This is a genomic window from Paracoccus rhizosphaerae (genome assembly GCF_026162645.1).
In the GTDB taxonomy this organism is placed as follows: domain Bacteria; phylum Pseudomonadota; class Alphaproteobacteria; order Rhodobacterales; family Rhodobacteraceae; genus Paracoccus; species Paracoccus rhizosphaerae.
Genome location: NZ_JAOTBE010000008.1, coordinates 1 through 53,835, shown reverse-complemented (window position 1 = coordinate 53,835; position 53,835 = coordinate 1). Strand labels below are relative to the sequence as shown.

At 62.0% G+C, this 53,835-nt stretch carries 67 protein-coding genes and 1 pseudogene (1 of these 68 only partly in view); 32 read left to right on the top strand and 36 right to left on the bottom strand.

Going from position 1 to position 53,835, the window contains the following annotated elements; all coding sequences use genetic code 11:
• Together OC184_RS05215 and OC184_RS05210 are read left to right on the top strand one after the other, a co-directional pair.
• Positions 1-202, top strand: partial view of a sensor histidine kinase gene (locus OC184_RS05215; RefSeq protein WP_265506130.1) — the 3' portion only. 1,133 nt of this gene lie to the left of the window's left edge; only the last 202 of its 1,335 coding nucleotides appear in the window; its start codon lies off the left edge, out of view; the stop codon is at positions 200-202.
• Positions 203-374: 172 nt separating this feature from the next.
• Positions 375-914: a DsbA family protein gene (locus OC184_RS05210; RefSeq protein ID WP_265506129.1), complete on the top strand. Its 540-nt coding sequence runs from the start codon at positions 375-377 to the stop codon at positions 912-914.
• A 190-nt stretch (positions 915-1,104) separates the two neighbouring features.
• On the opposite strand, the gene OC184_RS05205 is transcribed toward OC184_RS05210, so the two are convergent.
• From OC184_RS05205 to OC184_RS05185, 5 genes are all read right to left on the bottom strand, one after another.
• The gene (locus OC184_RS05205; RefSeq protein WP_265506128.1) at positions 1,105-1,380 is read right to left on the bottom strand and encodes a type II toxin-antitoxin system RelE/ParE family toxin; all 276 of its coding nucleotides are present in this window, start codon (positions 1,378-1,380) and stop codon (positions 1,105-1,107) included.
• Positions 1,373-1,666 (bottom strand): type II toxin-antitoxin system RelB family antitoxin, encoded by a 294-nt coding sequence (gene relB / locus OC184_RS05200; protein ID WP_265506127.1) that lies wholly within the window; start codon positions 1,664-1,666, stop codon positions 1,373-1,375. Before relB ends, OC184_RS05205 begins: the two co-directional genes overlap by 8 nt.
• Before the next feature lie 447 nt (positions 1,667-2,113).
• Entirely contained in the window at positions 2,114-4,147 is a 2,034-nt protein-coding gene (locus OC184_RS05195; RefSeq protein WP_265506126.1) for a type IV secretory system conjugative DNA transfer family protein, read from the bottom strand.
• Positions 4,140-6,278: a relaxase/mobilization nuclease domain-containing protein gene (locus OC184_RS05190; protein WP_265506125.1), complete on the bottom strand. Its 2,139-nt coding sequence runs from the start codon at positions 6,276-6,278 to the stop codon at positions 4,140-4,142. The genes OC184_RS05195 and OC184_RS05190 overlap by 8 nt, the downstream gene beginning before the upstream one ends.
• Positions 6,259-6,933 carry a helix-turn-helix domain-containing protein gene (locus OC184_RS05185; RefSeq protein ID WP_265506124.1) on the bottom strand — a complete coding sequence of 225 codons (675 nt, stop codon included), beginning with the start codon at positions 6,931-6,933 and terminating at the stop codon, positions 6,259-6,261. The genes OC184_RS05190 and OC184_RS05185 overlap by 20 nt, the downstream gene beginning before the upstream one ends.
• A 457-nt stretch (positions 6,934-7,390) precedes the next feature.
• Here OC184_RS05185 and OC184_RS05180 point away from each other — a divergent pair, with 457 nt between their 5' ends.
• The 3 genes from OC184_RS05180 to OC184_RS05170 are packed head-to-tail and all read left to right on the top strand — an operon-like array spanning position 7,391 to position 9,253.
• The gene (locus tag OC184_RS05180) at positions 7,391-8,158 is read left to right on the top strand and encodes a ParA family protein (protein WP_265506123.1); all 768 of its coding nucleotides are present in this window, start codon (positions 7,391-7,393) and stop codon (positions 8,156-8,158) included.
• Entirely contained in the window at positions 8,148-8,849 is a 702-nt protein-coding gene (locus tag OC184_RS05175) for a hypothetical protein (protein WP_265506122.1), read from the top strand. Before OC184_RS05180 ends, OC184_RS05175 begins: the two co-directional genes overlap by 11 nt.
• The gene (locus OC184_RS05170) at positions 8,846-9,253 is read left to right on the top strand and encodes a hypothetical protein (protein WP_265506121.1); all 408 of its coding nucleotides are present in this window, start codon (positions 8,846-8,848) and stop codon (positions 9,251-9,253) included. The genes OC184_RS05175 and OC184_RS05170 overlap by 4 nt, the downstream gene beginning before the upstream one ends.
• A 346-nt stretch (positions 9,254-9,599) precedes the next feature.
• Here OC184_RS05170 and OC184_RS05165 read toward each other — a convergent pair whose 3' ends face one another.
• The 14 genes from OC184_RS05165 to OC184_RS05105 all read right to left on the bottom strand — a co-directional run bounded on the left by OC184_RS05165 (position 9,600) and on the right by OC184_RS05105 (position 18,829).
• A complete protein-coding gene (locus OC184_RS05165) occupies positions 9,600-9,767 on the bottom strand; it encodes a hypothetical protein (RefSeq protein ID WP_265506120.1) in 168 nt (55 codons plus the stop codon).
• Positions 9,764-9,943, bottom strand: a complete 180-nt coding sequence (locus OC184_RS05160) for a hypothetical protein (RefSeq protein ID WP_265506119.1) — start codon at positions 9,941-9,943, stop codon at positions 9,764-9,766. The genes OC184_RS05165 and OC184_RS05160 overlap by 4 nt, the downstream gene beginning before the upstream one ends.
• Positions 9,940-10,827, bottom strand: a complete 888-nt coding sequence (locus tag OC184_RS05155; protein WP_265506118.1) for an ArdC family protein — start codon at positions 10,825-10,827, stop codon at positions 9,940-9,942. The genes OC184_RS05160 and OC184_RS05155 overlap by 4 nt, the downstream gene beginning before the upstream one ends.
• Positions 10,828-11,592: 765 nt before the next feature.
• Entirely contained in the window at positions 11,593-11,760 is a 168-nt protein-coding gene (locus OC184_RS05150; RefSeq protein WP_265506117.1) for a hypothetical protein, read from the bottom strand.
• A 377-nt stretch (positions 11,761-12,137) separates the two neighbouring features.
• Complete coding sequence (locus tag OC184_RS05145; RefSeq protein ID WP_265506116.1) at positions 12,138-12,329, bottom strand: hypothetical protein; 192 nt, start codon at positions 12,327-12,329, stop codon at positions 12,138-12,140.
• Positions 12,330-12,392: 63 nt separating this feature from the next.
• Complete coding sequence (locus OC184_RS05140) at positions 12,393-13,742, bottom strand: class I SAM-dependent methyltransferase (RefSeq protein WP_265506115.1); 1,350 nt, start codon at positions 13,740-13,742, stop codon at positions 12,393-12,395.
• A gap of 7 nt (positions 13,743-13,749) precedes the next feature.
• A complete protein-coding gene (locus OC184_RS05135; protein WP_265506114.1) occupies positions 13,750-13,914 on the bottom strand; it encodes a hypothetical protein in 165 nt (54 codons plus the stop codon).
• A complete protein-coding gene (locus tag OC184_RS05130; RefSeq protein ID WP_265506113.1) occupies positions 13,911-14,384 on the bottom strand; it encodes a hypothetical protein in 474 nt (157 codons plus the stop codon). The genes OC184_RS05135 and OC184_RS05130 overlap by 4 nt, the downstream gene beginning before the upstream one ends.
• Positions 14,385-14,394: 10 nt before the next feature.
• Positions 14,395-14,652, bottom strand: coding sequence for a hypothetical protein (locus OC184_RS05125; RefSeq protein WP_265506112.1), 258 nt, complete (start codon positions 14,650-14,652; stop codon positions 14,395-14,397).
• A 680-nt stretch (positions 14,653-15,332) separates the two neighbouring features.
• Positions 15,333-16,745, bottom strand: coding sequence for a multicopper oxidase family protein (locus OC184_RS05120; RefSeq protein ID WP_265506111.1), 1,413 nt, complete (start codon positions 16,743-16,745; stop codon positions 15,333-15,335).
• A 192-nt stretch (positions 16,746-16,937) separates the two neighbouring features.
• Entirely contained in the window at positions 16,938-17,324 is a 387-nt protein-coding gene (locus OC184_RS05115) for a rhodanese-like domain-containing protein (protein ID WP_201722141.1), read from the bottom strand.
• A 14-nt stretch (positions 17,325-17,338) separates the two neighbouring features.
• Positions 17,339-18,250, bottom strand: a complete 912-nt coding sequence (locus tag OC184_RS05110) for an MBL fold metallo-hydrolase (protein WP_067921155.1) — start codon at positions 18,248-18,250, stop codon at positions 17,339-17,341.
• Between the two features lie 2 nt (positions 18,251-18,252).
• Positions 18,253-18,552, bottom strand: coding sequence for a DUF6691 family protein (locus OC184_RS20405; protein ID WP_322630180.1), 300 nt, complete (start codon positions 18,550-18,552; stop codon positions 18,253-18,255).
• Entirely contained in the window at positions 18,485-18,829 is a 345-nt protein-coding gene (locus OC184_RS05105) for an ArsR/SmtB family transcription factor (protein ID WP_265506110.1), read from the bottom strand. Before OC184_RS05105 ends, OC184_RS20405 begins: the two co-directional genes overlap by 68 nt.
• A gap of 272 nt (positions 18,830-19,101) precedes the next feature.
• Between OC184_RS05105 and OC184_RS05100 the strand changes: the two genes are divergently transcribed.
• The 3 genes from OC184_RS05100 to OC184_RS05090 are packed head-to-tail and all read left to right on the top strand — an operon-like array spanning position 19,102 to position 21,488.
• Positions 19,102-19,740 carry a cation transporter gene (locus tag OC184_RS05100; protein WP_265506109.1) on the top strand — a complete coding sequence of 213 codons (639 nt, stop codon included), beginning with the start codon at positions 19,102-19,104 and terminating at the stop codon, positions 19,738-19,740.
• Positions 19,737-20,237, top strand: a complete 501-nt coding sequence (gene lspA, locus OC184_RS05095; RefSeq protein WP_265506108.1) for a signal peptidase II — start codon at positions 19,737-19,739, stop codon at positions 20,235-20,237. The genes OC184_RS05100 and lspA overlap by 4 nt, the downstream gene beginning before the upstream one ends.
• A 3-nt stretch (positions 20,238-20,240) precedes the next feature.
• Positions 20,241-21,488: a cytochrome P450 gene (locus OC184_RS05090; RefSeq protein WP_067921147.1), complete on the top strand. Its 1,248-nt coding sequence runs from the start codon at positions 20,241-20,243 to the stop codon at positions 21,486-21,488.
• Here OC184_RS05090 and OC184_RS05085 read toward each other — a convergent pair.
• The 5 genes from OC184_RS05085 to OC184_RS05065 form a co-directional block, all read right to left on the bottom strand.
• Positions 21,472-22,131: a cation diffusion facilitator family transporter gene (locus tag OC184_RS05085; RefSeq protein WP_265506107.1), complete on the bottom strand. Its 660-nt coding sequence runs from the start codon at positions 22,129-22,131 to the stop codon at positions 21,472-21,474. The two genes, OC184_RS05090 and OC184_RS05085, sit on opposite strands and share 17 nt — an antisense overlap.
• Before the next feature lie 111 nt (positions 22,132-22,242).
• A complete protein-coding gene (locus tag OC184_RS05080) occupies positions 22,243-22,857 on the bottom strand; it encodes a class I SAM-dependent methyltransferase (RefSeq protein WP_265506106.1) in 615 nt (204 codons plus the stop codon).
• A gap of 4 nt (positions 22,858-22,861) precedes the next feature.
• Positions 22,862-23,563, bottom strand: coding sequence for a cytochrome c biogenesis CcdA family protein (locus OC184_RS05075; RefSeq protein WP_369796074.1), 702 nt, complete (start codon positions 23,561-23,563; stop codon positions 22,862-22,864).
• 115 nt (positions 23,564-23,678) lie between these two features.
• Complete coding sequence (locus tag OC184_RS05070) at positions 23,679-24,086, bottom strand: TlpA disulfide reductase family protein (protein WP_312528960.1); 408 nt, start codon at positions 24,084-24,086, stop codon at positions 23,679-23,681.
• Between the two features lie 110 nt (positions 24,087-24,196).
• The gene (locus tag OC184_RS05065) at positions 24,197-24,775 is read right to left on the bottom strand and encodes a DsbE family thiol:disulfide interchange protein (RefSeq protein ID WP_236737094.1); all 579 of its coding nucleotides are present in this window, start codon (positions 24,773-24,775) and stop codon (positions 24,197-24,199) included.
• 489 nt (positions 24,776-25,264) lie between these two features.
• On the opposite strand from OC184_RS05065, the gene OC184_RS05060 reads away from it, so the two are divergent.
• The 3 genes from OC184_RS05060 to OC184_RS05050 all read left to right on the top strand — a co-directional run bounded on the left by OC184_RS05060 (position 25,265) and on the right by OC184_RS05050 (position 26,912).
• Positions 25,265-25,519: a type II toxin-antitoxin system VapB family antitoxin gene (locus OC184_RS05060; protein ID WP_265506105.1), complete on the top strand. Its 255-nt coding sequence runs from the start codon at positions 25,265-25,267 to the stop codon at positions 25,517-25,519.
• Positions 25,519-25,944 (top strand): type II toxin-antitoxin system VapC family toxin, encoded by a 426-nt coding sequence (locus OC184_RS05055; protein ID WP_265506104.1) that lies wholly within the window; start codon positions 25,519-25,521, stop codon positions 25,942-25,944. The genes OC184_RS05060 and OC184_RS05055 overlap by 1 nt, the downstream gene beginning before the upstream one ends.
• 89 nt (positions 25,945-26,033) lie before the next feature.
• The gene (locus OC184_RS05050) at positions 26,034-26,912 is read left to right on the top strand and encodes an abortive infection family protein (RefSeq protein WP_265506103.1); all 879 of its coding nucleotides are present in this window, start codon (positions 26,034-26,036) and stop codon (positions 26,910-26,912) included.
• 161 nt (positions 26,913-27,073) lie between these two features.
• Here the strand turns inward: OC184_RS05050 and OC184_RS05045 are convergent, their stop codons facing one another.
• From OC184_RS05045 to OC184_RS05005, 9 genes are all read right to left on the bottom strand, one after another.
• On the bottom strand, positions 27,074-27,280 hold the full coding sequence (locus OC184_RS05045) for a hypothetical protein (RefSeq protein ID WP_265506102.1): 207 nt from the start codon (positions 27,278-27,280) through the stop codon (positions 27,074-27,076).
• 76 nt (positions 27,281-27,356) lie between these two features.
• Positions 27,357-29,228: a ParB/RepB/Spo0J family partition protein gene (locus OC184_RS05040; RefSeq protein ID WP_265506101.1), complete on the bottom strand. Its 1,872-nt coding sequence runs from the start codon at positions 29,226-29,228 to the stop codon at positions 27,357-27,359.
• Between the two features lie 264 nt (positions 29,229-29,492).
• Positions 29,493-29,909: a DUF3768 domain-containing protein gene (locus OC184_RS05035; protein ID WP_265506100.1), complete on the bottom strand. Its 417-nt coding sequence runs from the start codon at positions 29,907-29,909 to the stop codon at positions 29,493-29,495.
• A gap of 771 nt (positions 29,910-30,680) precedes the next feature.
• On the bottom strand, positions 30,681-30,803 hold the full coding sequence (locus OC184_RS05030) for a hypothetical protein (RefSeq protein ID WP_265506099.1): 123 nt from the start codon (positions 30,801-30,803) through the stop codon (positions 30,681-30,683).
• Positions 30,804-30,867: 64 nt separating this feature from the next.
• Positions 30,868-31,161, bottom strand: a complete 294-nt coding sequence (locus OC184_RS20400) for a helix-turn-helix domain-containing protein (RefSeq protein WP_322630178.1) — start codon at positions 31,159-31,161, stop codon at positions 30,868-30,870.
• Positions 31,162-31,249: 88 nt separating this feature from the next.
• On the bottom strand, positions 31,250-32,491 hold the full coding sequence (locus tag OC184_RS05020) for a hypothetical protein (protein WP_265506098.1): 1,242 nt from the start codon (positions 32,489-32,491) through the stop codon (positions 31,250-31,252).
• Entirely contained in the window at positions 32,448-33,335 is an 888-nt protein-coding gene (locus OC184_RS05015; RefSeq protein ID WP_265506097.1) for a hypothetical protein, read from the bottom strand. Before OC184_RS05015 ends, OC184_RS05020 begins: the two co-directional genes overlap by 44 nt.
• A 136-nt stretch (positions 33,336-33,471) precedes the next feature.
• Positions 33,472-33,768, bottom strand: coding sequence for a hypothetical protein (locus OC184_RS05010; RefSeq protein WP_265506096.1), 297 nt, complete (start codon positions 33,766-33,768; stop codon positions 33,472-33,474).
• The gene (locus OC184_RS05005) at positions 33,768-34,349 is read right to left on the bottom strand and encodes a recombinase family protein (protein ID WP_265506095.1); all 582 of its coding nucleotides are present in this window, start codon (positions 34,347-34,349) and stop codon (positions 33,768-33,770) included. The genes OC184_RS05010 and OC184_RS05005 overlap by 1 nt, the downstream gene beginning before the upstream one ends.
• A gap of 229 nt (positions 34,350-34,578) precedes the next feature.
• On the opposite strand from OC184_RS05005, the gene OC184_RS05000 reads away from it, so the two are divergent.
• Positions 34,579-34,821 carry an AbrB/MazE/SpoVT family DNA-binding domain-containing protein gene (locus tag OC184_RS05000; protein ID WP_265506094.1) on the top strand — a complete coding sequence of 81 codons (243 nt, stop codon included), beginning with the start codon at positions 34,579-34,581 and terminating at the stop codon, positions 34,819-34,821.
• Positions 34,821-35,150, top strand: coding sequence for an endoribonuclease MazF (gene mazF, locus OC184_RS04995; RefSeq protein WP_265506093.1), 330 nt, complete (start codon positions 34,821-34,823; stop codon positions 35,148-35,150). The genes OC184_RS05000 and mazF overlap by 1 nt, the downstream gene beginning before the upstream one ends.
• A gap of 70 nt (positions 35,151-35,220) precedes the next feature.
• On the opposite strand, the gene OC184_RS04990 is transcribed toward mazF, so the two are convergent.
• Entirely contained in the window at positions 35,221-35,622 is a 402-nt protein-coding gene (locus tag OC184_RS04990; RefSeq protein WP_265506092.1) for a four-helix bundle copper-binding protein, read from the bottom strand.
• A gap of 106 nt (positions 35,623-35,728) precedes the next feature.
• Positions 35,729-36,001, bottom strand: a complete 273-nt coding sequence (locus OC184_RS04985; RefSeq protein ID WP_265506091.1) for a metal-sensitive transcriptional regulator — start codon at positions 35,999-36,001, stop codon at positions 35,729-35,731.
• A 163-nt stretch (positions 36,002-36,164) separates the two neighbouring features.
• On the opposite strand from OC184_RS04985, the gene OC184_RS04980 reads away from it, so the two are divergent.
• The 12 genes from OC184_RS04980 (at position 36,165) to OC184_RS04925 (ending at position 44,946) form a co-directional block, all read left to right on the top strand.
• Positions 36,165-36,725 (top strand): c-type cytochrome, encoded by a 561-nt coding sequence (locus OC184_RS04980; protein ID WP_265506090.1) that lies wholly within the window; start codon positions 36,165-36,167, stop codon positions 36,723-36,725.
• A 14-nt stretch (positions 36,726-36,739) separates the two neighbouring features.
• Positions 36,740-37,603, top strand: a complete 864-nt coding sequence (locus tag OC184_RS04975) for a DUF305 domain-containing protein (RefSeq protein WP_265506089.1) — start codon at positions 36,740-36,742, stop codon at positions 37,601-37,603.
• 37 nt (positions 37,604-37,640) lie between these two features.
• Positions 37,641-38,402: a glutaredoxin family protein gene (locus tag OC184_RS04970; protein ID WP_265506088.1), complete on the top strand. Its 762-nt coding sequence runs from the start codon at positions 37,641-37,643 to the stop codon at positions 38,400-38,402.
• Positions 38,403-38,443: 41 nt separating this feature from the next.
• Complete coding sequence (locus OC184_RS04965) at positions 38,444-38,866, top strand: ion channel (protein WP_265506087.1); 423 nt, start codon at positions 38,444-38,446, stop codon at positions 38,864-38,866.
• A gap of 21 nt (positions 38,867-38,887) precedes the next feature.
• Positions 38,888-39,430: a hypothetical protein gene (locus OC184_RS04960; RefSeq protein WP_265506086.1), complete on the top strand. Its 543-nt coding sequence runs from the start codon at positions 38,888-38,890 to the stop codon at positions 39,428-39,430.
• A gap of 298 nt (positions 39,431-39,728) precedes the next feature.
• The gene (locus tag OC184_RS04955; protein ID WP_265506085.1) at positions 39,729-41,132 is read left to right on the top strand and encodes a TolC family protein; all 1,404 of its coding nucleotides are present in this window, start codon (positions 39,729-39,731) and stop codon (positions 41,130-41,132) included.
• Positions 41,129-42,496 (top strand): multicopper oxidase family protein, encoded by a 1,368-nt coding sequence (locus OC184_RS04950; RefSeq protein WP_265506084.1) that lies wholly within the window; start codon positions 41,129-41,131, stop codon positions 42,494-42,496. Before OC184_RS04955 ends, OC184_RS04950 begins: the two co-directional genes overlap by 4 nt.
• A gap of 35 nt (positions 42,497-42,531) precedes the next feature.
• Positions 42,532-43,002, top strand: coding sequence for a cupredoxin domain-containing protein (locus OC184_RS04945; RefSeq protein WP_265506083.1), 471 nt, complete (start codon positions 42,532-42,534; stop codon positions 43,000-43,002).
• 16 nt (positions 43,003-43,018) lie between these two features.
• The gene (locus tag OC184_RS04940) at positions 43,019-43,300 is read left to right on the top strand and encodes a copper-binding protein (protein WP_265506082.1); all 282 of its coding nucleotides are present in this window, start codon (positions 43,019-43,021) and stop codon (positions 43,298-43,300) included.
• Positions 43,301-43,347: 47 nt separating this feature from the next.
• Positions 43,348-43,842 (top strand): DUF305 domain-containing protein, encoded by a 495-nt coding sequence (locus OC184_RS04935; RefSeq protein ID WP_265506081.1) that lies wholly within the window; start codon positions 43,348-43,350, stop codon positions 43,840-43,842.
• 177 nt (positions 43,843-44,019) lie between these two features.
• Positions 44,020-44,499, top strand: a complete 480-nt coding sequence (locus tag OC184_RS04930) for a DUF411 domain-containing protein (protein ID WP_265506080.1) — start codon at positions 44,020-44,022, stop codon at positions 44,497-44,499.
• Between the two features lie 39 nt (positions 44,500-44,538).
• Entirely contained in the window at positions 44,539-44,946 is a 408-nt protein-coding gene (locus OC184_RS04925) for a MerR family transcriptional regulator (protein ID WP_265506079.1), read from the top strand.
• Here the strand turns inward: OC184_RS04925 and OC184_RS04920 are convergent.
• A complete protein-coding gene (locus OC184_RS04920; RefSeq protein WP_265506078.1) occupies positions 44,943-45,500 on the bottom strand; it encodes a c-type cytochrome in 558 nt (185 codons plus the stop codon). The two genes, OC184_RS04925 and OC184_RS04920, sit on opposite strands and share 4 nt — an antisense overlap.
• Positions 45,501-45,522: 22 nt before the next feature.
• Here OC184_RS04920 and OC184_RS04915 point away from each other — a divergent pair, with 22 nt between their 5' ends.
• The 7 genes and pseudogenes from OC184_RS04915 (at position 45,523) to OC184_RS04885 (ending at position 53,509) form a co-directional block, all read left to right on the top strand.
• The gene (locus OC184_RS04915; protein ID WP_265506077.1) at positions 45,523-45,723 is read left to right on the top strand and encodes a heavy-metal-associated domain-containing protein; all 201 of its coding nucleotides are present in this window, start codon (positions 45,523-45,525) and stop codon (positions 45,721-45,723) included.
• Positions 45,724-45,859: 136 nt separating this feature from the next.
• Positions 45,860-48,184 carry a copper-transporting P-type ATPase gene (locus OC184_RS04910; protein WP_378926265.1) on the top strand — a complete coding sequence of 775 codons (2,325 nt, stop codon included), beginning with the start codon at positions 45,860-45,862 and terminating at the stop codon, positions 48,182-48,184.
• Positions 48,185-48,760: 576 nt separating this feature from the next.
• Positions 48,761-49,909 (top strand): annotated as a pseudogene (locus OC184_RS04905) (IS3 family transposase).
• A gap of 180 nt (positions 49,910-50,089) precedes the next feature.
• The gene (locus OC184_RS04900; protein ID WP_158248115.1) at positions 50,090-50,266 is read left to right on the top strand and encodes a hypothetical protein; all 177 of its coding nucleotides are present in this window, start codon (positions 50,090-50,092) and stop codon (positions 50,264-50,266) included.
• A 57-nt stretch (positions 50,267-50,323) separates the two neighbouring features.
• A complete protein-coding gene (locus OC184_RS04895) occupies positions 50,324-50,716 on the top strand; it encodes a glucose dehydrogenase (protein WP_265506075.1) in 393 nt (130 codons plus the stop codon).
• Positions 50,717-50,917: 201 nt separating this feature from the next.
• On the top strand, positions 50,918-52,933 hold the full coding sequence (locus OC184_RS04890; RefSeq protein ID WP_239986205.1) for a pyrroloquinoline quinone-dependent dehydrogenase: 2,016 nt from the start codon (positions 50,918-50,920) through the stop codon (positions 52,931-52,933).
• 87 nt (positions 52,934-53,020) lie between these two features.
• Positions 53,021-53,509, top strand: a complete 489-nt coding sequence (locus tag OC184_RS04885) for a DUF421 domain-containing protein (RefSeq protein ID WP_239986204.1) — start codon at positions 53,021-53,023, stop codon at positions 53,507-53,509.
• The last annotated feature ends 326 nt before the right edge of the window (positions 53,510-53,835 follow it).

Here is a 53,835-nt window from a genome sequence, read left to right as displayed (position 1 = left end):
CGAAGGTCCAGGTATCCGGCCTCAGGACCGGGACCGGGTCACGGACCGCTTCTGGCGTGGTCCCGGCCGGGAAGTCCATGGCAGCGGGCTCGGCCTGGCAATCGTTGCGGCAGCCGTCCAGCGCATAGACGGACGGATGGAGCTGGGCAGCGGCAATGGCGGGCAAGACGTGACAATCGCTCTGCCACTGTCATCCGTCTGACCCCCCACACCCCTTAAGCCGCCCTTAAGCTTGGGCAGCCAGCCTCCGACGATCCTGCGCGAGAGCGCGTCGAACTGTCTGAGGTTGAAGAATGCACCGTCGAAACTTCCTGATCGCCAGCACCGGCTTGCTGGTCCTGCCCACCGTTGCCCTCGCGGCACGGGACAATCCCATGCCTGAGGAACTGAGACAGGTGCTGGAGCACGATCCGACCGCCCCTGTCCTCGGAAACCCCAATGGCGATGTGACGTTGACCGAGTTCTTCGACTACAACTGCCCCTTCTGCCGCAAGATGGTTGATCCGATCCATCGCCTGATACTGTCTGATCCAAACCTGCGTGTCGTCTTCCATGAATGGCCGGTGTTCGGGGCCGACTCGGAAGCGGCGGCGCGTGCGTCGCTCGCCTCTCTTCAGCAGGGCCGGTATTGGCAGATGCATCGGGCCATGTTCGCCATTCGTGGCAGAGCCGGTGCCGACACCGCCCTGCAGGCCGCCAAAGAGGCAGGCCTCGATCTGGCACGTCTTCAGCAGGACATGCAGGCCGAACAGGTGGAGCGACACATCACCAACAGCTTCCTTTTGGGGGATCACATGGGACTGATGGGCACGCCCAGCTTCATCGCCGGCGACGAGGGAGCTTTTGGCGAGTACAGCTTGGACGACATGCGGGCCTTGATCGGTCGGGCCCGGGAGACCTTGGCACGACCATGATTCAGGATGCCGAATTGCCTCATGGCGAAGCGGAAGTTCCGTCTGCTTTGTTATGATCCCGCATCAAGGCACATCACGATTGAGAGGGGCTTGCTGCGATCGCGAACGGCAGCTTCGTCCGCGTAGCGGACCTTGGGGGCGCATATACTGCTGGCGGAGCGAAGGTCCGGGGGGCAAGCCTGCCAAAGGCTCATGGCCACATCTGCGCAGCATGGAGCACACGCAGCACAGTTATCGCCGCTGCGGTCTCGGCATAGACCACGATGTAATTCGGCCGGACCACCAACTCCCGCGTACCATCCACCCGGCCAGGTCGGCAGCGTTTCGGATGGGCGGGGAGCTGCGCCACCTTCCTATGTATCTCGTCCATCAGAGCCAGAGCGGCATCCGGGTTGTCGTCCGCTATATAGTCGACAATCGCCAGCAAGTCCGCGATTGCCGGAGCCTTCCATTCGAGTTCAAGCACGGCGCTTGTCGTCGATCATGGCACGAGCATCTCGCATCACCTCGTCGTGCGGCGTGGCCGGGCGTGGATCGGTCAAGGCTTCCTGAACCTTGGCGCGGAACCAAACGTCATAGGCATCCGGATCTGCTGTCAACCCGGCGGGCAAACCGCCTTCGGCGGCAACGCGGGTCAACAGGATGCGCACGGCATCCGAAAGAGTAAGCCCGACAGCGGCCAAGGCGTCGGCTGCTTGCGCTTTTAGATGATCGTCAACGCGAACATGAAGCATCGAGGTCTGGGCGGGCATGGCGTATCCTCCGGTTCTGCAACCAACATGCGTCTCAATTGAGATACGATCAAGCCTCGCCAAAGCACTGTCAAAAAACTTTGTTCTTCTGACAGAGCCTGAGCTGTCGCGGCCGGCCATCGCGAGCTGCCTGATCTTCTAGGCTGACGTTCAGAGAGCGTGGAAGGATCGACGTAATAAGCGCCCATCCTTCCTCATGCCTGCCCCAATTTTCCATTAGCACCCTCGCCGCCCTCTGCGGGAAGATCGCGCGGATGAAGGGGGAGAGAGGATCGGCACCCGAGGTGCCGCCCTTTCAACTGCCGGAGCTTGACCGTCGCCTCCCGGAGGCTTGCCCGTCGCTCGGCTGCCTGCACAAAATGGCCGGCGGTGGCAGAGGCTGGCGATGATGCCCCCGGTGCTGGCCTGCATGGAGGAGGGGCTGCGCCATGGTGGACACCTGTCCACTTATCCTGCTTCCAAGGCATATCCATCATCGCCGGATGAAATCCTCCGCACCTTCTCGGTAGCCTCGACCATGACCCTGACCGCAGCATCGGTTGTGGAAATTGCCAGGCCTGACCCAACAAGCGGGCTCAGGTCCCGCTGCCGCCGCAGGACGAGCGGTGCCGCGCTGTCGGCCTTCGGCGAAGCTGCGTCAGAAGCAGGTGACTTCGCTGGAGACTGAGCATCGGACGACGTCTTGCCAATCTGCTCAAGGACGACACGGGGCAGGGCAGCCTTGACCCGGCTCCGGTTGGCAGCAACGGCGTCCACCTTCTGAGCCAGTTCAGTGATCTTGTTGGTGGCGAGCATCAACTCGCCACGCATCGAGCGCAGTTCCTTGTCTTTGGGATCAGGCCCTGGCAGCGGACCTTTCTGTGCCTCGAAGATGGGCTTCAGCACCTTGTCATCGAAGTAACTGATCCGCCACGCCTTGATCGGGTGATGCCCATTGGCAAGGATGATCAAATCATCCTTTTTCAGCCGCCCCGCCTCGTCCTCGGTCAACAGGTCACGTTCTTCATGCCGCTCGGAGATGTTGATCCCGTTGAAGGGTCCCTTTCCGATGGTCCGGGACTTCGAGGTGACCCGGACGGTGGTCTTGCCGACAGCTGCCGATAGCTCTGCCTTGGTGCGCTGCTCGGCGGGTGCGAGGTAGATCTTGACGCCTGCACCCCCTTGCAGCGAAAGCCGGGTGTCTTCGCCATAGATCTTGTCGAGGGCGGGTATAGTCTGCGTCACCACGGCCAGGTGGCCGCCATAGGCCCGCAGCGTCTTGATGCTGTCCGTGACACTCGGCATGCGGCCCAGCATGTCAAATTCGTCCAGCATGATCATGACGCGCCAGGGCTCGTCTTCGCCAGGAAGACGGTCGTGCAAGCTCGACAGCAGGTCCGAGAAGAACAGCCGGACGAGGGGAGCGATGGCTGTCATCTTGTTGTGGGGCGGCGCGATGAAATAGGCAGACTGCGGAAAGCGCCGGAAATCGCGGAAGGAGAAGTCGCTGGTCTCCGTCGCCCGGTCGATGGCGGGGTTCGACCAGAGCGACAGGCCCGAGGTCATCAGAAGCGACAGATAGGACGTCAGGGTGCGGTCGTTGGTCGAGGCCAGGCGCTCGAAGATCAGGCGGGCCGCCGAACTTTGCACATCATCCGCATACTTCATGTACTGCTTCTGCTTGTCGCCGCCCGCCGAGGCCAGCCGATAGATCTCGCCCAAGGTCGGGGTGCCGCGTTCGATCGCATAGATGCCGCAGGCCACGAACAGGTCGATGCCGCCTTCAAGCAGGCCCTTGGTCCCATCGTCCTCAGCCTCCAGGAAGAGTTCGGCCAGAAGCCGGATTTCCATCTGGCGCTGGTCGGGGTTCGGCAGTGCGTTGATCCGATCCAAGGGATTATAACGATGACCGGGATTTTCCCAATCGAGCGGCGCGAACCGCCAGATCTTGTCGCCCATGGACTGCCGGTGGCGGCTGGTCAGCTCGAAGTTTTCACCCTTCACGTCGAGAACCACGGCGCTGCCCTGGAACAAGAGAAGGTTCGGGATCACGAAGCTGATCCCCTTACCCGCCCCGGTGGGAGCGACAAGCAGGCAATGGGGAAAAGCTGCTGAACACAAAAACCGTCCTCGGCCTTCTGGTGATCCTGTCTTGCCCACCACGAAGCCGCGTCCCGGCTTTCCCAAAAAGCCGTTCTTCTTCAGTTCACGCCTGCTTTGCCAATGCGCCGTGCCGAAGGTCGGCAGCTTCTCGGTGAGGACATTGGCTGCCAGCACCAGCGACAGAAGAACAAAGCCGGCCCAGATCAGGTTGAGGATCTGAAACGCGCGGGGATCGGTGGAGCGCAGAGACGGATATTCCCGCACAATTGCCAGCCAGTCGAGATACTGGCCGTTGTAGCCACGCCAGAAGGACAGAAAGCCGGTTCCGACAATATAGGCAAAGCCGGTGCCCAGGACGGCAAAGAGCAACGCCCCGCCCAGGATGTGCAGCTTATTCATGACCGCCTCCCTCATGACCGCGCCCTTGGCGCTGCCGTTCGCGTTCCTCGCTCAACTCTTCGCTGACACGCTCAAGGCCGTGCCGGGCTTCCGGGTCGTTGGACGTGCGCAGATAATCCCGGGCCATGGTCAGCTGATCGTCGCGATCGCCAATACCGCGGAGGACATCCACGTCACCATGCTTCAGCCGGTCCAGTTCATCGCGGCTGAGCGTCCGCTCGATCGCCTCGCGCAACCGCCGCTCTTCCTCTGCCCCAACCGGACGGGCATATCGGGCGAGTTCGTTATAGTCAGCGCCCGTGCCGTCACGCGACCCGATCGAGGTGGTTGGCGCATGATCAAGCGCCTCCGCTTGGCGCGACCGCTCCATCTGAGCCGATGGATCGAGGCTGTCCCGGAAGCGGTAAGCCTCAGCGCTTCTGTCCGCCGCTTCCCGCAGGGTGCCGTAGGACATCTTGTCATCATAGGTATAGGTCGGTTCGCCTCCCCGATCGGAGGTCTCAACGGCGGGATAGAACCGGCCTTCATGCTCGATCACAACGCTGCGGGTCTCGTCCCCGCCATCGTGAGAAACCCGTTCGCCTTGCACGTAGACCTTGGTCTCCATGTCTTCAGCGTCGACCTCGCGCTGCGTTCGCGCCATGGAATTGGTTGCGGCGTCAAGCTCGTGATCGGCCTCGACCGGTTCAGCGTGCCGGCTGGCCGCACGCCCATGAATGGCATCATCCACGCCATAGGCGTCCGCGACACGATCATACGCCGCATCCACCACGACGATCGCCTGCTGCAGTTGTGCCTGATCTCTCAGATCCAGGCCGCGCAAATCGGCCACGCTTTGCAGATCCTGCTGAACCCACCGGGCTTCCAAGGCTGCGGAAGTGGCGCCGACGCGCATCCGGGCCTCGACCTCGACCGGATCGATGCCGGTCCCGTCCAAGGCGGCTGTCAGCTTGTCGCGCCCTTCGAGCGCAAAGCGTGTGTTCACCATGCCGAGGTTCTGCGCTGAATAGATGCCTTCTTCACTGGCGGCCTCGTGCAGATCGCGCGACCGGGTGCCCAAGGGCTGCAGATGCTCCACAGAGGTCAACGCCTCGGCCAATTTGCGCTCCATGGCGGGACGCTGGTTCGGGGCCGCATCCGTGATGCGCTCTTCGGCGTCATCGACCGCCCTTCTCAAATTCGCGGCGGCTGTGTCGAAGTCTTCGACCAGGGACATGTAAGGCTCTCCTTTCGCCAGAATAGCGCCACCCCCGGCCAGGACCGAGGATGCTTTCTCAAATGCGGTTGCCAGATCCTGCAGGTTCTGCTGCGAGGCAAAGCTCCCCAACTCGCGATAGCGCAGGGACCAATCGCGAACTTCTTGCGTGGCGCGGCTTAGATCTTCGCCAATGCGCGGCTTTCCTTCCGGGGCTTCAAAAGCGCGTCCTGTCTGCACCGCGTTTTCCCGTGCCCGCCGCCACTCCTCATCTGTGGGCGGATAACGGAGATGTCCGCGCTGCAAACGCGACGTGGCCTCAAGTCGAATGCCGTAGCGATCGGCATGATCGACCATGGCTTCCTTGAAAGCCTCATAGCTGTATTCCGTGCCCCGCCGCAGGATGAAGTAATCACCCTCCTGCCCCCGCCGGTTGACGATGACATGGGCATGGGGGTTCTTGTTCGGACTGTCGGTATGAACCGCAATCATGTAGTCAAACCGGCCGCCGAGCTTTTCACGGCAGATTTCTCCGGCAATCAAGCTGACATGGCTGGGCTTTGTCCCGCGCGGAAAGGACATCAGCAAATGGCTCGTCCGCGCCGCATTCATCTGGCCTTTCCAATGATCAGACCAACGCGATACGGCAGCCTCGATTTGGTCCGGGCACAATGTCTTTGCGCCGTCGAGCAATCCCCGGGAGTCGTGAATATCCACGCTCTTGGAGAAGAGGTAATTGAACTGGGCGGAAAGCTGACCTGGTGAAGAGCATCCGCCGGTGCGGATCATCTTGAAGACAGCGGGAGAGGCGCCTTGGGCCGCGCGCGCCATATGACGGGCATGACCAATACTCCTGCCCCGGCCGACCTTTCCCCAGTCCTCCTCAAAGAGCCTGCCGGTGACGGCAGTCACCGCATTAACCCGGCCCATCACCATCCCCCATCATCTCGGCAACGAAACGGCGGACTGTCTTTGAAGCCCGTTTGCTCTCCATTTCCCGGACGGTCACCGACACGGATTCAAGCTGTTCGAGAAGATCAGCCAGCAGCTGCTCCTGCGGCGGGGTCAGCTTCAGCTTCTGGCCACGTCGCACCTCGTAGTTCTTGGTCGCGACAAGCTGGTTCACGTTCCGACCGATGGCGGACAACTCGCTGGCGAGCCCTCGCAGGGCATCGGCCAGGTGGGGATCGGGCTCCAGAAAGCCGGCCGGCACGCGACACATCCGACGCAGTGCATCGGCTCTGCTCGAAAGACCCAGCTGTCCCGTAAAGGCGTCAAAGGCGGCAAGGCTGTCACGATCGACCGTGAACGATACAGGCGCCGTGCCGGCATCCGCGACCGCTTCCTTCCCATGAAAAGCGTGAAGGGCGCGGTAGATCGTTGGCCGCGTGACACCATAGGTCTTGGCCAACACGGTGACAGGCACACCCGATCGAACCGAGGCGGCAATTTTCTTCACGTCAGAGGGGGTGAGTTTGGAAGTCCGTCCGGGCATCAATCGGGTGTAAAAAATTAGATCTGTATTTCTTGCCAATCTACAACCCACCGTTGAGCATGGCTGATGGAATGTCAATGACGTCAGGCTGGTCAACGGTGGGTTTCCGCTTCGGGCGGAGGTTGCAGCGACGCCCCCTGCGAGTCTGCTTGCAGTGTTTCAGAGTTGCTGGAGTAGACCCCTCAACTGTCCCCATAGAAATGCGGCAGGCCAGGCAGCCGGTTTCCCAGAGCACCTTGAGTTGAGGCTTCGATACAGCGGGCTTCGAACCAGCGCTGCGGGTGGAGAAGATTAGGAAATTATGCCGGAGCTGGATGACGATCGATCGCGATGTTTGATTATGCCGCAGGAGGTGACGGGAGCTCATGACGCCATTTCATGACGCCGGGTTATGAGCTAACATCATGCCGCTGATCCATGAGGTTAAACCATGATGTGTTGACATGACGCTCTTCCATGACAGCATCGGTGTCATAAAGGCCGGGCATTTCACCTGCCGATGTAGTTTAAGACATTCCCGAGACGGGCTGGAACAGAGGACGGAGAAGACGACATGGCAATTGTGCTTGGGATCATGAGCAGCAAAGGTGGGGCGGGAAAATCGACCATCACGAAGCTTCTCGCGTCCGCTTTCGCCTTTACCGAGAACAGGTGCCTCATCATCGACCTCGATCCCAACAAGGACATTGTCAATTGGTGGTCAACAGCGACGCAAACAGGCTATGTCGACGACAATATCCTTGTCAGGCCGGCAACCAATGGCAACGACCTGTTCGATCTGGTTGACCGACACGAGAGTGACGTCAGTTTCATCCTGATAGACACCAAAGGCGAGGCCAGTTCCTGGGCTGTCGATCTCGCAAGTGTGTCAGACGTTCTTATCGTCCCCTGCATGAATGCCAAGGGTGACCGTGAACGCACCCAGGAGACGATAGATTGGCATGAGGACCTGAAGTCCCGCGCTGAAAACCCGGAAAGGATCCCGCCGCTTCATGTCGTGCTGTCTAGGGTGAAGCCCAATCTTCTGACCCATGTCCGCGGCACATCCAAGCCAAAGGATCTGGCAAGCCGCGAGTTCGAGCGCCATTACGAGATCATCGACCAGTTCAATCCTCTGGCCACAATGGTCGCGGAGAAGTCCCAATATCGGGAAATGGATGAGATGGGTCCCTTGGGCGTCATTCTCCAGAGGTATCGGGCAAGTGGTGACCCCAACGAGAAGCTCAAGGCCCATCACTTCGAGGTCGCCCTGGCGCACGCCATCACTCTCGTGAACAACATCTTCGACCAGAGAAAGATGGAAGCATCTGATGCCGCGTGATCGGATCAAGACAACCCGGGAGGATGCCACCGGCTTCGAGGGCGAGGCGAAAAGAGCTCGGGAAAAGTCGACCCTCAAGCCGCTCGACGAGACTGCCCTAGCCAATTTTGTTCAACGCAAGCATTTGACCGAGGCTGCTCATGAGCAGCCGGTCACTCCACCCGATCCGCCGAGGTCCACGGGTGATCATGCGGACAGTGACGCTGCCGGGGGCGCCGAGGATACACACCGCCTGGATGGACAGCCTGCTGCTGATGTAGCAGCGGCGCCTTCAGGACAACGGAATACCGAACTCGGCGGCGATCTTGCTGAACTGGTGGTGCCGCCTCGCGCCAGGTCCGGTGAAACACTGCATCTCACTCTTCGCCTGCGCGTCCTGAACCGGCATGTTGAAGCAATGAACACGCTGGCCGCGCAAGGCATCAAACCGGACGTGGTGCTGCGCCAGGCTTACGGTTGCCTTCCTCCGATCCGGTTTGAGCCTCATTATGTCCCCCGCGTGGCTGAACCAAGCGGCCCGGTCGCCTGGAACCATCGGGTGACCGTCACCGTCGTGAAAGCGACCCTTCAGGCCATCGAGGCCCAGGTTCGCGATGGCGCAAGCGCGCCGCGGTCTCACCTCCTGCTCGGCCAGATCGAACGGGCTTGGTTCGCCTGTGTGGATGACACAATCATGGAGCTTTCGACATGAAGCACATGGCTCTTGCCGCTGCCTTCTGTGTGGCTGCGGTCCCTGCATCCGCTTGGGAGGAAGAAACCGATTTCCGGGGTCTTCAAATCTACACCGCCTCCGGTAACGGGATTTCCGCCACCGCCGTCTGTGATCCCGATGGCGCGTTCATTCCTCCAACGAACCACCTGAGCGTCACGCTCGACGGTGAACCGCTGGATGGGGACTATCTCATCAAGTCCTCGACAGAGACGCATCAAGGCAAGATGGTTTCCGGCTCCGCGGTCAGTCGCGATGGCGAAGACTGGAAGGGCCTCGTCGGCGTTCTAAGCAGCGGGTCGCAGATCGAGCTGACGGCCAACGGCAAGACCTTCCGGTTGGACACAGGCTCCGCGTTTCCGGTGGCTTGTGGTGCAGACGCCTGAACTCCTTTGAGGCAGGCAACCCTGCGGCCATGGATGGCAGGAGGCCGGAATTGTCCACCCGGGGCAGACTATTGCCACGGGCTTGCAGCCTACGAACGGAACGTGCCCCCGAAGAGCGAAGGGACGAGAGGAGGCTGTGGTCAATTCCGGCGTGGTCGGGGCTACGCTTGCCGCCACGCTCCAATGGCATCGTGTGACGGCGCTGCCGTCTCCGCCTTGCCGCATTCGCGGCTCCCGCGCGGATAGCGCAGGGCCAGGCGGGGCGGGGCCGGCTCGACGGCTCCGCCCCGCCTGGCCAACCAGATCGACAAGGAAAAGCCCCCGCTGCTGCTGCGGGGGCTGGGTGTCAGATCGCGCGGATAAGCCGCTCCCCGCGCGTGAGGTGCATTTCATAGATCAGAACCTCGATGCCGAGGCGGGCGGCGCGGCGTTGGCCGCGCCGCTCCGCTTCTGCCAAGGTCGCGCAGATGATGGGCAGGTCGTCGGGGTCGTCGCGGATTTCGTAGGTGGTCATAGCATGACCCCCGGCTTGAGGTTTCCGGCCTTGTCCAGCCAGCCGCGCGCCTCCGCGCAATCCATGCAGATGCAGGTGCCGGTTCCCTCGACCACAACCGGCGCGACATAAACCCAAGGGTTGCTCCTGCCGCATTTGCGGCAGGACATGTCGGGCAGGGGGTGGGGGCCGCTCACGCGGCCGCCCTTTCTTCCTCGACCTGCTGGCCCTTCATCAGCCATTCGGCGGCCTTCTGCGCCTCGCTGGCGGCTTTGAAGATCAGCCGCTTGTCGTCCTTCAACGCGCGCAGCCAGCTTTGGACATAGGCGCCGGACTGGTCAAAATCGGGGGTCAGGCCAAGCCGGGCGCAGGTCATGCAGTTGCCGATTTCCGCAATCAGTTCCTCGAACGCATAAGCCTTGCGGGCATTGAAGCGGGAAAAGCGGTCAAGGCGGCTCTTGTGTCCGGTCCAGTGCGTCGCCTCGTGGGCAAGCGTGGCATAGTAGCCTGCGGCGCTGTGGAACGTCGCAATCGGCGGCATGTGGATGAAGTCCTCGCCGGGGTTGTAGTAGGCTTGCGGCTCGTCGCTGGTGCGAATGTCCGCGCCGGTCGCCGCGAAAAAGGCGTCAAGGGCGGGGTCGGCCTCGGTGCCAAGGTCGCGGGCAGGCTCGGCGGGGGTGCCGTAGTATTCGGCGGGCAGGCCGTCGATCTGCTCGGCGTTAAAGACACGGTAGGCTTTCAGGTAGGGCAGGCGGCGTTCCTCGCCCGTCTCCGCGTCCTCGCGCTCGAAGGTGCCGTATTTGACAACGGTTGACGATTTCTCGCCCTTGCGGACCTGTCCGCCTGCCTCCTGCGCCTGCTTGTAGGTGAACCAGCGGGCGGCGCGGTAACCTTTGGCGTCGGCGGCAAGCCACAACATCAGGACGTTGATGCCGGAATAGGGCTCGCCGTTGCTCCGCAGCGGGAAGGGTGCGCCGCCCTTGTCGCCGGTCCACGGCTTGCGCCATGCCGGGGTGCCCGCTTTGAGGCTGGCAATGATGCTGTCGGTGACATGGGCGTAGAGGTCAAACTTGTCAGCCATTTGTGGCTCTCCTTGAGCGACGGGGCGGCCGGGTCTTCTGCCCGTTCCGCCGATGGGCGAGCCTTCCTGTTCTGCTATCTCGAAAGGCCCATGCCTTTCGGAAAGCAGAGCGGGGAGGGCGCAGCCCTGCCCGTGGCCCCGGCCGAGACTGTCACGGGGTCGGGAAGGCGGGGTGGTGCGGCCCGCAGCCCGGCAACGGGCGAGGACACGGCCCGCCTGGACGACGACGCCCAAAGGGCGGCGCTTGCCCCTTGACCGGCTCGGGCGGGGATGCGTGGCGGACAGGAAAACAAAAAGGCTGCGGACGGGGGTGAGCGGGCAAAAGCCCGTCGATCCCCCGGAACGGCAAAAAGATCATCCTGGCCCGCGCCGCGCGCGGGTCTCTCCCGTGTCTTCTTCCTGCCGCAGCAGTCAGACGGGAAGGCAGCTATCTCCGGGCTTCACCGGCAGCCTGCAACTGCCCGCCCGGTTGACCACAGGCTGACACTCGATCCCTGTGGTCTCGCTTACAGCCTGCTTCGGCCTCCCGCCTCCACTCCCAAGGTCGTTCCGGCACAAGGCTGGACAACCGGGCTCATGGCCCGCGTCAGCGGTCCCGCCCGCAGAGACGAGATGGGCCGGGCAGGGCGACCAGGACCGGCGGGCGAGGGACTGGCTCGGGACGAGACAGGCATCCGCCCGCCGCAGCCGAGAGCATCGCCCTGACCAGCTCGGGTGGAGGCCGCCTGCGGCCGGAACCGGGGACGCGACCCGAAGGGGGACGCCCTACTTGATGACTTTTCGCATGGAAGGCGAGAGGCGGGCCAATCCGACGACTTCGTAGGCTTTGGTTTGAGGATTGAGGACCATGAGGCAGTTGCCCCGCAGTTCCAACTGAATGGTGCCTTCCGGATCACTCAAGCTGTCAAATTGCGACAGCATCAACTCGATCATGTCTCGGGTGACTTCAGCCCTGCAATCGGTTGCTGACTCTCGTGCCGCAAACATCGAACCCCGTCCCTCTGTAAGTTAAACGTATGTTAACCATCCAGTATGACAAAGCTATGCGGGTAGCTAAAAAGACAGTCGAAAAGGACAGTTTTCAGATTTCGATTGACAACCTTACCAGAGCGTCAAGTGCTAACTGGCCGGGATGATTCAGGTTTTCATGAGTTGCGGCTCAGCTTCGACCGTCGCCACCAGCAGCAGGCGGGGTAGAAAAATGGCCCCGCGCAAGCGGGGCCTTAAGTTACTCCGTCGCTAGATGGAGCATTGCGGTCCTTAGCACTTTTCGAGTGTCGGCACTACGGTCTTCTGGTGAAGGATCTGGCTCAGCAGTCCGGCAGGGCAGGGCCGGGATAGGGGTTCGCGGGTCCGTAGCGCACGCCGTCCTGCTCGAAGCAGCCATTGAAGCCGCACAGCCAGGCGCGGTGCAATTCACTACGCGCGACAAGGCGGCGCAGCCAACGCGGCATGACGCGGCCGGAATGTCCCGCCAGATAGACGCGCAGATAAAGGTTCATGGGATGATCCGTGCAAAGGGACAGGCCAGGGGCAGGCGCATCGCCTGCCCCTGGCGTTATCAGTCACGCCTTGGGCTTGTGATAGACGCAATAGCCGGTCGGAACATTGGTGCCGGAGCTGGCGAAGCTGCCAACGGGCAGATCGGTCCAGCGGCCTATGGTCGTGCCGTGGTCATAGTGGGCCGTCGCGGGCAGGATGCAGACCAGGACGCCGCCCGGCCGAAGAAACTTCACCGCATGATCGAGGTGCAGCTTGTAGTGCCGGCCATAGAAGGGCGGGTTCATCACGACTGCATCAAAGCGCGGATCGGGCGCGACCTGCAGGAAATTGGCGGTCATGACGGAATGGCCCTTGGCGCGGGCCTGCTCGGCGCGGGCTGCGTCATACTCGATGCCGGTCACGATGACAGGGGCGCGGCCACGCCGGTCCTCGGGGTTGTCGTTCCACGCTGCAAGCTCGTCCATGATCCGGCCGTCACCGCAGGATGGTTCAAGGATCTGTTCCCCGCCTGACAGGTGCAGGGCGCTGACAATCTCCTGCGCCACGCGGCGGGGCGTGGGGTAGAATTGCAGGTCGCGGGCAACCTCCGTGCTTGGCCGCTTGGCCTCAGCCTCGGTCGGCGCGTCGGGCAGAACCTCGCCATAGAACTCGGCCAGGGCGCGGTTTATGTCGCGCCGTCCATCCTCGTTGAAAATCAGATGAACGTTGCCGTTCTTGAAGGCGCGGATGAAGCCCGCGCAGCAATCGGCCTCGCCGTGCCGCTCGGCCTCCTTCATCATGTCGGCAAACTCGCGGTATTCATAGCGCGGCTGGCCGCGATAGACGCGCAGGGCGTTCAAGGTGTCCTTCAGCCGCTCCTGGCCCCATCCGTTCCAGCCGGTCGCGCTGCCGATGATGATGCGCTTGGGCAGGCCCTCGACGCCGATCTTCACCTTGGAATGGCTCTTATAGGCGGGGTCCAGGTCGCAAAAGCACTCGGCTAGACCCTTGAGGACGTGAAACCGGGGGTCCAGCAGGTAATCCCCGAACACTTCCGCAAGATTGGGCAGGGTGAAGGGCAGGGGGTTGGTCAGCTTCAGGTCAAGCTGCTTGCGGTCCTTGGCACTGGCAATGCGCTCGATCTGCAATCCCTCATAGACATGCTTCCAGGCCGAACGCAGCAGGGCAAGGCGCACATCGCGTTCATAAAGGCTCGGGCTGCGAGAAAAAACCTGCCCGCCATAGGCCCCGCCGATGCTGGCCGCGACGTTGACCGCTGCCTCGGCCCTTTCAAACGCGGCCATGACTTCGGGAATGGCCGCGGCCTTCTCGTCATACTCCGCCACAATCTCGGACAGGCTGCGGCGCATGGCGGGCGCGGCGTGTTCCTGCGTCTCTCCGATCTTCGGAAACTCGGTGTTGTGATAGGTCATGTCGTCGTCATCCTTGACCAAGGAAACGCTCGAAGGCGGTCCGGCCGTTGTCGGTTACTTCCCAAACCTCATGGCCGTGGCGGTGCGCGAAGCGCCAAGCCAGGGCTTCGGTGTCATGGGCGCGGGGAAGGGCGCAGGGATGCGCCCTTGTCTCGATGATCCGCCATGTCATGCGGTCGCCTCCTGCCGGGCGGCGAAGGCATCGAGCATGAGATAAAGCGTCTCAAGGGTGGGCGCGTCGCCATAGATCACGTCGCGGCCAACGAGGGTCGGGTCGGTCTCGCATTTGACGCGGACGCGCCTGTCATGATCGAGATAGGCGTTGACGGTGAAGCGGCTTTCGCCCGCACCAGTGTCATAGAAATAGACGTGCCACTTGAGAAGCTGGTCGGGGTTGTCGTCGGCTTCGGCCATCAACTCCTGCGCGGCCAGGGTCTGAACCTCGAAGGATCGGGCGCAATCGCGGATGAAGCCGTTGCTCCTCAGACCCTTGAAGTCGGCGCTGTCGCGGATGCCGAACACGTTGCCAGGGCAACGCTCGGCCACAAGGCGGGCCAGGATCTGTGCGCTGCGGGCGCTGCCGGTCGCGGCGACATAGGGCGCCGGGTGCATGTCGATCTGGACCACGGAAAAATAGGTCATCGCCGCCTCCTTACTGGCTCAAGGCGGCATAGGTGCCGCGATCTTCGTAGCGGATGATGGGTTCGCCGGTCTGCGACAGGCCGCCCCAGCAGGGACCGACAAAGCCCGCGATCTTGGGCTGGCCCTGCAATTCGGGCCGCAGGCGGGTGCGGGTCTCGGTCCCGGTGATCTCGGTCCCCATGTTCTCGACCCATGCGGCAAGGTCATCGGTCACGACGCGGCTCATGCCGCTGTCGTCGGTCATGGTGACAATCTCGAAAAGCGCCATGTGTGGCTCTCCTTTGGCGACGGGGCGGCCGGGTCTTCTGCCCGTTCCGCCGATGGGCGAGCCTTCCTGATCTGCTGTCTCGAAAGGCCCATGCCTTTCGGAAAGCAGAGCGGGGAGGGCGCAGCCCTGCCCGTGGCCCCGGCCGAGACTGTCACGGGGTCGGGAAGGCGGGGTGGTGCGGCCCGCAGCCCGGCAACGGGCGAGGACACGGCCCGCCTGGACGACGACGCCCAACGGGCGGCGCTTGCCCCTTGACCGGCTCGGGCGGGGATGCGTGGCGGACAGGAAAACAAAAAGGCTGCGGACGGGGGTGAGCGGGCGATAGCCCGTCGATCCCCCGGAACGGCAAATGGATCATCTCGGCTCGCGCCGCGCGCGGGCCTCTCCCGTGTCTTCTTCTTGAGGGTGAAGCTTTCCAGCCTGCCGCCGCTCTACAGGCGGGCCTCGCATGGCGGCGAGCTGGACGCGCCTGTCACGCGACGCAAAGAGCCCTTTTTGACGAATGCTGCCGAGCGACTGAACGGCCGCTTCGGCGGACCCGCAGCTTAGCGAGGTGTTCTCCGTTCGGGTCTAGACATACTCCGTAATGCGTTTCAACAAGGCGACACCGGCACCTGATAGAACGCCGCAAGAAGACGTAAGCTCTTGACGACGCCCGGTGTCGAGCGGGTGGGGTCCTGTTATGTGACCGTAAACTGCCCCATCATGCCCGCATCCTCGTGTTCGAGGATGTGGCAGTGATACATGAATGGTGTCTCTTCCGAAGCCAGCTTGTCGAACCTCAGCAAGATTTCGGTCGGACCCTGCACACGGACAACATCTTTCCAACCGATCTGCGCCGAGTCGACCGGCCGCCCGTTCTGACTCACGACCCGAAAGGAAGTCCCGTGAACGTGGAAGGTGTGCCGCATCATCATGTCGGCATTAATGCGCCAAAGCTCGGTTTCGCCTGCGCGGACGGTCTCATCAATGCGATCCATGACGTAAGGTGCACCGTTGATCCCCATCGTCTGGCCGCCGCCACCCATCATGCCGCCGCGCATCATGCCCCCGGTGTGCATGTTGAGGGTGAAATTGCGCCTGCGGACCGGATCGCCGAGTGCGGGCGCATCCGAAGGCAGCGAGGTGGGCAGGCGGGTGGGGCCGGCGGGCGCAGCTTCGCCTACATCAAACGACATGATCTCGAGCGGCGCACCACTGTTTCCATCCATCCCCATCATGCCGCGGTCGCCCATCATGCCTCTATCGCCCATCATCATGGAGCCGCCCCTGTCACCCATCATGCCCCCGTTCATCACGCCATTCATCCCGATGTCGCGCGAGACAAGAGAAACAGGTGACCGGTCCGAGAATTCGACCACGATCTCGGCCCGTTCGGCACCGTCGAGTTGCAGGCTGGCCATGGCAAGAGGGCGGGCCAGAAGGCCGCCGTCACTCGCGACCTGGTGGAATTGCCTGCCGTCGGTGAAACGGAAATCATACGCGCGCGCATTCGACGCGTTCAGGATACGCAGGCGTACCAGACCCGCCGGAACTGTAAGCTTGGGACGGATCACACCGTTGACGAGGATCTGGTCCCCCTGGAACCCATGCATCCGATCCATCATGCCAAGACTATAGGTCATGCGGCCTGACCGATCGAAGCGTCGATCCTGCACGATGAGTGGAAAATCGTTCACGCCATAGTCGTGCGGCAGTGGATCGTCGATCTCGGGGTCGTCGATGACAATCATGCCCGCCAACCCGCGATATACCTGCGGGCCTGTTCGCCCGTGAACATGGCTGTGATAAAACAGCGTTGCCGCCGGGTGATCGACCGGTAATTCCGGCGCCCAGGTCTCGCCCGGGCCGAAAGCAAGTTGCGGCCCACCGTCGAGATAGCCCGGCACGTGCATGCCGTGCCAGTGAGCAGTGATCGGTTCATCGAGACGGTTCATGACACTTATGTTTGCGGTGCGCCCGCGCCGGAACCGCAGCAGCGGTCCGAGGTAATCCTGGGAGTAGCCCCAGGTCTCCGACGTCGCGCCTCCGGTGAACTCGCGTGTTCCGCGTATCGCATCGAGTGTGTTGCCTGCGCCGGGGCCGATCTCCATAACCTCCGGTATCGGCAAAGGCGCGCCGGGTTCGGCGGCCCATGCCCGGCTGATATTAAGTGCTGGGGTTGCGAGGGAGGCTGCGGCTAGGCTAAGGAACTTTCGGCGTCTCACAGTGATACTCCGTCATTGGAAGGGTTGCATCGTCCCAACCGAGGCCGAGCAAATATCGCGATAGCGCTCGCACCGGTGTTAGGCCCGAAGCGGGAGACCCGCGTCTTTCCAGCCCGCCAGACCCCCTTCGATTACAGCGGTGTCATAGCCCATCTGGCGCAGGCTGTCGGCGGCAAGGGCCGCGCGTGCGCCGGACGCACAGAGAACGTGAACACGGCCCGTGCCATCGCGTTTCGCGGCCAAAGCCTCGTTCGCCTTGCCGGTCTCGGGATCGGCCTGTGCTTCGACCAACCCGCGCGGGATGTGGATCGCGCCTTCGATTGCGCCGTCGCTCTTCAGCTCTGCCGTTTCACGCACGTCGAGGATGACATCTCCCTGCGCCATCGCTCTGTGCGCGTCAGCGGGAGCGATTCCATCGACGCGCGATCTTGCGTCCGCGACGAGGTCTTTCATGGACTTGTTCACGATCCTTTCTCCTTTCAGAACTTGTTGACGGGCATTTTCAGGTAGTGCGCACCGTTGCTTTCGGCTTCGGGCAATTGCCCCGCACGCAGGTTGACCTGAAGTGCTGCGAGCATCCGGTCCGGCAGGTCCAGTGTGGCATCCCGATCCTCGCGGGTCTGGATGTAGTCGGCCTTGTCGGTGCCGTCCTTGACATGGACATTCTTGGCTTTGTGGGTGGCAACTGAGGCTTCCCATTCCGGCCTGTCGCGATCCTCGGACCCATAGTCATGACCGACGAAAAGCCGCGTATCCTTGGGCAGAGACAGGATCACCTGGATCGAGTTCCACAAATCCTCGGTGGTGCCACCGGGAAAATCGGCACGGGACGTGCCGCTGTCGGGCTGCATCAGCGTGTCGTGCACGAAGGCCGCATCGCCGCAGACATAGGTGATCGACCCAAGCGTATGCCCCGGGGACAGCATCACCCGAACGTCCAGATCGCCGATGCGGAAGGTATCCCCGTCCGCGAACAGGCGGTCGAAGTCGCGGTGGGGGTCGAAGGCGTCCGGCGTGTTGTAGTAGTCGCGCCAGAGTTCGGCGATGTCGCGGACCTTTTCACCGATGGCGTTTGCAGCACCGGTCCGTTTCTTGAGGTGCGACGACGCCATCATATGATCGGCGTGGGGATGCGTATCGAGTACCCATTCCACCGTCAGGCCGTGCTTCTCCACAAGGCCCAGCACCTGCTCCATGCTGCGCGTATCGGTCGCGAAACGCGCCGGATCGAAGTTCAGCACCACGTCGATCAGTGCGGCCTTCTTCGTCGCGGGATCGGCGCAGATATATTGGATCGACCCGGTGTCGGGCTCGTAGATGCCCCAGACATCGGGGCTGTTCGGCCCAGTCGATGCGGATTGGCGGACGATGGGCTCGTTCAGTTCGGCCACATTTACGCTCCTTTGCTTGCGAATGAGGAAGATGATTTGGCGAAACCGGCGAGGACGATCCCGACCAGCATGGCGGGCAGGAAAATGAGGATGCCTGACGATCCAATCAACAGCGATGTCCAAGCGGGTCCCGGACAGAAGCCGCCTAGGCCCCAGCCCATGCCGAAGATGGCCGCGCCGGTCAGAAGCGGCGCGTCTATGGCGGTGCTGTCCGGCAGATCAAACTGCGACCTTTTACGCCTCACGATAATTGTCACACGCCTCAACACCCACTGCGACCACGTCGAGAAGTGCGTCCACATCGCTCAGAAGAACCGTGATGCGCGGGCTGCTGATACGGTAGCGGATGAAACGCCCATCGCGATCGCTGGCGACAAGCCCGCACTCCAGCAGGCACCTCAGATGGTTGGAGACGTTGGGTTGCGATAGTTCCGTCCGCTCGACGAGCTCGTGAACGGCCAATGGCTCGTTGCAAAGTGCACCGAGGATGGCCAGGCGGCTCGGGTCCGCGAAGCCGCGGAACAGCTTCGCCCGTCGCTCGATGGTTGCGCTCTTGCGGTCATCGACCAATTGCGCCATATCACTCCTCGCTGATATGTTGTTCTTCGATTCATCCTAGCAGGAATAGCGCGACCATGGCCAACACCGAAAATGCCGGATCGACGGCAGATGTCCCGCCCGTCCGTTACCGGGTTTCCGGTATGGATTGCGCCAAGGATGCCGCGCAGATCGAGCGGGCGGCACAGGCAGCCGGGGTCGCGCCCGGCGATGTGAAAGTGTCGGCCGCGACGCACATCATGACACTGACTGCACCCGAAGTGCGCCTGCCGGACATCGAAAAGGCAGTCGCGGTGACCGGCTATGGCTTCGACCGGATCGAGGGCGATGAAGACATTCCGCCGAATCCTGCCCATCAGGACCCGGCCTACCGCCGTGCCCTCTGGATCGTCGTGATCCTGAACGTGGGATACGGGGTCCTCGAAATGATCGGCGGTTTCATTTCCGGATCGCAGGCCGTGAAGGCCGATGCGCTCGATTTCATCGGCGATGGCGCGATCACCTTCCTCGGCCTGCTGGCCATCGGCTGGAGCCTCGCTTGGCGGGCACGGTCGGCTCTGATCCAGGGCATCTTCCTCGGGCTCCTCGGTCTTGGCGTCCTCGGCACGACCATCGTCCGGGTCTTCGAACAGACGACGCCGGATGCAGGTCTCATGGGCCTGCTCGGTATGATCGCCCTTGTCGTGAACGTCGTCTCCGTTCTGCCGCTGCTGCCGTTCCGCAAGGGCGACGCGAACATGCGGGCTGTCTGGCTGTTCTCGCGCAACGACGCTATCGGCAATGCGGCGGTCGTCATCGCCGCCGGTCTCGTGGCGTGGCTGGGCAGCGCGTGGCCCGACCTTATCGTTGCCTTCGGTATCGCCGGGCTATTCCTGCACTCGTCTTGGGCAATCATCCGCGATGCGCGGGCCGATCTGAAGGCAGCGGCATGAACAGCCGCGTTCTGGGCGGGCTCTGCGCGATCGCGGCGTTCGGCCTCGATCAGGGTACCAAGGCGCTTGCGCTGAACACACCGGCGCTTGAGCGCGGCGTCGAGGTTCTACCCTTTCTCAATCTCGTGCGGGTTCTGAACGATGGAGTCAGCTTCGGTATGCTGGGCGGGATCGTGCCTTGGTGGGGTCTCATCGCGCTTGCTGGCGTGATCGTGGCATGGCTGCTGATCTGGTTGTGGCGCGCGCCGGACAGGCTGACGGCTGCCGCTCTCGGTCTGATCATCGGCGGCGCGCTCGGCAATGTCCTCGACCGGCTGCGTTATCAGGCCGTCCCGGATTTTCTGGATTTCCATTACGGAACATACCACTGGCCGTCCTTCAATCTTGCGGATGTGGCGATTTTCTGCGGTGCGGCCCTGCTGTTCTGGGACAGCTTCCGCTCTGCGACGGACAAGCCTGGTCAGGGTCAACGCAAGGAAAACACAACGGGGGTGTAACCCATGTTCGGCATACCATCTGCGAAAGGCTTTGACAGCACACTTGCCCTGCTGCGCAACCCATATGGGTTCATTTCGGAGACCTGCCGCGCACTCGACACAGACCTGTTCGAAACCCGCATCCTCCTTCAAGAGACGATCTGCATGACCGGCGCGGCGGCGGCAGAAGCCTTCTATCGGGAAGACCGGCTGATCCGCGCAGGCTCGATGCCAGGCCGCATACAGAAGTCCCTGCTGGGAGAAGGCGGCGTTCAGGGATTGGACGGCGCTGCCCACCAGCACCGCAAGAAGATGTTCATGTCACTCATGGGGACCGAGCGGATCGCCGCGCTTAAGGGCACGTCGCTTCACATGTTGGACAACTATGCGCCGGACTGGGAGGCGAGGAACGAGGTCGTCCTCTATGACGAAGTGCGCGAAATGCTCACAAGAGCTGCCTGCGCCTGGGCCGGGGTGCCGCTTAATGAAGCTGAGGTGGCGACCCGAACGGCGCAGCTTACAGCGCTTTTTCAGGACGCCGGGGCCCTTGGCCCCAAACACTGGCGCGCGCGTCTGGCGCGCCACCGCCTGGAAAAATGGGCAGCACGGCTAATCCAACAGGTCCGCGATGGTGAGCTTCAGCCGACGCAGGAAAGTGCCCTTCATATCATCGCGACATGGCGCGATCTCGATGGGGAGTTGTTGACCCCCAGGGTGGCCGCCGTAGAGCTGTTGAATGTCCTGCGCCCGACCGTCGCGGTATCCGTGTTCATAGTTCAGGCGGCGCATGCTTTACATCGGCATCCCGAGTGGCGGCAAAAGCTGAAGGACGACGAGGGACAGCTCGAACCTTTCGTGCAAGAGGTCCGCCGTCTGTATCCGTTCTTTCCCGCGGTTGCGGCACGGGTGAAGAGCGATTTCGAGTGGCGCGGATATCGCTTTCCCAAAGGGTACAGGGTTCTGCTCGACCTCTACGGCACGAATACCGACGCTCGTTCGTGGGACGCGCCGCAAGAGTTCCGGCCCGAGCGGTTTCACGATCGGGAGGTCACTCCCTACGAGTTCATTCCGCAGGGCGGTGGCGATCACCACAGGAACCACCGTTGTCCGGGCGAGTGGATCGCGATCAGCCAGATGAAGGCGTTTTGCAGTTTCTTCGTGAACGCCATCGACTACGAAGTGCCGGATCAGGATCTGGATCTGGAAACCGGAGAACTGCCGCCCATGCCCAAATCTCGGTTCATCATGCGTAACGTCAGGCCTCGGCAGTAGCTTCGCCCTCGTCCGGATCGACCGACCGCGCACCCTTCGTGGCCTCGAACGCCTCCCATGCAACGTAGGGCACGATCAGAAGCGCCGCCACCGGGTCGGCCCACCACCAGCCCATCCATTGCGTCAGACCGATCCCGGCCAACACCACGATCGTCTGATACTGGCAGATCATGGTGTCCTTGGCATCGTACTTCAGGGCGGGCGCATCGAGCCGCTTGCCGTAGCGATACTTGCCCCAGGCGAGGAACGGGTTGGCCACGAGCGAAGCACCCAGAATCGCGATACCCCACCAGTTGAAGCCCGGCGCCTTCTGCGAAATGAAGGCGGAGACCGCCTCGTAGAGGATCGCCGCGACGACGATCCAGAAGGCACAGGCAACCACGTAGAGCGCGACCTTCTTGCGGTGCAGGACCGTGCGCTTGTCGGCACCGTCCACCTCACTCTTCAAGCGCCAGATCAGAGTCGCAGCCGAGGTGGCCTCGACCGTACTGTCGAGGCCCCAACTCACCAGCGCTGCGCTGCCGGTCAGAAGTCCCACGGTGACGGATACGACGACCTCGATGATGTTGTAGACGAGGCTGGCGATCTCGACCCGGATGCCGCGCGTCAGATTGGCCTGCCGGTTATCTTGATGACTGCTCATAACACCTCATCACCGCAAAATTTTCGGCGAAAGTTCGAGGCGAGAATTGGCTACCTTGCCATCAGTTGCGCCACGGATCGAAAGCCGAGATTGTCCTGTTTCCAAGCTTCCTCAGTAGAGGCGAGCTTGTCCCTCATACATGAAAACCAAGGGCTTCGGACCTGTCGCGTAACCGGTGTTGAGCCGCTCCATGCGGAAGCCGCTTGTCTCGATCAAGTCGGCCGTCGGGCGGTCAAGATGGCAGTTCCCGGCGCAGTGTTTCCAGACAGGCGTCAGCCAGCGTTGCCAGCGCCGGATACGGGGTCCGGGCGCCAGGCCATGCTCGACGAAGCGGAAGACGCCATCCGGCTTGAGAACGCGCCGGATCTCGGCGAGAGCCTTCTCCGGTTCCGAAACGCTGCAGAGTGTCCAGGTGGCGACGACGCAATCGACGCTGCGATCTTCGAGCGGCAATGCTTCGGCCACGCCCTCGATCATCTCGGCCGCGGGCATCAGGCCATGGGAGGTTTGCGCGGCCCGAGAGAGGAGTTCGGGCGACGGGTCAACACCGATGATCTGACGCACGGCCTCGGGGTAGAGCGCAAGGTTCAGGCCCGAGCCGATCCCGATCTCCAGCACACGTCCATGCAGCCCGGAGGCGGCGCGGCGCCGGTAGGGAAGAAGTTGATCCTGGCCCATCGCCAGATGCGTCAGCCGAGGGAGGATATGTTTCTCGTACAGTCGCATCTGTTCACCCGATCCGCGCAAGGACAGGGAAGGTGTCCAGCAGCCAGTAGGCCAGTGCGCTCAACCGCCCGGTCATCATCGCCAAACCCATCAGGATCATGACGCCGCCCGCAGCCTGATGCAGGCGGCGACCCCAACGACCGATGCCGCGCAGCCTGCCGGCAATACTGTCGGTGAACCCCGCGACGACTAGAAACGGGATCCCAAGGCCGGCCGAGTAGAAGGCAAGCAATGCGACGCCCTCGCCAATCGTCGCGCTTGTCGCGCTGGCGGTTAGGATGGCGCCGAGGATCGGCCCGATGCACGGTGTCCAGCCGAAACCGAAGGCGAGTCCGAGCACGTAGGAGGCGACCGGTTGCCCGCCCGGCAGGTCGAGATGAAAACGCAGGTCGCGCTCCATGGCCGACAGGCGCGCTGCCCCGATCATGAACAGACCGAACAGGATCACGATCGCGCCGCCGACGAGGTTGAGTTCGTAGCGCCACTGCAGCAGCGCCTGACCGAGCGCGGTGGCAGAGGCCCCAAGCGCGATAAATATCGTGGAGAAGCCAAGGACGAAACAGAAGCTGAGCCAGACGGCCCGCCCCTTCGAAGGCGCTGCACTGCCGGTGACCGTACGTCCGGCAACGTAGGATACGTAGCCGGGCACGAGCGGCAGCACGCAGGGCGACAGAAAGGAAACGGCACCGGCCAGCAATGCCGCCATTAGTCCAAGAGCGGAAAGTTCAATCAAATCCACATCTCCAAACTGATCGGTAGACCGCCACCACGTGTGCGCACGGAGCGGAACGGCTGGCGCGGTCGTCGTGCTTTTCCATGTCCTATTGCTTACGTTCGTCAATAAGAGCGCTTATCTGCGCAACGGCTTCGGGGCTGTTCCATTCGGCCGGGCCTGCGAGGCGCCCGCGCTCGCGCCCAATGCGGTCGATCAGAATCGTTGTCGGCAGGCCCACCACGGCCAAGGCCAGCATCGCGCGCGTATCCTCCGCGATATAGAGATCGAGGTTGCGAATGCCGGTCTCTCGGTAGAAGCGGCGCACAGGTTCGAGACCGGCCCGATCGATCGACAGCGGCAGAACATGAAAATCCGATCCGCCGAGGCGCGCTTGCAGCGCGTCGAGCGTCGGCATCTCCTCGCGACAAGGCGGGCACCAGGTCGCCCAAATGTTCAGAAGCACGACACGTCCCTCGAAGTCCGCCAGCGTCAGATTCCGTCCATCTCCATCCACGAAAGGCGGCGACAGGAGATCACGCGGAGTCCCGTGATTAGGGATCGGTGGTCGGGCGGAGGCAGGGCTTGCCGCAAGCGCCAAGACTCCGGCAAGGACGTCACGTCGCCTCACGGGTCGCTCTCAGCCTGCAACCGGCGCACGACCGGCAGAATGTCCTCCTCAAGCGAGGCCTGATCAAAGGGGCCGACATGCTTGTATGCAATGCGCCCCTCGGCGTCGATTATGTATGTTTCCGGCACTCCATAGACGCCCCAGTCTATCGCAACGCGGCCTGATCGGTCCGCGCCGATGCGGGTGAAGGGATCGCCGAGCTCTTCGAGGAAACCCAGCGCCTCCTCGGCATTGTCCTTGTAGTTGATACCGTAGATCGGAACGGTGCCCGCTTCGGCAAGATCGACGAGAAGCGGGTTCTCCGTGCGGCAGGGGACGCACCACGACGCCCAGACGTTGACGAGAGAAACCTGGTCTAGCAGGTTCGCCGAGGCTAGGCCGTCCTGCCGCCCTTCGATGGGCGGGAGCGCGAATTCCGGGATTGGTCTTCCGATCAGCGTCGAGGGCAACCGGTCGTCGTTGTTCCAGAGGCCCCAGTAGAAGACTACGCCCAGCAACCCAAACAGAAGAATAGGCAAAATCATGAGCGGCCGTCCGCTCCGGCGCCGCTGTTCTTGGTTATCCTTCGAACTCATAGCCTGCCATCAATGCTTGGAAGGAATAAGGTATCAGCAACCGCTGATATGAAGCAAACCGTCGCCGATCACAATGCCGAACGATGGGGGAGGCTTGGCCGCGGCTTCGCAGACCCGAGCCATACTTACTGTCTAGATTCTTAAGAAATCAGCGAAAGGTCGGTATCTGAAGAGGCCGTTGAATTCAGACCTCTGAACGGCCCCTTCGTCCCGCAAAGCTGTCACCCAACTGCCCGCGTCAGCGGTCCCACCCGAAGGGACGAGATGGGCAGGGCAGGGCGACCAGGACCGGCGGGCGAGGGACTGGCTCGGGACGAGACAGGCATCCGCACGCCGCAGCCGGGAGCATCGCCCTGACCAGCTCGGGTGGAGGCCGCCTGCGGCCGGAACCGGGGACGCGACCCGAAGGGGGACGCCCGATGGTATATCCAATCTTAGGTTGCCTATATATCCTCAAAGGATATACTTATGTCAAAGCGAGGATATACCATGCCACTCTACATCAAAGACCCTGCGGTGGATACGCTTGTCGATCAGTATCTTGCGGCCACCGGCATGACGAACAAGACGGAGGCTGTTCGCCGTGCCTTGTCCGATCAGTTGAACGCTCTCGCTGCCAAGGAGTCCCTGACGGACAGGGTTGCGCGGATACAGCGCCGGGCAGCGGAAGCGGGATTTGTGTCCACCGGCAGCGACATTGCGGCAGACAAGGCGTTCATGGACGAACAGTGGGGCGAGGACTGATGTTTCTCGACGCCAGCGTTGTCGCCGCCGTGCTGTTGCAGGAAGAGGATGGCCCTGCGTTCCTGAAGGCGATGGAGGCCGCGCGAGGCACCCTGCGCTATTCGCCCATTGTGCGCTTGGAGGCGACCCTTGCCCTTGTGCGCAAGCGGGTCGAGCGGCGCGGCAAAGGCCCGGCGACAGCCGAGGACTTTGCCGCCGCGACGCCTCTTGTCGATGAGCTGCTGAAGGCGCTTGAGGCCAAGGAAATGCACATCACGGGCAGCATGGGGGCCGAGGCGATCCGGGCGCTGTCGGTCTATGGAAAGGTTGTCGGGCATCCGGCGCAACTCAACATGGGCGATGCTTTGTCCTATGCCTGCGCGAAAGCCTTTCATGTGCCCTTGCTCTACAAGGGCGATGATTTCTCTAAAACTGATGTGGCATAATCCGAACAAGCTCCCAAGGGCTCTTCCGTTATGACCGTCATACATGATGGCAACATTAACCTGCTTCATCGAAAAGACGACTTGCAACCATGCCGTTTCCGCTATCGCCTCAAAGCATTGATGCTATTGCCGAGATCATCAGCGGGGGTGGCGGCAATGACCTGACACCTCCTGTTGGCATCTACCGCAGTGGGCCGAAAATCGAAAAATTCATGCGGGGCTGTAACGTCGCCTTTACAGTTGAGGGTTCTCGCGTCCCGTCGCTTGTGAAGTGTCTCAACAGGCTCAACAACGGCTTTGAGGCAGCGTCGCACCTTACAAGGATCATTGAAGCAGCCGCCGATCCTCGCGACTTCATCCATGAGCCTGAACGTCACAATGCCGTGCTGGACTATCTCAATCGCGTCCTTCGCTTCGACGGCTTTGAGCTGCAACAGCAAGGCACTCGGATACGCCTTCTAGAAGCAGGCAAAGGTGTGCCTGTTCTCGCAGAGCTTGCTGGTCTATCAGAGGTAATCGACTTCGATACGGTGAGCCGGGATCTGGACCGCGCCCTTGCCAGCAGCCAGACCGACCCCGAGGATGCTGTAACCGCCGCATGTAGCACGATCGAAAGCGTATGCCGGTCAATTCTCCTCGAACTCGGGCAACCTCTCCCTGCAAAGAAGGATGTGCAGGGCCTCTACAATGCTGTGAAGCAACCGCTTGGCCTGTCTCCCGACCGCACCGACATTGACCCATTGATTGCCAATGATGTGCGGCAAATTCTGTCTGGCCTGAACACGGTTATTGGGGGGGTTGGATCGCTGCGCACCCACGGGGGCGACGCGCACGGTCGCGAAAGGGGATATGCCCGCATTGACGCACGAATTGCTCGGCTGTCAATCCATGCTGCAAGCACTGCCGCGCTCTTTCTCATCGAAACTTGGCAACGCAAGTTCCCCACGCGTCCGCTCCCAAAAGCATGAAAAGCCGCACAGCGGCGGCCCGGCGCGGCCTGAGCGCCGCCCCTGTCCTGGCGCCGGCCAGCCGGTGACAGGACAGGGGAAACCTGAGCCAGCAGCGGCAAAAAAGAAGCCCCGCACGAGGCGGGGCCAAGTGAACCTTCGTCGCTGAAGGAATGGGAATGTCAGTCGGGCAGGCGATAGTTCAGCAGCCAGGACGGGCCGAAGGTGTTGCGGACCTGGCGAAGCTCCGGCCCTTCGCCGCCCGTCGAGGATAGCCATTCGGCCAGAAGGCGGCTTTTCCAGCGTCGGCCATGCTGGGCGCAATAGGCCCGCAAGGCGTCGATCTGTTCCGCGTTCCAGGCTTGCTCATCTTTAGGTTGTTGTGGCATGTGCCTGCTTCCCCTGTTTTTTTAGAGTAATCCGGGGGCGGGGTCTTTGTCGTCTGCGCCCCCGGCTGTTTTCAGATCAGAAGCAATCCGGCACCCAAGCGTCGATCCGGGCCTTTGCCTCCGCTGTGAGGCGCCATGCCTTCTGATACTCGGCATCACTGAACAGCCGTTCCATGCAGCGGGCCTTTTCTGCTTTCTTCTGCGCCTTGTGGGCCTTGAAGCCGTTGCACTCGGGATCGCAGCCGGTCAGGTCCAGATGCAGGCTGTCCAGATAGTCGGCGCTGACGCGGTTGAAGAAGTTCTCGGCGGTTGGCGTCCAGACCTTGCGGATGCTGGCCCCGCTGTCGGCCTCGATCAGCGCAAAGAAATCGGCATTGCCTGCGCCATAGGGCAGGGTGCGGGCCATGCCTTCCACCAGTGCGGCATTGCGGGCCTTCTTGCCTGCCGCCGTGAAGTCGCGGAAGGCTGCCGCCAGATCCTCAACCCGCAACTCCGGGCGGCTCCATGCCTCATGTCCTGCCGGGGGATGGGCCAGCCGGTCAGACCATTCCAGACCGTCCGTCTTGCTCGGGCAGTTCATGGGGCGTCCCGGCGACAGGTCAAAGACGTTCGTGTTGACGCCAGAGACCAGCGACAATCCGAAGGCCAGCAGGTCGAACACCATGTCCGGCTTGTCCAGCAGGGCGGTCTGGATCGCGGCCAGCCGGATCGCCTTCATGTCCTCGACCAGTGCGCCGGAATAGGGCGACTTTGGCGCGGGCGCGGCATCGCCGCCGTCCGCATGGGCGGCATGGCCGGTCAGGACCTCGGCCTCGATGGCTGCGGCCCGGTCCTCGGTCCGCACCCACGGACCGCTCATTTGCACGGTGCCGCTGTGGCTGACATAGACATAGTAGCCCGCCACGGCGCGTTGCGCGTCGGTGAAGTCGCCCTTGATGATCGCGTCCAGAGCCTCAAGTTCGGCTTGCCCGTCCTCGTCCAAGGCGTCGGCGTTCGCCAGTTCGGCCAGTTCGTCATACCGCTCGGCCTGTTCCTCCGTCAGATCACCCTCGACCGGGTAAAGGCGGGCCAGCTTCTCGGTGACGGAATAGGAGACATATTCGTCGGCCATGACCTCGGCCCACTTCCAGCCTGCGGCCAGCTTCCCGGCCTCGGCGTTCAGGCGCTCGGTGAACAGGTCCTGCAACAGATCGGCATCGTGCAGCGCCACGGTGTCGCTGAACAGGTCGCGGGTCAGGCTGCCGCCTGCGGCCTCGTAGGCGTCCAGTCCGACAAAGCGGGCGCGGCGGTCGGTGGCGCTGACGGCGGCGGGCTGCAACGCCTGCTTGATGCGGTGTTCCGACACGTCGCGGCCCTTCACCTCGGCCAGAATGGTCAGGGTCAATGCCTCGTCCTGCGACACGGTAAAGGCTTTCGCCATGCCAAGGCTGATCGCGCCCTCTTTCAGCGCGTCCAGAACGAGGGCGGGCAGGGCTGCCAAGGCAAGGCGGCGATACACATGGGCCTCGGTCTTTCCAAAGCTGCGGGCAATGGCCGACACGTCCGCGCCTGCCTCCTTCATCCGGCCATAGGCGCGGATTTCGTCAGCGGGGGCCAAGTCCTCCCGCGCCGCGTTCTCGGCACTGGCCCATGCGCGGGCGGTGGCCTCGTCGGGCGCGATGCGAACCGGGATGGAGGCCAGTTCCGGGTGGCGTTCGGTGACGGTGGCGTCACGCTCGACGGCGCGGGCGATGGCCCGCAGCCTGCGGCCTCCCGCGACGATACCTACGCGGCCCTCTCCATCGAGGATGCCGGACAGGTTCTGGATCAGGCCGATCATGGCAAGGCTGTCGGCCAGCAGGTCGATCCCTTCCGGGTCGGCGTCCTGACGCGGGTTCAGGTCGGACAGATAGAGTTGCGCCAGCGGAAAATACTGGATGGAGGCCGGGGCGATGGTTTCGGGTTTCATGGGAATGGTCCTTTTGCGACGGATGGTTTTTTGTTATGGATGCCCTGCCCTCATGGCCGTGGGGGCAGGGCGGGCTTTCAAAGTGCGCCATGCTGGATCAGGAAGCGGCGGCCGATACCGAAGTTGTCGCCCTTCCTGACAAGCGCCCACGCTTCTGCGAGACGGCGCTGCAAGGTTTCTCTGCTCATGAGTTCACCCCCTTTCAGGCTGACGGTGCGGGAAGGGTCGGCCTGCTGACGGAGACACAGCAGGCCGATTGCGGGGTCAGTGTTCGGACGGCAGGTAGAGCGTCAGAACACGGCGCGTCTGTTCAGGGTCGGACGGGGTTTCCGCCCCGAAGTGATAGGCGGTGTCGTAAAGGTCGATCTTCCAGAAGATCGCCACGCCATGCGCCTCGACGCGGCCGAAGGAATGATCCCCGTAAGGGTCATTGTCCTCGGTCCAGTCCGTGAAGGTGATCACCGCGTTCATCAGCGCGGCTTGGGTGCGCTCGGGAATGGCGAGGAAACCCGGCGTGGCGACGGTGCGGCCTTTCAGATGCTGGCCGCGCCACAGGGCCGCGAAGCCCAGGGCGCGACGGAAAGCATCGTTCTGCTCCGCGATCATCATCCGCAGCATCTGGTCGCGGGCCTGCTCGGCGGGGTTGTTCGTGTCTGCCGGGGCAGCATTGAGATGTGCCATGTGTGGCTCTCCTTTGGCGACGGGGCGGCCGGGTCTTCTGCCCGTTCCGCCGATGGGCGAGCCTTCCTGATCTGCTGTCTCGAAAGGCCCATGCCTTTCGGAAAGCAGAGCGGGGAGGGCGCAGCCCTGCCCGTGGCCCCGGCCGAGACTGTCACGGGGTCGGGAAGGCGGGGTGGTGCGGCCCGCAGCCCGGCAACGGGCGAGGACACGGCCCGCCTGGACGACGACGCCCAACGGGCGGCGCTTGCCCCTTGACCGGCTCGGGCGGGGATGCGTGGCGGACAGGAAAACAAAAAGGCTGCGGACGGGGGTGAGCGGGCGACAGCCCGTCGATCCCCCGGAACGGCAAATGGATCATCGTGGCCCGCGCCGCGCGCGGGCCTCTCCCGTGTCTTCTTCCTGCCGCAGCAGTCAGACGGGAAGGCAGCTATCTCTGGGCATCACCGGCAGCCTGCAACTGCCCGCCCGGTTGACCACAGGCTGACGCTCGATCCCTGTGGTCTCGCTTACAGCCTGCTTCGGCCTCCCGCCTCCACTCCCAAGGTCGTTCTGGCGCGAGGCTGGACAACCGGGCTCACGGCCCGCGTCAGCGGTCCCGCCCGAAGGGACGAGATGGACAGGGCAGGGCGACCAGGACCGGCGGGCGAAGGACTGGCTCGGGACGAGACAGGCATCCGCGCGCCGCAGCCGGGAGCATCGCCCTGACCAGCTCGGGTGAAGGCCGGCTTGCCGGCCGGAACCGGGGACGCGACCCGAAGGGGGACGCCCTGTTTATTCGAGGAACAGGGCCGAAACCTGCATCAGCAGACCAAGGGCCGTGGTCCAGATGAACAAAGCCCCCAGGCCGATTTCGCCCGACTGTTCACCCTTCTTCGATCCATCTTCGCTTGGCACGGTCGCACCTCCGCAGCAGGGACACCCCCCGCCGAGGTAGCTGTCTCGTCCGCATGAAACGCAATCAAATCCCATTCTCTATCACCTTTCCAAATCGTCTCTGGACGGCTTCAAGACGCCAGCAAATATCGTGAGTCCTGCACCAGCTTTGGCACTTCATCCGCAGGTCTGGAGCAGAGCATCCAAGGCCAATGGCCAAAGCTACGATGTTCTCGAGGGAGGGATTGCGCTCCCCGCGCTCAATGCCACCAATGTATGTCCTGTGGAGCCCACTGCGATGTGCGAGCTCTTCTTGTGAAAAACCAGCAGCATGTCTGGCCGCTCTCACATTTCTTCCAAACTTTTCTACCACCGGCATAACGCGACAAAGCCGGGCAGATGACTATGAGTCTACAGACGATAAGTATCATAATCGAAGCAGTTGCCCCACACTGGGCGGCACTCGCCTACATATACTCCTGCCGAAACCTGCTGAGCTTCGCTTGCTCTACATCCGTGCGCGCTAGTTGCGACAAGCGTGATCTCAAGACGCCTATTTGATTACCCTTCACATTGGGCGCGAGCATCTTCGCGAGATTGTATATCGCATCGAAGTTGTCGATGTTGGCGACTGCATTTTCAAGAGAGAGGCCGCCGAGAGACCACTTCGATCGATCTAGCCACAGAATGACTTCTGAGACACGAGGTCCATTACCCTGGGCAAGCAACTGGCGAAAAATCGAGATCGCCAGCGGTCGCGGAACCTTGGCATCGAGAACATCGGCTGTCATGGACGCAGGCCAGTTTTTCGACGTAATCGCGTACGCAATGCGTTCGGCCTGGTCGGCATCAAGTTCGTATCGAGTCTCCGTCAACATTTGCAGCGAAAGCTTCGGATCGGCGACTTCGGTTGCAAAGGCTTCGATGGCGGTTGCATGGACCTCTCGATAGCGAGAAAGCTCAGCGGCAGCCGCAATCATGGCCGCAAAGCCATTTTGATCGAGAACCCACCAAACATCGAGGTTCCTCGTAGGCCTCATCATAGCAATCAAATTGCCAAGTTTAGACTGCAATTGACGAAGGTAGTTGTTCTTAAGGATGTCGATGACCGCATCGTCGACTGGGCACCGCAAATCCCCGAATAGTTGAAACAGCTCCTTAAAAAACAGCTCCGATTCATAAGACAGGTACTGACTGAGCCGAATTAGCGCCGCACTCATGTAATCACTGCCGCACTGATCGTTCGGGTTGGGACTGGTAGACATGAGGATTGGGTTGAGAAGAACCTCCTGCAGCAACGCCTCGAATGGAATATCTAGATCCCAATCATGGGGTATGCTGGCCTGTCCCTCGCGCTGATACGGCGCCAGATCAGCATCCCTATGACGTTCGATGAAGCGAAGAACCATATCCACACGCAGATCCCGGATGGACTTGCGGGTCTCTTGTTTGCGCTCCTCTACTGAGCCGCGACGAAGCTGCCGTCTCTGCTCATCCGTCAGTATAGCTCCTTCGAAGTTTGTTCCGAGACCTACCAGAAACGAGATGTCTTGCGATCTGAGATCAACACCTGTCAGGTCGGCGCCTAGATACATGGCGGCCGGGTCTTGGCCCGCTATCGCAGCCAGTTGCCGCAGGTCATCCGTATCAGCTCGCAGCAGCGCCTCAGCCGTCGAGATCGCTTGCGTCAGCGATGGGGATCGTTGCATCACAGATCGTCAACTCCGAATATCGATCACTCATTTCGCCCACCCGCAGCCCTTCAAGAAGTATCTGCTGCTTCAGGTAGGCCTCTGCTGCTTTAACTCTCGCTTGCTGCCCTGGCCTCTTGAAGATCCGATTTTGCTCTTCCTCACCTTTGAACTCGATATCGTAGATATCGATATCCTCGCGCAGGCATCGGACCTCAATTCGCGAAAATGGCGGAAACCCCATGTCAGCATCCTTCTGGATGACGATGTCGGGCCGCCGGTCGATAATGGTAAGACGAGGTTCGTTATGGGCGTCCCAAACAGGCCCCCAAAGTCTCCGCTTGGGTAACGATCTTCCGTCCAAGCTCCAAGATCTGTGCCCATCATAGGAACGCTTGCTCAGTTCATGGTAGGGGCTCACCTCCTGGTTTGAGATGATTGTCTTGTTTACCTCTCGACTCCCTAACGCTTCGATATTTCCCGATACTGCTGGCGTTGTGCCAGAAAACGAAAGCCCAAGGCCGGCGCCCAATTTCCTCGTGGTTGTATCACTGGTCTGGACTGCATGTGGATTGAGAGGCCTCGGGGTACGAACGCTTGAAGGAACGACATAGAAATAGCCGCTTGAGGGCGTCAGAAAGACAACCTCGCACTTCTTCACGGACAGCTTGAACAGGACGTTTGATCCCTCGCCTCCCCCCAATCTTTCCTCATCGAAGGTCACGTTGGCGTGCAGGGTATATCTGTTTGCATCCACCTCTGAGCGGCTGAACCATGCCTCCACGGCCACAAGTTGCCGCAGCGAGCGGTGTGTGTTGTGGTCTGGACGGTTATCGCGACCGGCGCCGTCATGAGGGCTCATGCTCTGCTATCTCCCGCACCAATCGCCAAAGCAGATTGGCAACTGTGTGATTGGAGGTCAATCAGCGCATGACAGAAGTGAAGCAGAGCTGCCGCACTATCCAGCACTCACTTAAGTTCCCTGCAGTGTTAATCCCTTACTTCTCGGGCGGTTGGCCGAGGGGAAACATATCCTCACCGTAATGATGCAGCTTGACGTGATGGCTCCGGCAGAGCCACCGCACGTTCAAAGGCTCGTCGTATCGGTCGTGATGGGCATCGACCTTGGCCGCGCCGCAGACCTCGCAGGCTTGCTTTTCCAGTGCGCCAGACATGAGCGCCCGCTGAACGGCAAGGTGGGCCTGGTACTTCGGCAGGTTGGTACGGCGCCAGTTCGTCTGGCGGGTCTCGCTTTTCAGGGACGGTGGCCGTGGGGGCTTTGGATCATCTGTCATCACGCCGCCGCCGCCTGCCGGCCCAAGGTGCGATACACGGTCGGCCGCGAGATCGAGAACACCTCCGCCAGATCACTAATGGAATACTCCCCGGTGTCATACATGCGCCGCAGCTCCTGCTGCTGGCGATCCGACAGCTTCGGCTTTTTGCCCCGCAGCTTACCCTTGGCGCGGGCCACAGCCATGCCCTCACGGGTCCGCATCCGAATGAGGTCTGCTTCGAACTCGGCAAAGGTCGCCAGGATGTTGAAGAACAGCTTGCCCATTGGGTCGGTCGGATCATGGATCGAGGTGCCAAGCTGAAGCTTGATCCCGCGCGCGGCCAGATTGTCGGCAATGTCGCGAGCATCGGGGACGGAACGCGCCAAGCGGTCCAGCTTCGGCACAACGAGCGTGTCACCCTCCCGCAAAGCTGCAAGCGCCTGATCCAGACCAGGGCGGGCGCGGTTCGTGCCGGTAAAGCCGTGGTCGGTGTAGATGCGATCGGCGGCGACCCCGAAGCTGGCAAGGATGCCCTTCTGCGCAGCAAGGTCCTGTTTGTCGGTGGAGCAGCGGGCGTAGCCGATCAGAATATGTGTCATAGCCTGATCTGTAACAGTAGCCGCCCCTTCATTGCAAAAAATATCGGACCATTCATCTGAGATTTGATCGAGGCAGCAAATGCTGACGCTCTACCGGCCTGTTCGGCAGCAAGGTCGGATGTCCGATGGACGATCCCCTTTCGGACAACCTGGAGATCACAACGTCGATACACTGTTGCTACAACCTCTAGAGCAGGTTAGTATCTACAGTGTATCAACAGGAGGTCTCATGCGCGCCGTCGTCAAGAAATGGGGAAACAGTGCCTCGGTTCGCATTCCAGCGTCGGTCATGGCCGCAGCGGGCTTGCACCTTGATCAGGCCGTTGACGTCCGAGAGGACAACGGGCGCGTCGTCATCGAGCCGATCATACGCGAAGAGATTGACCTTGCTGACTTGCTTGCCGGCATTACGCCAGAAAACATTCATGATGAGGTCGATTTTGGTGCGCCAGTCGGCAACGAAGCTCTCTGATGGCAGAGTATGTTCCCGAGGCCGGTGAGATCGTCTGGCTGGAGTTTTCACCGCACGCGGGACATGAACAAGCCGGGCACCGTCCCGCTGTTGTTCTGTCGCCCGCAGCCTATAACCGCATCGGTCTGATGCTGTGCTGTCCGCTCACGACGAAACGCAAGGGCTACCCATTTGAGGTTCCCATAAACGATGCGCGTGGCAGCGCCGTCCTGGCTGATCAGGTCAAGTCTCTGGATTGGCGCGCCCGGCAAGCAAAGGTCAAAGGACGCATTTCTGACGAAGAACTCTCAGCCGTTCGGAGCAAGGCAAGAGCTTTGATCGGCCAATAAGATGGCCGCTTTGCAAGCCGCCGAGCCCTTTGGGGGCCCTACGGCTGGCAAAAGGTTGCAAGCGGTAGGCTCAGCGGACCTCTTCAAGCGCTGCCTGACAGACCTCGGCGCAGCGTTTGCAGGACTCGGCGCAGATCCGGCAGTGCTCGTGCTTCTCGGCATGGCTCTGGCACTCGTCGCCGCAACGACGGCATGCCTCAGCGCAAGCCTGAATGGCGGCTCGAAGAACCTCGACATTGGAGCCGGTGCGCCGGGAGGCCATCGCTCCTGTTGCCGCACAGATGTCGGCGCAATCTAGGTTGAGCCGGATGCATTGCCGGAGTTCCGCAACCATGTCTTCCGCCAGGCATGCGTCAGCGCAGGAGGTGCAAGTCTGCGCGCAGCTGTAGGCTTCCTCGATGAACCGGATGAGTTGATCGGCCGTGTTGCCCTGAACATGAGGGTGGGTGCTTATCATCTCACGGACGTGCATGTCGCTTCCTCCCGTTTGCCGTTGGACCCGTTGAACATACAGGAGGGGGGTAATGTTCCCGGCCCAAGCCGAGAAAGGCAACGCATGCCAGTCAGCAGGGTAGAAACTATCTGCAGACCTTCTCAAAGATGTTCACCAGCTCCCGGAACTTCTGGCGCTGAGCGTCGGCGTCATTCGAGGCAATGGCTTTCTCGACACAGTCGTCTGCGTGATCCTGCAGGATCAGGACTTCGACCTGCGCCAAAGCCGAGCGGATCGCCATCGTCTGGTTGAGGATATCAACGCAGTAGCGGTCCTCCTCGATCATCCTGATGACGCCACGGACCTGCCCTTCGATACGGGCAAGCCGGTGGAGGGCTGCTTGTTTTCGCTGGTTCATGGATCGCCGATCTCTTGTAGCTCAGGTCAAAAACGATGGGCGGGTTCGAAAGTTTCGGGAACATGCACAGCTTCGAGGTGTTGGGGCGGGAACCCCACCGGGGTATGAGGCCCGTTTCAAAGGGACCTTGGCTTCATACCGCACGAATGGACGGGAGAGCCGCATGACGAAGAAGTTTGGATCTGGTCTCGCATTGGGGATCGTCGGGACAATTCTGGTCGCGATCGCCATCTGGCTGATAATGGCCTACACAGGCGCCTACAATGTCGCCGCGTCGGACCCTCATTCCGATGCCGTGCGTTGGACGCTTGATACGACGATGCACCGCTCCATCGAGCGCCGTTCAGGGGAGGTGGAGCTTCCGCAATCCTTCCCGGATGCATTGGTGGCCGAGGGTGCGTCCCATTATGCCGAAAGCTGCGTCCACTGCCATGGCGCACCAGGCCAGGATCCGACGGACTGGTCGCGCGGGATGCGCCCCGAGCCGCCGCACCTGGTGGAAGCGGCCGCGGAATGGAGCCCCGAGGAGATCTACTGGATCGTCGAGCACGGCATCAAGATGAGCGGGATGCCGGCTTTCGGCACCCACCACGGGCCGGAGGGGATCGCGGCGCTGACCGCCTTTGTCACGCGGCTGCCGGGACTCACGCCCGATGACTACCGCGCCCTAACGGGCGGCACCCCGTCCGGTACGGGAAGTGCGCCTGCCCGGCCCGCAGACTGAGGAGAAAACAATTCATGTCCTATATCCGCTTCGGCCTGATGATCCTCACCTCGACAGTGGTGATGTTCATCCTGATGTATCTCAACACCTATGCCTGGGAGCACGTCTTCTTCTCGGAAACGCGGACCTACATGGCCATCCTGATGGGCGCCACCATGGCGGTCATCATGCTGGCCTACATGCTTGGGATGTACAAGAACAAGGCCCTGAACATCGCCATCTTCGCGGGGTCGGTGATCGTCTTCGTGCTCTCGCTCTGGCTCGTGCGCAGTCAGGTCACGGTGTCGGGCCCAAGCTACATGCGGGCGATGATCCCGCACCATTCGATCGCCATCATGACCTCGGAGCGCGCGCAGATCCGCGACCCCCGCGTTCGCAAGCTTGCCGACGAGATCATTGAGGCACAGCGGCGCGAGATCGCCGAGATGCGGTACCTGATTGCGGACGTGTCGGAGGGCAACACCGTGGAAACCGTCTATCAGGACCCGCCGGCTGCCCCGGGCAGCGTGGAAGACGCGCTGAACAATACGTTGATCTCGACCCTTGATCTCGCCCCCATGCCCAAGGCCGAGGCCGACCGGATCCTGTCCGCCGCTGAACGCTGCACCTTCAACCGCAGCCCGGAAACGGATCCGGTGCTGTGGGCCGCGCAGGACGGAAGTGGAGCGGCCATGAAGCTGAACGGGATACTGGTCAGCCTTGGCCCCACCGACGCGCCGCAAAACGGCTCTGCGGAGTTCTCTGCGCCGGGTACGACCCTCTCGGTGCGGCCGCTCGGCGATGACGCGGATTGGCGCCAGAATGCCGAGCTCATCTTCCGGCTCGATGAGGGCCTCGAGGTCGGCTACCGCGGCTTCTACAGCTGCGGAACACCCTGACGCAGACAGTTCGAGGCTCTGTCAAGAGGAGGCCTCCATGGCTCTGGACACAAACAGGAAAACTGCGACCCTCTACCGGATGGTGATGCCCGGTCATCTTTGCCCCTACGGGCTGAAATCCAAGGACCTGCTGGAGCGGCAGGGCTTCGCGGTCGAGGATCACCACCTCACCACCCGCGCCGAAACCGATGCGTTCAAGCGCGAACATGGTGTCGATACGACGCCGCAGACCTTTATCGACGGTGAGCGGATCGGGGGTTATGACGCCCTGCGCAAGCACTTCGGGCAAGAGGTGAAAGAGAAGGGGGAGACCACCTATCGCCCGGTCATCGCGATCTTCTCGGTGGCGTTGCTGATGGGGCTTGCGGTCAGCTGGTACGTGTTCGGGACCATCTTCACGATCCAGGCCCTCGAATGGTTCATCGCAATCAGCATGTGCGTTCTGGCAATCCAGAAGCTGCAGGACGTCGAAAGCTTCTCGACCATGTTCCTGAACTATGACTTGCTGGCCCGCCGGTGGGTCCGCTATGGCTATGTCTATCCCTTTGCCGAAGCCCTTGCTGGCATCCTGATGATTGCCGGAGCCTTGATGTGGATTGCCGTTCCGGTAGCCCTGTTCATCGGCACGGTGGGCGCGGTGTCGGTCTTCAAGGCGGTCTATATCGACAAGCGTGAGCTCAAATGCGCCTGCGTGGGCGGAGCGAGCAACGTTCCCCTGGGCTTCGTATCGCTAACGGAAAACCTGATGATGATCGCCATGGCGATCTGGATGCCGGTCCGTATGGCCTGGGGAGGATAAGTATGGTCCTCATTTCACGCAGCACCGCCTGGACATAAGAAATGGCGCTTCTTGTCGGCTTTGCGATGATCTGCGTCCTGGGAGTTGCCCATCATTACGGTCTGCTTGCCGTCCGTGCAGCCAAGCCGAATGCGGGTGGGGCAGGAAAGACAGCCATCGTGGTTGTTTTTGTCGGTCTTGTGGCGCTTCACACCGTAGAAATCCTGGCCTTCGCCGCGATCTATCGCCTTTTGCTGGCCCTGGGTCTGTTCGGCACCCTGGGCGGCAGTTTCGACGGATCGTGGAACGGCCTGATCTATTTCTCCGGCATCAACTTCGCGACGCTCGGCTATACCCAGATCGAGACCCGGGGCGCGATCCGGATCATCAGCATGATGCAATCGCTTGGCGGCTTCATGATCCTGACCTGGTCGGCCACCTTTCTGTATTCCACTTGCGAAAAGGTTTGGCGTGAGACGGAGTAGGTGGCTTGATCAAGATTGCGCATGCGTTTCCGGCGGCAAGCCATTTCTGCTGAACAGGCGCCGATCGCAAGGGTTATTGGGAAAGCCGATCAGTCACGTTCCTGCCAGCCGGAGAAAAATCATGTTGCCGCGAAAGGCTCATGGTTTTATCGAAGAGGCATGTCGAGCCTGATACGCCAGCTTGTTGCCGTGCTTGTCGTGACGATTGTCACGGCGGGTCTGGGCATCTCGACGGCCAAGGCCGCCATGGCTCTGGAGTGTGAACTGACCCTGGCCACATCAGTGTCGGAAACACCGACGCTGGCATCCCATACGAAACACAGCCACGACCATGGCGGGACAGGTTCACCTGTCGCCAGCCATCAGCACGACGGGCAGGACACGGCTTCAGGCGATGCGGATGCGTCCCACTGCAAGGCCCATGCCTGTCCTTCAACCGCAATGCCCGCTTTCAACGCTGTCATGCCGGCTGCTGACGTGGGGCAAACCTTGGCTGTGATCCCCTCGGGATCTCTGGTGGAACTCACAGTCCCGGAAGGACTTCGCCGCCCTCCGCGCGGCTGATCCGAACGATGCCTGGTGCGACCTGAACGGGTCGCAACCCCCATCATTCTGATCTCAAGCGGAACTCAACCCTCATGAAACCACTCGTCACGGCGGCACTCCCGCTGTTGGCAGCCGCCTGTGCGCCGCTGCCGCCCATGGACATGTCTCTGCCCCCTGCCGCAGATCCGGCAGGTCCCGTCTCCGTCGCTCCGGCAGGACCAGCAGTCAATTATACGGCTCGACGGGTCATGGAGCCCGCAGACTGGACTACCCTGAACTCCGAGCAGATTGGAGGCAGCGAATGAGAAAGCTCTTGATGCTATCATTCGGCGCCATCCTGACGCTGTCTGCATGTGCCGATGTCGCGACCATGAAGAAGGCCAGCGATCAGCGGGCCGGATTTGCGCCTGTTTCCGATATTTCGCGGCGTGCCACGGGCGCAGGAGCAGTCTGGCTACAAAGCCCGGCGGAACGTGAGGCGAATGCCGCGCGCGTTCGCGCCATGGCGCACCGCAAAACCCTGAGTGCCGACCAGGCGGTGCAGATTGCATTGTTGAACAACCCCGGTCTTCAGGCGCGATATGCCGAACTGGGCCTATCGGCGACTGACCTGTGGGAAACCGCACGCGGCCCCGTTCCGGCCCTGGGCTTGTCCGTATCTGGCCTGGTGGGCGGCGATGTAACACGCTCGATCGAAGCTACTCTCGTTTCGTCGATCCTGGACATTGCGACGCAAAAGCCCCGGACCCGGACAGCGGAACTGGCGTTCCGGCAGGCGCAACTGGCAGCAGCGGGCGAAACGCTGGCCCTGGCCCACGAAACGCGCCGCAGTTGGATCGAAGCTGTCGGGGCGTTTGAGGCCGCCGCCCTGATCGGCCAGTCACAAAACACTGCCAATGCGGCGTCTGAGCTGGCGTCCGAACTTGGGGCCACGGGTGCGATGAGCCGCGCAGACCAGGCACGGGAACATGCCTTCACTGCTGAATTGGCGGCCGAGCAGGCGGCAGCCAAGCTGGAGGCGCAGCTTGCCAAGGAAAAACTGGTCCGACTGATGGGTCTGTGGGGCAGCGGGACGGAGTTCTATGTTCCCGATCGCCTGCCGGCCTTGCCCGGGGGCGCACCGGGCCGCGCGGATATTGAGCGCCAAGCCTTGGCCAATCGGGTCGATCTGGCCGCAGGGCGCCTGGAGCTGCAGGCCATTGCCAGCCGCTATCGGTTGGAGGGGCAGACCCGAATGGTCGCCGATGCCGCCTTTGCCAATGGCGTGGAAATCGAGCGCGAAGAGGGAGAAACCGAGCGTTCCCCCGTCCTGGATATCGAGTTCCAGATCCCGGTGTATGACACCGGTGGCCTGCTCTCGCGCCGCGGCAGCCTGGAATACATGCGATCTGCCAACAGTCTGGCCCAAGCGGCTGTTGATGCCCGTTCCGAGGCCCGCGCAGCTCATACCGCCGTGACCGGCAGCTATCAGATCGCCCGCCATTGGCGCGATCAGGTGCTGCCCTTGCGACGCGAGATCAACGAACAGGCGCTGCTCAGCTACAACGGCATGCTCACCTCAACCTTCGAGCTGCTGAACGATGCCCGTGAGGAATTGGAGTCGCGGCTGAGCGCGGCCGAGGCCAAGCGCAATTACTGGCTGGCCGAGGCTGACGCTACCGCAGCGATATGGGGCGGGGCCACGGGAGAAACGGCCGGCGAGGAAGGAGACGAGGGATGATGAACCGCAGGACGATGCTGGGCGCCGGAATTGGTGCTGGGGCCGCGGCACTCGCCGTGAAGGCAGCGCAAGCTGAGACGCGCTTTCGCGATCTGCCGGAAGCTGCCAGCACCGACAGCCCTTATACGCAGGTGCCGCCCCGTCCCACAACGGGCATCGACTACAACCCGATCGTCACCCTGAATGGCTGGTCGCTGCCCTACCGGTTGAATGGCAACGTCAAGGAGTTCCACCTGGTCGCCGAACCGGTGGAACGGATCATGGCTGACGGGATGGTCGCCCGTTTGTGGGGCTACAATGGGCAATCGACCGGTCCGACCATCGAGGCGGTCGAGGGTGAACGGGTCCGCATCTATGTCACCAACCGCTTGCCCGAGCACACTTCGGTGCACTGGCACGGGTTGATCCTTCCGTCAGGCATGGACGGAGTAGGGGGTCTGAGCCATCCCGCGATCCCTGCCGGCAAGACCTATGTCTACGAGTTCGACTTGGTAAAGTCCGGGACGTTCATGTACCACCCCCATGCCGACGAGATGGTGCAGATGGCCATGGGCATGATGGGCCTCTTCATCGTGCATCCGCGCGATCCGTCCTTCATGCCGGTGGATCGCGACTTCGGCATCCTGCTGGCGGCTTATGACATCGATCCGGGCACCTATATCCCGCGCGTCGCCGAGATGACGGACTTCAATCTCTGGACCTTCAACAGCCGGATTTTTCCGGACATCGACCCGCTGGTTGTCAGCAAGGGCGACCGGGTCCGGGTGCGGGTGGGCAACCTGACCATGACCAACCACCCCATCCACATGCACGGCTACGATTTTGAGGTGACCTGTACGGACGGAGGCTGGGTCCGGCCCGAGGCCCGCTGGCCCGAAGTCACCATCGACATCCCGGTGGGATCGATGCGGGCCTACGAGTTCAACGCCGACCATGTGGGAGACTGGGCCTTCCACTGCCACAAGTCGCATCACACCATGAACGCGATGGGCCATGAGCTGCCGACCTTCATTGGCGCCAACAAGGCACGCGTGACCGAGATGATCCGCAGACACCAGCCAGGTTACATGCCGATGGGCACCGCCGGCATGGCGGACATGGGCGAGATGTCGATGGAGATCCCCGAGAACACCATCCCGATGATGACCGGCTGGGGTCCGTTCGGCCCCTTGGAGATGGGGGGCATGTTTTCGGTCGTGAAGGTGCGCGAGGGGATCGCGCCCGACGATTACTCGGATCCGGGCTGGTATGAAAATCCTCCCGGTACCCAGGCCTGGGAATGGACGGGCGAGTTGCCCGAACATGCCAGCAACGACAGCCCCCAGACCATTCTGACCCCGCGCGGCGGAAAGCGGTTGGGCTGACCCTGAATTATCGAGCAACCATAAAGGAAAACCTGATGAAATCGTTGATGCTGGCAACCGCGGTTGCCCTGTTGCCAACCCTTCCCCTGGCCGGAGGAACCCATAAAGGCGGCCATAATTATGCTGCGGGCGCTCCGGCAACTGGTGGAGAGATGAAGACCGTCGAGGTGTCGATGCGGGAAACCGAGGATGGCGCCATGGTTTTCGAGCCCAAGGAGCTGTCCTTCGCGGCCGGCGAGACCGTCCGCCTGGTCATCACCAACAAGGGTGAGTTGGAGCATGAGTTCGTCATGGATACGGTCGAGGCCAATGCCGAGCACAAGGAACTGATGGCCCGCTTTCCCGAAATGGAACACGACGATCCGAATGCGGTCCGCCTGCAACCGGGCGAGACCGGGGAGATCCTCTGGACCTTCACGAATGCAGGCGAATTCGAATTCGCCTGCCTGATGCTGGGCCACTACGAGTCCGGCATGCACGGCCCCCTGAACGTCACCAAATCCTGAACACGAGGACGAGATCATGAAACTGATCCAACTGACCGCAGCCGCCCTGATCGTTTCTTCCGGAACCGCCTTCGCAGATACCCACATCACGAACGGGACCGTCACCAAGATCGACACCAAATGGAACAAGGTGACCATCGATCACGAGGAGCTCAAGAACCTCGATATGCCAGCCATGAAGATGGTTTTCCAGGTGGCGGAACCGGAAATGCTCGAAACCCTGAGCGAGGGTGACACGATCCAGTTTGCTGCGGACCGTGTGAACGGCAAGCTGACCGTCACCGAAATCCTGGAATGAGAAGCACGACCCTTTTCAGCTCTGACCTTCAATTTGGGAGAAACAAGATGACCTTTGCGCAAACGATGATCATGGCAGCTGTTGCGGCCCTGGGTCTGTCCTTGCCTGTGTTGGCGCAGGATGCGGCGTTCCAGCTTCCGGAACAATGCGCCACCTCCTCCGGCTCGACTGAGATGGCGGCTGGCAAGATGCACGGGTCCTCTACAGAGGACGGCAAGCAACCCGGCATGGACTCGGACATGACCGGCATGATGGGCATGGGCCAGATGGATATGGAGGCCATGCCGGAGCATGTCCGTGAAAACATGCGCAGGATGATGGTTTCCATGCCGGCCATGCATCAGGGTATGATGCAGGAAGACGCCGATGTGGCCTTTGCCTGTGCGATGATCGCCCATCATCAGGGAGCCATCGACATGTCGGAAGTCCTGTTGAAATACGGCAAGGATGAGGAAACGCGCGCGCTCGCCGAAGGGATCATTGCCGCTCAGGCTGAGGAGATCGGACAGATGACGGCCTGGTTGGCCGAACACGCCAAGTAACCTTGCCGCGGCCGTGCGGCGTGAGCTGCGCGGCCTCTTACCTGACAGATCAGGCCGGAGCAGCACGAAGCGGAACTGGCCAGCCTGGTTAGCGGCATGCTGCTATCGAAGATGACGGCTTGATCGGTCAGGCGAGCAGGCTGCCTGCCGCAAATTCTTCAAAGAAAGGACAAGCCCATGACCCAGAGAACTTTTTCGCGCCGCACGGTCTTGTCAGTCAGTGTCGGACTGCTCGGCCTGTCTGCGTTACCCGTCATTGCAGATCGCCTCGACACTCGGATGGTGGTCGTCAAAGACCCCAATTGCGGCTGTTGCGGCGCCTGGATCGAGATCGTCCAGTCGGCGGGATTTGAAGTGACCACGGAACACCGCGCCGGCACTGCGCTGATGCGCTACAAGATCGACAACGGGATCCCTGAGGCAATGGCCTCCTGCCATACGGCGCGCATTGGCGGCTACACGCTAGAAGGCCATGTTCCCGTAGCCGACATTCGCCGCTTGCTGAAAGAACGTCCCGATGCCATCGGTCTGGCAGTGCCGGGCATGCCGTACGGTTCACCAGGCATGGGACCCGAGGACGCACGGGAGGCCTATGACGTCTTCCTGATCCAGAAAAACGGAAACACATCGGTCTTCACCCATTACGATGCCGCATGACGATCCGCACGATTGGCGTCCATAATGGACGGAACAGCAATGAACATTACCGAAGCTGCCCGGGTATCGGGCCTCGCCGCCAAGACGATCCGGTACTATGAGGATATCGGCCTGGTCTCCCCGCGGCGGGGGGCGAACGGTTATCGCCAGTTCAGGCCCGACGACATCAGGCGACTGATCTTTCTGGGACGTGCGCGGCGGCTGGACTTCTCCCTGCAGGATTGCCGCGATCTCCTGGCCTTGAACAAGGATGCAGACCGCAGCAGCGCGAACGTCCGCAAGATCGCCTCCCGACATCTCGCACACGTGGATACGCGGCTGACTGAGCTGTTGCAGTTGCGTGATGCCCTGCAGAACCTCGTCGACAGTTGTGCTGGCGACGGGCAGCCTGATTGCACGATCCTGGATGCGCTCACCGTGGACTACCTGGGCCAGGATGGTAGTTAGCCGTTGTTCCGCCGAGCCTGAATTGCCTGAAGACGCGCAGGCCATCGGGATTTGATGAAGGCGAGGATCGCGGCAATCTCTCCAGCCGAAAGAACCTCGCCGAACGCCGGCATGCCCGAAGTCATGGCAACGCCCATGTCGTCCAGAACCGCCTGCCCGCCGCGATGGATATAATCGGTCAGCATGGCATCGTCATGATGCCAGGTGTGGCCAGTCTCATCATGGGGCGGGGCAGGCAGGATCCCATCCTCGCCAGCCTTCTGCCATTCCGGTTGCCCTTCAAGCCGGGTTCCATGGCAGGCGGCACAGTGCTGCATATAGAGCGTCTCGCCACGCTGCAGGTTGGGAGTTCTACTATACGCCCAAGCTGCGACAAGCGCCGCACTTGCAAAGGCAAAGGCGACCGGCCAGCCGAGCGGCAAGCGCAGGAAAGAGGAACGCTTCGAAACCATATCAAGCAGGGTGCCGATCTTGATGCGAAGGTCAATTATGCCACCGGGTCGCTCACCCGCTCTTGACCTTCCAGCACTGGAACCTCCCAGATACGACAGCATGAGACAGGCCAAGGAAGATCCCATGCGCTTTCACATCCCAAACATGAACTGCGGCGGCTGCGCTCGCAGCGTTACTCGCGCCATCCAATCCGTTGATGCGAATGCCCGTATCACCATCGAGCAGGCCAGCCGAGAGATCGAGATTTCGACCGACCTGCCGCGCCAGCAGATTGTCGCCGCGCTTGCTGCGGCAGGTTACCCTGCGGCGCCAACAGCCGCCTGAGCACGCCTCTTCGCTACTTTGATCCCCGCGGGCGCACGGGTTCGCCCGGGCCCCAGCTCACCTCAAGGAGCGTCCCATGTCACACGATGTTTCTTCGCAGTCAAACACGCCGGCGAACGCCGTCTACGTTTGCCCCATGCATCCGGAGGTGCGCCGGCCCGGTCCAGGGCGCTGTCCTCAATGCGGGATGCATCTGGTGCCCGAGGCGGAAGCGGCAAGTCGGGCGCGCCACGGACATGATTTCCACGACCATGGCTCATCCATCCGCCAGACCCGGCATGACATGGATGCCCGTCCCGACCCTGAAAAAAGCTATGACCACGTGCCGCCCGATTGGACGGGGGCGGTCTATACCTGTCCCATGCACCCCGAGGTGCGGCAGACCGAGGCGGGTTCCTGCCCGATCTGCGGCATGGGACTGGAGCTTGAATCCGCCGCCATGGTGGACGACGGCCCCAATCCCGAGCTTGTCGATTTCACCCGCCGTTTCTGGGTCGCTGCGGCGCTGACGGTGCCACTGCTGGTCCTGACCATGGCGCCGATGATCGGTGTTGGGGCAGTGCGCGATCTCTTTGGCGAGCGCGTGACGCTGTGGATTGAACTCCTTCTCGGAACCCCCGTGGTGCTGTGGTGCGGCTGGCCGTTCCTGGTGCGCGGCTGGCGGTCCTTCCGCAGCGGCAACCTGAACATGTTCAGCCTGATCGCCATGGGCGTCATGGCGGCCTGGCTATTCAGCATGGCCGCGGTGATGGCCCCGCAGATCTTTCCTGCAGGTTTCCGAGACGCCGAGGGGCATGTCGGCGTCTATTTTGAGGCCGCGGCCGTGATCGTGACGCTGGTTCTGCTGGGTCAGATCATGGAGCTGCGCGCCCGCGAAGGCACCGGCCGCGCCATCCGCGCCCTGCTCGATCTGGCGCCGGCGACCGCGCGCCTGCTCCGCCCCGACGGCAGCGAGGCGGAGGTGCCGCTGGACACGGTGCAGGTGGGCGACCGGCTGCGGGTGCGTCCGGGCGACAAGGTGCCCGTGGATGGCACGGTCGTGGACGGCCGCTCGTCCATCGACGAGAGCATGATCACCGGCGAGCCGCTGCCGGTCGAGAAGGTATTGGGCGATCCGGTCACCGGGGCTACAATTAACGGCACCGGCTCTCTGGTGATCGAGGCAACCCGCGTCGGCGCCGACACCATGCTAAACCAGATCGTCCAGATGGTCTCGAACGCGCAACGCTCGCGCGCGCCGATTCAGAAATACGCCGACAAGGTTGCGGGCCTGTTCGTACCGGCGGTGATCGCCATTGCGGTCGTGGCCTTCATTGCCTGGGCGATCTGGGGGCCGCAGCCATCGTTCTCCTATGGACTGGTGGCGGCCGTGGCGGTGCTGATTATCGCCTGCCCCTGCGCACTGGGCTTGGCCACGCCCATGTCGATCATGACCGCGACCGGGCGCGGCGCACAGGCCGGCGTACTGATCAAGAATGCTGAGGCGCTGGAGCGCTTTGAAAGAGTTGACACTCTGATTGTGGACAAGACTGGCACCCTGACCGAGGGCAAGCCGCGCCTTATCGCCGTGCTACCAGAGGCGGGACATGACGAGGACGCGATCCTGCACCTTGCCGCGTCGCTCGAACGCGGGTCCGAGCATCCACTGGCCGAGGCCATCGTGCGCGGCGCCAAGGAGCGCGGTCTCGACATGACCGAGGCCAAGGATTTCGAGGCTGTGACCGGGCAAGGTGTGCGCGGCATTGTAGACGGACAGCCGGTGGCGCTCGGCAACATCCGCCTGCTGGCGGACATGGGGTTTGATGTCGGTCCGTTGGCTGCCCGCGCTGACGCGCGGCGCGACGAGGGCGAAACAGTGATGTTTGTCGTGGTGAATAACACAGTCGCCGGTATGGTCTCGGTCGCAGATCCGGTCAAGCAGACGACGCCAGCCGCGTTGAGGGCGCTGCATGAACTCGGTTTTCGCATCATCATGGCGACCGGCGACAACGAGCGTACGGCCCGTGCGGTGGCCGCGCGTCTTGGCATTGACGAGATTCGTGCCGATGTTCTGCCCCAGGACAAGGCGCGGATCATTGCTGAATTGCAAGCAGTCGGCCGCAAGGTGGCGATGGCGGGTGACGGGGTGAACGATGCGCCCGCCCTGGCGCAGGCCGATGTTGGGATTGCCATGGGCACTGGAGCCGATGTGGCGATCGAGAGCGCGGGGATCACGCTTGTCAAAGGCAATCTCGACGGCATCGTCCGTGCGCGGCGGCTGGCGCAGGCGACGATGCGAAACATTCGCCAGAACCTGTTCTTTGCCCTGATTTACAACGCCGCAGGCGTTCCGGTGGCAGCCGGGCTGCTGTTTCCGTTCTTCGGCATCCTCATCAGCCCGATGTTTGCAGCCTTTGCTATGAGCGCCTCCTCGATCTCGGTTGTACTGAACGCCCTGCGATTGAGAACAGTGCGGGTGTAACAGAGTATTGCGCCACATGGCCCTGCCTCCCTTTGAGAGGCAGGCAGGGCCGCCCGGCCTCGGGAATACTCTGGCGGAACTCGGTCACAAAGCTTGTTTCTTTCGGCGCTGCTTAATTTGATCGGTCTAGCTAGCCATGAGTTGACCTGACCATTTTAGAAGGCGCGTCCCTCGGGGCGGTTTCAACATCAAGTGCCACAAGCCGGAACGGACCCTTGGGAAAAGGAGGCACACAATCCGAGATCAATCCCAAATCTCCAGTAATCTGAGAAAGTGTCCGAAAGAAGATCCCTTGCGGGCGGTTCAGCTTGAAGCCTGGCAGCTTACCTGACGCCCGACCGGATCGCCGATCACTTCGGCATGGCCCGGTCAACGCTGGCTGCCTTGCTCAAGAACGGCCCGGACCTGCGTGCCCGCTCCGACACGTGTCAAGGGACCTCCACCTTTACGAGCTAAGGCGACACGGTGGCCCCTGACCTGATCAACGGCCGCTTTGACCAAGCGGGCGACCGGTGGCCTGCTGCCGGTTTCGTGGACACGACAATAGGATCGTGACCAAGGGACTGGAGATCACAAATGACGAGACGGAAGTTCAGCCGCGAGTTAAAAAAGCGAGGCTGTAAAGCTGGTGACCGATCGCGGCGTATCGGTGGCGCAGACAGCCCGTGACCTTGATCTGGCGGAGAGCGTGTTGCGGCGCTGGATGCGGGAGCTAACTGCCGCGCCAACTGCGGCGTTTCCAGGGAACGGGCAGATGCGGGCCGATCAGGCCGAGATCGCGGCGCTGAAGAAAGAGGTCGCCCGACTCCGGGCGGAGCGTGACATCCTCAAGAAGGCCACGGCTTTTTTCGCGCGCGAGGCGACATGAGGTTCGCCTTTATCGCCAAGCATCGTCACATCTGGCCGGTCAGCTGGCTCTGCGAGGTGCTGGAGGTCTCGCGTTCGGGATTCCACGCCTGGCTCAACCGCCCGGTCAGCGCCCGCGAGATCCATGATGCGAAGCTCGTCCCAGCCATCGACAAGAGTTTCAAGGCCAGCGATTGCACCTATGGCGCCCGCCGCGTTTGGCGTGACGTGCTTGAGGACGGACTGGCCTGCGGTCTGCATCGGATCGAACGGCTGATGCGCCAGAATGCGATGAGGGCGCGGCCGAGGCGACGCGGGAAGCCCAGAGATGACGGTGAGCGGTCGGTCATCGCCGGCAACATCCTCGACCGGAACTTCGAGGCCGATCGGCCAAACCAGAAGTGGCTGGCCGACTTCACCTACATCTGGACTGCCGAGGGCTGGCTGTATGTCGCCGTCGTGCTGGACCTGTTCTCCCGGCGCGCCGTCGGCTGGTCCATGAAGGCCGAACGGGACGCATCTCTGGTCATGGATGCGCTGATGATGGCAGTCTGGCGGCGCGGAAAAGCTGACGCGCTGCTGCATCATTCGGATCAAGGCTCCCAATACACCAGCGAGCAGTTCCAGCGCCTGCTCCACGACAACGGCATCACCTGCTCGATGAGCCGGGCCGGCAACGTGTGGTACAACTCAGCCATGGAAAGCTTCTTCTCTTCGCTGAAGACCGAGCGCACCGCCCGCAAGGTCTACCGCACGCGTGACGCCGCCCGGGCCGACGTGTTCGACTACGTCGAGCGCTTCTATAATCCGCAGCGACGCCATTCCAAACTGGGCTATCTAAGCCCCGTGGCGTTCGAGGCCCGCGCTATGCAAACTTAACTTGGTGTCCACGAAACCGGCAGCAGGCCACCGGCGCGAGATTATGGCAGCCGAGGGCACTACGCCCATGCCAGCCGACCGGCTGCGCATCGGCAGCACAGATTATGCGATCGACCGGGCTGAGTCTTATGCACCAGGCGGAGGCGCACTATACTTCGACCTCATTCTGAGGGAGTAACAATGACAGATCAGGATCATGTCGATGCTATTCAAACAGCTGTGTTAAATCTCAATACGGCTATCGAGGCAGAGGCCAAGGACGGGATGCTTTGCGAACTGATGATATTTCACAACCACACTGATGAACGGACAATCACGTTCACGCTTTTGGGAACACCTGTCCACTGCTCGGGTTGATCTGGGCATCACCAGCCCGTTGCCGGACCAGGGCTCGACATCTCGGAAGGAGCAATCATGGCCAATCATCGTGCCGATACCTTGCGCTTGCGCGGGTCGGACCACCTGCGCGGCGGCGGGTGGTGGATCTTTGCAATCATCCTTGCCATCGTGCTGTCGCTGTTCGGGCTGGCGCTGTTTGTCGGCGGCGTGTGGCTGATCTTCCTCGGGGGCAGCTGGTACTATGCCTTGGCGGGAGCCGGGCTGCTGATGACGGCATGGTTGCTGATCACAAGTCCCGGCGATGCGCTGCCGGTGTATGGGCTGGTCTGGATGGCCACGGTGATCTGGGCTTTCTGGGAGGTCGGCACCGACTGGTGGGCCCAGGTCCCGCGCCTTGTCGCCCCGACTGTCGTTCTGGTCCTGATCCTGCCCACTGCCATTGCCCTTGGCAGCCGCAGCAAGCGCTGAGACATCGCCATGCATAATCTCCTGCTGTCCGCCTCGGTTTTCGCCATTGTTGCGACATCGACCGCCTTGCCTGCCTTGTCGCAAACACCCCCTGCGACCGAGCCTGCCCCTCAGCCCACGGACCAGCCCACGGCTCCCACTCAGGCCCCTAGCGAAACGCCTGCGACAGGCAGCCCGTCCTTGGAAAGGTCCCCTGCTGCCATGCCGGCCGGCGAAGAAACCGCCGAGGCCGCCACGGGTCAGCAGACGGATCAGGGCAACCGCGCCCCCCGGCCTCAGCCTGAGATCGGTGCCGACTGGCCGTTCTGGGGCGGCGATGCTCAGGCGACGCGCTATTCGCCCTTGGACCAGATCACCCGCGACAACGTGGATCAGCTGGAACGCGCCTTCATTTATCGCACCGGCGACATGCCGACCGGCAGCGCCGAGGGCAAGTATGCGGCCGAGACTACGCCCCTGAAGATCGGCGACCAGTTGGTGATGTGTTCGGCCAAGAACATCCTGATCGCCATCGACGCTGCCACGGGCGAGGAGAACTGGCGCTACGACCCGCAGGTCAGCAACGACGCCATCCCCTATTCCGCGTCCTGCCGCGGTGTGTCGGCCTATACCGCGCCCGGCCTGCCTGACGACGCGCAGTGCAAGACCCGCGTGATCGAAGGCACCCTTGACGCCCGGCTGATTGCGGTTGATCTGCGCACCGGCCAGCCATGTGCGGACTTCGGCGAGAATGGCCAGGTCGATCTGTGGCAGAACATCGGCGAGAAGGTGCCCGGCTGGTATGCCGTCACCGCGCCTCCGGCCATCGTGCGCGGGGTGGTCGTCACCGGCGCCCAGGTCAAGGACGGGCAGGCTGAAGACGCGCCCTCCGGCGTGATCCGCGGTTTTGACGCGGTCACGGGCGCGTTCCTGTGGGCCTGGGATCTGGGCAGGCCCGGTGAACACGGCCAGCCGCCGGAAGGCGAGACCTATACCCGCGGCACGCCCAACATGTGGACCACCGCCACCGCTGACGAGAAACTGGGCCTTGTCTATTTGCCGATGGGCAATTCCTCTGTCGATTACTACGGTTCCAACCGCTCGGAACTGGAGAACCAGTGGGCAACAGGACTTGTTGCGCTGAACGCGCTGACGGGCGAGCCGGTCTGGGACTTCCAAACCGTTTACAACGATGTTTGGGACTATGATCTGGGCAGTCAGGCGACCTTGCTGGACTTTCCCACGGGCGAGGGAGAGACCACACCCGCAATCCTGCTGCCATCCAAGCAGGGCGACATCTACATCCTCGACCGTGCCACGGGCGAGCCGCTGACGCCGGTCGGAGAGATCGAGACACCCCAAGATCCCAGCGTCGAGCCTGACTACATCTCGGATGTGCAACCCACGTCCGAGTGGCACACGCTGCGCAAGGACGAGTTGGTTGAAAAGGACATGTGGGGCTTCACCCCCATCGACCAGTTGTGGTGCCGCATTCAGTTCCGCCGCGCCGGCTATCAAGGCTTCTACACGCCGCCGACCGCCGATCAGCGCTGGATCCAGTATCCCGGCTATAACGGCGGATCGGACTGGGGTTCGGTTGCGGTCGATACGGATCGCAACATCATTGTTGCCAACTACAACGATGTGCCGAACTACAACCGCCTGATCCCGCGCGAGGAAGCCGACGAAATGGGCCTGCGCCCGATCAACGAGCAGCCGCAGGGCGGTGAGGCCGGCGAGAACGCGGATGTGGGAGGGGCCGAGGGCGCGGGCGATCCGCAGGCGGGCGCCCCCTATGCCATCGACGTAAACGCGGGCTGGCGCAATGACGTCACCGGCGTGCCTTGTACCCGTCCCCCTTATGGCGGGATCCGCGCCATCGACCTGAACACCGGCGAGACGCTCTGGGACACGCCCATCGGCACCGCGCGGCGCAATGGTCCCTTCGGCATTCCCTCGATGCTGCCCTTTAAGATCGGCACGCCCAACAACGGTGGCTCGGTCGTCACGGCCGGCGGGCTGATTTTCATTGCAGCCGCGACCGACAACCTGTTCCGCGCCATTGACATCGAGACAGGCGAGACTGTGTGGCAGGACGTGCTGCCCGCCGGAGGACAGGCCAATCCCATTTCTTATGAGGTGGACGGGCAGCAATATGTCCTGATTGCCGCGACAGGTCATCACTTCATGGAAACGCCGATCGGCGATTACATCATCGCCTATCGCCTGCCCGAATGATCGAATGCCGGGCTCTTGCTGCCGGGCCCGGTATTCTGCCTGCCATCGCAGCGCCTGCTGTCCCGAGTGCACGAAAAGAGGCTCGCCTTGAACTGGAAGAACATGCTGTTCCAGAACTGGGAAGGGATCGTGCGAACGCTTGTCGTGGGCGTTCTGGCCTATGTGACGCTGATCCTGTTCCTGCGCATCTCGGGCAAGCGCACGCTTGCCAAGCTGAATGCGTTCGATCTGGTGGTGACGGTTGCCCTCTGCTCGACGCTCTCGGCCATCCTGCTGCAGGAATCCATCGCCCTGGCCGAGGGGGCGGTCGCCCTGGGGCTTCTCATCGCCATGCAGTTCCTTGTGGCCTTCACTTCGGTCCGCTGGAAGGCCTTTGCCAAGGCGGTCCGGTCCGAGCCCACCCTTCTGATCCGGTCTGGGCAATTCTGCGACGCAGCCATGCGGCGCGAGCGGAGCACCCGGGACGAGGCGATGAGCGCCGTGCGCGCCAGCGGGGGCCAGGATCTGGATGAGGTCGAGGCGGTGGTGCTGGAAAGCGACGGCACTCTCAGCGTCATGCTTTCCTCTCGCGGATAGGGCTTGGCGAAAAGACAATGCAGTAGATGCCTGGCATCGCTTGGCAAGATTTCCAACAGGAGCTGCGGAGTTCATGCCGCGTTCGCCGCCAAAGATATCGAACACATCACCATAGGGAAGCGACCTGAGCTCAGTAAATTCGATCCCGATAGCCGTGGTGACGATGGGTTCAGGCTGTCATAAGGATCATCGTGCGTTCATGGGATGAGAACGGCGGTGAGAAACTAGGCCACGGAAGCGGCGGCATGGAGCTGCTGCGGGCGGCGTAAAAGTCGTCCACCCTTTCCCTTTCTGCGGCAGCAGGGAGGGCGCGAGGATTTTCAGCG

Excerpts from the sequence above, each read along its gene's own strand:
- OC184_RS05210 (WP_265506129.1), top strand. The coding sequence starts at position 375 with ATGCCTGAGGAACTGAGACAGGTGCTGGAGCACGATCCGACCGCCCCT.
- relB (WP_265506127.1), bottom strand. The coding sequence starts at position 1,666 with ATGCCCGCCCAGACCTCGATGCTTCATGTTCGCGTTGACGATCATCTA.
- OC184_RS05195 (WP_265506126.1), bottom strand. The coding sequence starts at position 4,147 with ATGAATAAGCTGCACATCCTGGGCGGGGCGTTGCTCTTTGCCGTCCTG.
- OC184_RS05190 (WP_265506125.1), bottom strand. The coding sequence starts at position 6,278 with ATGGTGATGGGCCGGGTTAATGCGGTGACTGCCGTCACCGGCAGGCTC.
- OC184_RS05180 (WP_265506123.1), top strand. The coding sequence starts at position 7,391 with ATGGCAATTGTGCTTGGGATCATGAGCAGCAAAGGTGGGGCGGGAAAA.
- OC184_RS05175 (WP_265506122.1), top strand. The coding sequence starts at position 8,148 with ATGCCGCGTGATCGGATCAAGACAACCCGGGAGGATGCCACCGGCTTC.
- OC184_RS05170 (WP_265506121.1), top strand. The coding sequence starts at position 8,846 with ATGAAGCACATGGCTCTTGCCGCTGCCTTCTGTGTGGCTGCGGTCCCT.
- OC184_RS05165 (WP_265506120.1), bottom strand. The coding sequence starts at position 9,767 with ATGACCACCTACGAAATCCGCGACGACCCCGACGACCTGCCCATCATC.
- OC184_RS05155 (WP_265506118.1), bottom strand. The coding sequence starts at position 10,827 with ATGGCTGACAAGTTTGACCTCTACGCCCATGTCACCGACAGCATCATT.
- OC184_RS05150 (WP_265506117.1), bottom strand. The coding sequence starts at position 11,760 with ATGATCGAGTTGATGCTGTCGCAATTTGACAGCTTGAGTGATCCGGAA.
- OC184_RS05145 (WP_265506116.1), bottom strand. The coding sequence starts at position 12,329 with ATGAACCTTTATCTGCGCGTCTATCTGGCGGGACATTCCGGCCGCGTC.
- OC184_RS05140 (WP_265506115.1), bottom strand. The coding sequence starts at position 13,742 with ATGACCTATCACAACACCGAGTTTCCGAAGATCGGAGAGACGCAGGAA.
- OC184_RS05135 (WP_265506114.1), bottom strand. The coding sequence starts at position 13,914 with ATGACATGGCGGATCATCGAGACAAGGGCGCATCCCTGCGCCCTTCCC.
- OC184_RS05130 (WP_265506113.1), bottom strand. The coding sequence starts at position 14,384 with ATGACCTATTTTTCCGTGGTCCAGATCGACATGCACCCGGCGCCCTAT.
- OC184_RS05125 (WP_265506112.1), bottom strand. The coding sequence starts at position 14,652 with ATGGCGCTTTTCGAGATTGTCACCATGACCGACGACAGCGGCATGAGC.
- OC184_RS05120 (WP_265506111.1), bottom strand. The coding sequence starts at position 16,745 with ATGGAGATCGGCCCCGGCGCAGGCAACACACTCGATGCGATACGCGGA.
- OC184_RS20405 (WP_322630180.1), bottom strand. The coding sequence starts at position 18,552 with ATGTGGACGCACTTCTCGACGTGGTCGCAGTGGGTGTTGAGGCGTGTG.
- OC184_RS05105 (WP_265506110.1), bottom strand. The coding sequence starts at position 18,829 with ATGGCGCAATTGGTCGATGACCGCAAGAGCGCAACCATCGAGCGACGG.
- lspA (WP_265506108.1), top strand. The coding sequence starts at position 19,737 with ATGAACAGCCGCGTTCTGGGCGGGCTCTGCGCGATCGCGGCGTTCGGC.
- OC184_RS05090 (WP_067921147.1), top strand. The coding sequence starts at position 20,241 with ATGTTCGGCATACCATCTGCGAAAGGCTTTGACAGCACACTTGCCCTG.
- OC184_RS05085 (WP_265506107.1), bottom strand. The coding sequence starts at position 22,131 with ATGAGCAGTCATCAAGATAACCGGCAGGCCAATCTGACGCGCGGCATC.
- OC184_RS05080 (WP_265506106.1), bottom strand. The coding sequence starts at position 22,857 with ATGCGACTGTACGAGAAACATATCCTCCCTCGGCTGACGCATCTGGCG.
- OC184_RS05075 (WP_369796074.1), bottom strand. The coding sequence starts at position 23,563 with ATGGCGGCATTGCTGGCCGGTGCCGTTTCCTTTCTGTCGCCCTGCGTG.
- OC184_RS05065 (WP_236737094.1), bottom strand. The coding sequence starts at position 24,775 with ATGAGTTCGAAGGATAACCAAGAACAGCGGCGCCGGAGCGGACGGCCG.
- OC184_RS05060 (WP_265506105.1), top strand. The coding sequence starts at position 25,265 with ATGCCACTCTACATCAAAGACCCTGCGGTGGATACGCTTGTCGATCAG.
- OC184_RS05055 (WP_265506104.1), top strand. The coding sequence starts at position 25,519 with ATGTTTCTCGACGCCAGCGTTGTCGCCGCCGTGCTGTTGCAGGAAGAG.
- OC184_RS05050 (WP_265506103.1), top strand. The coding sequence starts at position 26,034 with ATGCCGTTTCCGCTATCGCCTCAAAGCATTGATGCTATTGCCGAGATC.
- OC184_RS05045 (WP_265506102.1), bottom strand. The coding sequence starts at position 27,280 with ATGCCACAACAACCTAAAGATGAGCAAGCCTGGAACGCGGAACAGATC.
- OC184_RS05040 (WP_265506101.1), bottom strand. The coding sequence starts at position 29,228 with ATGAAACCCGAAACCATCGCCCCGGCCTCCATCCAGTATTTTCCGCTG.
- OC184_RS05035 (WP_265506100.1), bottom strand. The coding sequence starts at position 29,909 with ATGGCACATCTCAATGCTGCCCCGGCAGACACGAACAACCCCGCCGAG.
- OC184_RS20400 (WP_322630178.1), bottom strand. The coding sequence starts at position 31,161 with ATGCCGGTGGTAGAAAAGTTTGGAAGAAATGTGAGAGCGGCCAGACAT.
- OC184_RS05020 (WP_265506098.1), bottom strand. The coding sequence starts at position 32,491 with ATGCAACGATCCCCATCGCTGACGCAAGCGATCTCGACGGCTGAGGCG.
- OC184_RS05015 (WP_265506097.1), bottom strand. The coding sequence starts at position 33,335 with ATGAGCCCTCATGACGGCGCCGGTCGCGATAACCGTCCAGACCACAAC.
- OC184_RS05010 (WP_265506096.1), bottom strand. The coding sequence starts at position 33,768 with ATGACAGATGATCCAAAGCCCCCACGGCCACCGTCCCTGAAAAGCGAG.
- OC184_RS05005 (WP_265506095.1), bottom strand. The coding sequence starts at position 34,349 with ATGACACATATTCTGATCGGCTACGCCCGCTGCTCCACCGACAAACAG.
- OC184_RS05000 (WP_265506094.1), top strand. The coding sequence starts at position 34,579 with ATGCGCGCCGTCGTCAAGAAATGGGGAAACAGTGCCTCGGTTCGCATT.
- mazF (WP_265506093.1), top strand. The coding sequence starts at position 34,821 with ATGGCAGAGTATGTTCCCGAGGCCGGTGAGATCGTCTGGCTGGAGTTT.
- OC184_RS04990 (WP_265506092.1), bottom strand. The coding sequence starts at position 35,622 with ATGCACGTCCGTGAGATGATAAGCACCCACCCTCATGTTCAGGGCAAC.
- OC184_RS04985 (WP_265506091.1), bottom strand. The coding sequence starts at position 36,001 with ATGAACCAGCGAAAACAAGCAGCCCTCCACCGGCTTGCCCGTATCGAA.
- OC184_RS04980 (WP_265506090.1), top strand. The coding sequence starts at position 36,165 with ATGACGAAGAAGTTTGGATCTGGTCTCGCATTGGGGATCGTCGGGACA.
- OC184_RS04975 (WP_265506089.1), top strand. The coding sequence starts at position 36,740 with ATGTCCTATATCCGCTTCGGCCTGATGATCCTCACCTCGACAGTGGTG.
- OC184_RS04970 (WP_265506088.1), top strand. The coding sequence starts at position 37,641 with ATGGCTCTGGACACAAACAGGAAAACTGCGACCCTCTACCGGATGGTG.
- OC184_RS04965 (WP_265506087.1), top strand. The coding sequence starts at position 38,444 with ATGGCGCTTCTTGTCGGCTTTGCGATGATCTGCGTCCTGGGAGTTGCC.
- OC184_RS04960 (WP_265506086.1), top strand. The coding sequence starts at position 38,888 with ATGCGTTTCCGGCGGCAAGCCATTTCTGCTGAACAGGCGCCGATCGCA.
- OC184_RS04955 (WP_265506085.1), top strand. The coding sequence starts at position 39,729 with ATGCTATCATTCGGCGCCATCCTGACGCTGTCTGCATGTGCCGATGTC.
- OC184_RS04950 (WP_265506084.1), top strand. The coding sequence starts at position 41,129 with ATGATGAACCGCAGGACGATGCTGGGCGCCGGAATTGGTGCTGGGGCC.
- OC184_RS04945 (WP_265506083.1), top strand. The coding sequence starts at position 42,532 with ATGAAATCGTTGATGCTGGCAACCGCGGTTGCCCTGTTGCCAACCCTT.
- OC184_RS04940 (WP_265506082.1), top strand. The coding sequence starts at position 43,019 with ATGAAACTGATCCAACTGACCGCAGCCGCCCTGATCGTTTCTTCCGGA.
- OC184_RS04935 (WP_265506081.1), top strand. The coding sequence starts at position 43,348 with ATGACCTTTGCGCAAACGATGATCATGGCAGCTGTTGCGGCCCTGGGT.
- OC184_RS04930 (WP_265506080.1), top strand. The coding sequence starts at position 44,020 with ATGACCCAGAGAACTTTTTCGCGCCGCACGGTCTTGTCAGTCAGTGTC.
- OC184_RS04925 (WP_265506079.1), top strand. The coding sequence starts at position 44,539 with ATGAACATTACCGAAGCTGCCCGGGTATCGGGCCTCGCCGCCAAGACG.
- OC184_RS04920 (WP_265506078.1), bottom strand. The coding sequence starts at position 45,500 with ATGCTGTCGTATCTGGGAGGTTCCAGTGCTGGAAGGTCAAGAGCGGGT.
- OC184_RS04915 (WP_265506077.1), top strand. The coding sequence starts at position 45,523 with ATGCGCTTTCACATCCCAAACATGAACTGCGGCGGCTGCGCTCGCAGC.
- OC184_RS04910 (WP_378926265.1), top strand. The coding sequence starts at position 45,860 with ATGCATCCGGAGGTGCGCCGGCCCGGTCCAGGGCGCTGTCCTCAATGC.
- OC184_RS04900 (WP_158248115.1), top strand. The coding sequence starts at position 50,090 with ATGACAGATCAGGATCATGTCGATGCTATTCAAACAGCTGTGTTAAAT.
- OC184_RS04895 (WP_265506075.1), top strand. The coding sequence starts at position 50,324 with ATGGCCAATCATCGTGCCGATACCTTGCGCTTGCGCGGGTCGGACCAC.
- OC184_RS04890 (WP_239986205.1), top strand. The coding sequence starts at position 50,918 with ATGCCGGCCGGCGAAGAAACCGCCGAGGCCGCCACGGGTCAGCAGACG.